The following is a 57,671-nucleotide window of genomic DNA, read 5'->3' on the forward strand; positions in this document are numbered from 1 at the left end:
GCGGCATGACGAAACCGATCGCTCGGCCACCGTCGAAGATCAGGCCGGACGGCCACGTCAGCACCACGAATCCGTTGGGTTGCACGGCCCCCGGCGGAGGCGACGTGATCATCGCCGCGACTTTGTCTAGCTTGGACTGCAGATCCTTGAGGTCTGGATGAAAGACCTTGGCGGCCAGGTCCGGACGCTCCAGCACGCCGTACACCGTGCCCTCACCCGCTTTGGCCAGGACCGGATGCAGCGTGAGCGGCGCACCGGAGGACAGCAGCACACGCCGCGTTCCCACCTCGATTGGCCCTGTCGTCATCGCCGCCACCACCGGCGTCGGCGCCCCGACTGTGACGGCGAATCCGATTGCACCGCAGCCATCGTCAGTTCCCCGTCCTGCGACGGCGGTTCGGACCACTCCACCCGGTACGGACCGATTGAGCCACCGGCCAGGATGGAACTGGGCCCAGTCGCCGCCAACACCAAGGTTTTGTCGTCTCCGGTCTGATCGTCGGCAATGCCGCGCAGCAGCGCCGCAAGCTGATCGGCACCCGTCCCGGCGCGCACGTGCTGCCATGAGCCGCGGAAGAACGGTTCATAGGGCTCCCCCGTCGCGATGTTGGTGATCTTATAGCTCATCCCGTCAGTGCTGAGGGCGAACGCCGTCACGCCTGATCGGACGCTGACTCGGAACGAATCCTCAAAGGCGCGTTCGGACTGCAGGAACGATGTGGTGTTGGCATACTCATCCTTCCGCTCGACGAGCAGCGTCTCGATCCGGCCGTCGACGTCGGCGGCGATCACCCCGTCGCCGATCTGTCCGAAACTGGCCAGTCTGCGATCGACCACGGCCACGCTCAGCGTGGTCGACAGCAGCACGGCGTCCAGGCCGAGGGCCTCGGCCTGCCCCGTCACTCGGTGCAGCGCCTCGTCGAAAAGCCACCGCAGCATCTGCTCCGCCTGCACGGGGGTGGCGGTCCGGTAGTCGTCGACGAAGCCAGACTGCAGAGCATTGTCAAGAACGCTGCGGCAGGCCGCATGCGCACCCCACGCGGAGGTCCCCGTCACCGACCCCGCTCCATCGGCCACCGCCGCCACGATGAAATCGCCTGCGACGCCGTAACTGTAAGCGTCGTCGCACCCCAGGCCACGGCGCTCATGCTCCCTCCCCGTCACCGAGGCCCCGCACACCGCCCACCCGATGCCGTCCTGCCGATCGTCCCGGCAGGCCGTCGTCACGCGCTCGTCCACCCGCTGACCGAAGGCAGGGGGATGCGGTCACTCATGGATCCGAGCGCCTGATCGTCTCGCGCGAACTCCGAGGAGTTCGACACGTTGCTCAGCGACGCCGAAAGCCACTCGAACAGTTCGGCGTACTTCAGGCCCTCCAGCGGCGCGGGACTGCGTTGCACCGACAGTCGGGAGAGCTGCTGATAGTCCACACGCGGGCCGGCACCGACGGCGAAAACCGTGACACCGCGCGCGGCTTCGGCGGCGTTGAGCCGGGCCACGGCCGCGTCGAAACCGTCCAGATTCGGCTTGCCGTCGGTCAGCACCAGAATCCACGGCCGGTAGTACTGCAGGCCAGCGACCTTGTAGGCGTGCTTGCGGTCTTCGATGATGTCGAGGGCCAGGTCGATGCCCGCGGCCATATTCGTGGTGCCCGATGCCGTGAAGGGCACCGGTTGCAGGCTCCTGGCCTCCTGCATGGGAACCAGAACCGTGGCGAGAGTGCCGAAGGTCACGACGGCCACCTCGACGCGCTTGCTGGCGAGGCTCTCGTTGTGGAGATAGCTGGTGAAGGCGGCGAATCCACGCTCGAGCGCGGCGACGGGCTCGCCCTGCATCGACCCCGACACATCGGCCAGGACGACGCAGGCCACCCGGGGATCAGGGTTGGCATCGTTGAGTTCGACCGACCACCCCCAGTCAGACACCACCGCAACCCCTTCCCGACTCCGCCGGTTTCCGAGGAGATCTTCTCACTGGTCGGAGCTGGGGGAGCCGGAAGGGTTGGTGCTGCCGTATGTGGTTCCCGCGGCGAACCGCTGCGTGGACTGGGCCAGGACATCGGCCACCCGGTCGGGTGCGCCCAGCTCTGACTCCTGTTCCGGCCGGAAGATCCGGACGGTCGCGGGGCCCTCCTGAGCGGCGGGCGCCGCGAGCACGGTGGTGGGTGCCGCCCAATCGGCCGCTCGATCTGTCTGTGGCGTCGGCGACGGAGTGGGTCGGTGCCGCACCGGTGTGGCCGCGACGGTGCTACTCGTCACGAGCGCGATCGCCAGGAGCGCGAATCCCAATGCGCACAACGCCACATCGAACGTGCTGGTGATCTGCTGAGCCAGGGTGTTGCCGTAGACATCCGTGATGAGGGCGGGGTTCAGCGGCGGCACCCGCGGCACCAGCGCGACGCCGAGAATGACCCGGCACACCGTGAGCGCGAACAGGATTCCGTACAGGAGGGCCACCAGAAGTCTGGGCACGGCGACTCTGCGGGAGGTGTTGACGTACAGCCACATGGCCAGTAGGGCGGTCGCGAGGTCGAACGCCATCAGGGCGGCACCAATGTAGGGCGGGTCAGGCAGGTCCAACACCGCCGACACCATCAGGTCGGCGATCCGCAGGACCGCTGTGCCGCCGCACCACACGGCGATGAGCACCAAGCACTTTCGAGCGGCTGCCCGCCACAGTGCCGCTCCCCCGGCGGACGTGGCCGCCAACACGACGCCCCCGCCGATGATCGCAGCCGCGGCCGTCCATGCCAGGTATGCCTCGAAGCCGACACCCACGGTCGATGCGCTCTGCGCGATGCCGTGGAACGCGTCCAGGTCCCGTCCGACCGGAAGGACCCAGACGAACACCCCGGCCGCCGCCACCGTCGCTGCCAGCAGCGTGGTCGCCAGGCGGCCCGCGGCATTCGATGAGACGATCCAGCGCGCGGTGACGATCACCGGCAGCAGAGCGACGACGCCGTAGAGCACCGCGGCGACGGCCACCACGAGGTTCTGGACTCCTGTGTCGGCGTCGCCGATGTTCGGCACCACAAAACGGGTGCGCCAGTAGAGATTGGCCAGTACCGCCACCACCGTCAGCGCCAGCGCGGTGAAGCCGATGGTCCGGCACACTCCCGATGCGGACGGCGCAGTGTCCAGCACCGCCCCCTCCGAGAAGACGGGCTGGGCGGCCAGCAGGGCGCCCGCCAGACCGATCCACACCCCGGGGCCGACACCCGGCGGCACGTCTGCGGTGCCGCCGGTGCTGAAGGACTGCACCACGGCCCAGCCCAGGAAACCGACTGCCAGTGCGAGATACGGGACGTTGAGGACCAGCCGCAGCCGATTGACCCGGTCCGAGTCCGCGTGCGTCGCACGTCCGCCTCCCGCGTGGCTCAGCACCAGCGCGACCAGCGACACCAGAGTCACCACGACCAGCAGGGCGAACACCCATGCGTTCGACCCGGCGATGCCGACGCCGAAGCGAATGTTCCATGGCAACATCGCCCCCACGAGGAGGAGCCCAGCGGCCACGCCATCCCGAATCTGGTTCGGCCGATGCAGTTCGTTCGTCAACACAGTCCCTCGTGTGTCATCCGTTGCCGAACAGGCTGCCACCGAATGGCAGCTTCAGATCAGGCAGTGTCGGAATGGGAATCGACGGAATCGCCGGGGCGGGCGGCAGCACGGGCGCCGACGGCACCTCCACTGGCGCAGGCGCGGCGGGCGCCGGGATCGGCAGCTTCGGGAGCGACGGCAGCTCGAACTTCGGCGCCGGAGCCGGGACTGGAACTTCGACGGGCGCCGGCGCCTCGATCACCGGCTTGGGCAGATCGAGCACCGGCTTGGGCAGGTCGATGATCGGCCTCGACGGTGCCTCGATAACCGGCTTGGGCAGATCGATCGCCGGCTTGGGCAGATCGATCGCCGGCTTGGGCAGATCGACGACCGGCTTGGGTGCCTCGAACACGGGCTTCGACGGCGAATCGATGATCGGCAACTCGACCTTCGAGGGTGCCTCCGGCTGTGTGCCGCCAGGCTTCAGGCCGGGGATGTCGAGGGGCAGTGACTTGTCACCCACATCGATGCCGGGCAGCGTGCCCTCCGGGACATCGATCGTCAGGTCGGTGCCCGGACTCGTCTCCGGCAGCGGCACCTCAGGCTTGAAGATGGGTGCCGAGCCCTCCGTCCCGGGCAGCGACTGCACGACGTCGGGCGTCAGCGCCTCGGTGAGAATCGTCACCGGCGTGGTCTTCTCAGTTCCGCCGGTGGTCGGCAGGGATTCGAGCACCTTGGTGTCGACGATCTTGGAGTCGACGGGAAGCACGTCGGCCACCTTCGTGGAGGCCAACTCCGTGGTGCCAGATTCGAAGATCTGCATCGGGATCGCATCTGTGTCCGGGACCCCGTCGGCGACCTTCTTGGTGGTGCTGAAGAGCGGCCCCTTGTCCTGCGGGACCAACGCGATCTCACCCACGTCCGACAGATCGGAGATTCCGCCGAACGTGGTCTCCGCGGCGCCGCTGAGGGTTTCGGCCGCCGCATTGCTGAACGGTGTGACGGTTCCGGCCGCGGCCTGCCCCATCAACCGCATGTTGCTGACGAAGGCGAGGACCTGGCAGGGGCTCCAACGTGAGAAGTCCGGGATCAGCCGGGTGAGGTATTCCGGCGCCTGCGCCACTGCACCGGGACCGGGGACACCCCCGCCGGCCAACCGCTCCACGGTGTTCTGCACGCCGATCGTTCCGTCGCTGTAGTACTTGATGGTCTGTGCGCCAGCGTCGCCGATGCTGCGGGTCGAGCTCATCAGCTTCGGCCGCAGGGTGCGGGCGTCGGGAACCTCGCCTGGGGCGGGGAGCTCCTCGATCGCGGTCCAGGCTGGCGGGTCAGGCGTCGTGCCCTGCCCGGGTGCCACCGGAAAGTACTTGCCCGCCAGCGATTCGTCGGTCAAGCGGACGGCCTGCGAGCTCACGGCGGGCCGAATGCCGATCGCGACGCTCACGGCGAGCGCTGCGAAGCCCACCACCACGAGCGCGGCAACGGCGCTGCCCAGCAGCAGCACCCGCGGGCGGCCCGCTGGGGCGTCGCCCTCCTCGAACTCGACCTCGTCGGGGTCCACGGCACTCAACGGCTGCATCGGCGTCTGCATCGGCACGACCGCCGAGTCCACGGCGCAGTCCTCCGCCTCGTCGACCTCCGAATATGCCAACTGCTGCGCCTGCGGGCTCATCACGGTTTCGGCCGCGTTCAAAGAATCGCCTTGGGCGACTGGACCGCCCGCCGGCGACGCATGGAGCCCCGCCAGCGCCGCGCCGCGTGCCACTGCGTACTCGTGCCCCTCGGGCAGATGCAGTGGCACCGGTGACACCTGACGCAGGGCATCGGTCTCGGCACCGTCGCCGGACGCACCCAGGAGAACCACGCTCGTCGCGCCGCCGGGTTCCTCGCTGAACCGCTCCAACAACGCCCGGAAGGCTGCGTTGCGGTCGCCGTCGACGACCTGTTCCACCGCGATCAGCGCTGTGGCGTCGGCCTCGACGTCGACGATCGACAGCGCCGCGGTCTCACCGTCGCTGACCAGTGCGGCCGTCGTCGCTTCACCGACAAGAGCTTTGGTCGCCGCAGTCACCGCGCCCGAGTTCGACACCGCCGAGACATCGGCCAAGCCCGCACCCGCCAATGCCTCCACGACTGCCGTGACCCGATCCGGATCCGGACTGCAGACGGTGGTGCGCACCAGTCGATGCCCGGATTCGGTGAGCATGCGGTCGGTCGACACCAGCGTCGACACCAGCGTGTCGGCGCCCTGGTCGGCCAGGTCGATCTGTGACTGGTCGATCACGGCGTGTGGCGGCGCGGCGTCGAGCAGTGCGATCCGCGCCGTCGCTTTGTCGACCGCCACCCCGAGCGTGACATTCATTCGAACCCCCACCTCTCCAATTACGCCGCCGAATTGCATAGCGATCGTCGCCGCGACGAGCTCACAGTGTGAACACCTGTCCGTGCAGAATCAGCAAACGTCAATCAGCATCTTGGGCCAATCCTGACATTCGCACCACCCGTAGGGGTATCGGCCGTTCGGCGGACGCCGGTCCGCAGACGGTGTCATCCGACTATTCGGTCACTGCAGGTGGACGTACAACCCGACCACGACGAGCCCAACCACCAGGTAAACGGCGCTGATGACGGTCGCGGCCCTGGCCAGGCTGGCGCCGCTCTCACCGGAGACCCGGATCTGGCGTTGCGCTACGTAAGACAGGGGCAGCGTCAGCGGAGCGATCACCAGACCGAGGAACAGGGCAGCCGCGAAGGACGCCGCGGCCAGTCGGTTCACCCGGGTGACCAGGAGCGTCACCGGCGCGGACGTCGCATCCGCCACGGGTGCGCCTGCGGCCACGTAGCCCGCGGCGTACCTGCTGGGCGGCAGCGCCGAATCTCCCAACGCTTCCCCTCCTCTGGGCACAGAACCGGTCAGGCGCGTTCCACTCTGACGCTGCTCGCGAGCGCGGACAATCGTACGATCGGGCGACACAGTTACGCGCGCGTTCGATGTGGCAAAGAATTAATCTCTTCTCCAATTGATCCCTGACGCGCCGGGCGGGCAATGCGTGCAGGTATCGCACATCACGGTCGTATCCCGGCCGTATAACGCTGCACGCGATGCGGCCCGGATGGAGACGGTCGATGCCAGGACAGCCAGACGCCGTGGGGATCGCTTGTCCCCAGTGCGGTTCCGGCCTGCCCTCGACCAGTCGATTCTGCGCCGTGTGTGGACACACCATGAGCATCCGTACCGCTGCCCCGGCGCGCACCGGCGACCACAGGCCCGCAGTGCCTTCACGTCCCGTCGTCGCAACGACGATCCCCACCGAATTCCAGTCCGCCAGCCCAGGGGTCCGATGTGCGTCGTTCCTGTTGGATCTGGCGGCCATGATGAGCCCAGCACTTCCGTTGTCGGTCGCCGGCGCCGTCCTCGGCGTCGCCGAGGTCGTCTACCTGGTCGTCCCGGTGGCCTTCGTCGCGGTCTGGTTGTGGATGCAGATCTGGCAGGGCCTCAGCGGCAACACCTTCGGCAAGGCCATGCTGGGCCTGCGCCTCGTGCGCGCGGACAACCCTGCTCCCCCGGGCGTGCCGGCCACCCTGCTGCGCAGCATGATTCTGATCGGCACACTCGGGTTGGCGGCAGTCCCTATGGTTCTCAGGCCCGACGACCCGACCGGACTGCATGACCGCGTCTCCGGCCTGATCGTGCTCGACGTGACGGTGGGTGCCAATCCACTGGGCGCCCAACAGCAGACCACACTTCGCCGGTCACCCGAACGCGGCCTCAATCGCGTCCAGTCACCGATTCCCGTCGCTGCGCCGAGGCAGGGGTAGATGCAGGCCAAGATCATTCTCTGCCGCGCCGACGGCAGTAGGGCTCAGGTGGCGATCACCGCGGACGCCACCGCCTCGGTCGGGGATGTGGCGGTCGCACTGGCCGCCAGCGACCCTGTCCCGTCCCCCCGGTCCGGCGGCGCCGGTCTGACACTTAAGGTCGAGCACACGGCATTCGACAAAGCGGGGGCTGCAAGGGTTCTCGACCCGGCGCGCAGCCTCATCGACTCAGGCCTGCGTTCGGGTTCGTCGGTCAGTCTCGCGCCCACACCGGCGACCGCACCTCGCCGCCGCCGAGGCCGCGCGGTTGCGGTCCTGCGGGTACTCGAGGGGCCCGACGCCGGGTTGGAGTTCCCCCTCCCCTCCGGCAACTCGTCGATAGGCAGCGGCGCCACCAATGATGTGTCGCTGACCGACCGCGGAATCGCCGACATCCACGCGGCCGTCGCGGTCGGCGACAGCATCGAGATCGTCAACCTGGCGGGACCGAACGGCGTCCGCGTCGGCGGCCAACCGGTGCAGCGCGCACTGGTGGGCGCCACGGACGTGGTGCAGTTGGCCGACACGGCGGTGGCTGTTCTGCTCACTGTGCGACCGGGCACCACCCAGAACGACAGCGTGGCCATCGAATTCAACCGCTCACCGCGTGTGATCGCCCGGTTCGACGAGCAGGAACTCGCCGCGCCCAAACCGCCGCAGATTCCCGATCCCACCCATTTTCCGATCGTCTCGATGCTCGCCCCATTAGCGATGGGCCTCGTTCTCTTCGCGGCGACCCGCAGCATGCTGTCGGTGGTGTTCATCTGCCTGAGCCCGCTGCTCATGATCGGCATGTACTTCGACACCAAGCTTCAAGAGCGCAAGAAGTACCGGCACGAGGTCCAGCGCTTCTCCGACTCGTTGCGGGCCCTGGCACAGAACCTGACCGACACTCAGCGCGTCGAACGCGCGGTGCGGTTGACCGAGGCGCCGGCATTGGGCCAGGTCGTAGAGGCCATTCACCGCCTCGGGCCGCTGCTGTGGACTCACCGACCCGAGCACGCGGGTTTCCTCACCGTGCGATTGGGCCTCGGCGACGCTCCGTCTCGGTGCCGGATCCTGGTGTCGGACACCGAGAGCGCGGAAGTGAAGTACGTACAGCAGCTTCACGATCTGCAGCAGGAGTTCGCCGAGGTCACCGACGTGCCGATCATCGCGGATCTGCGCGAGTGCGGGGCGCTCGGAATCTGCGGCCCGCGCAGCGTGATCGACGGTGTCGCCCGGGGCGTGGTCATGCAACTGCTCGGGCTGCACTCACCTGCTGACCTGACGATCACCGCGTTCAGTTCCGCGCAGTCTCGGACGTCCTGGGAGTGGCTGGAGTGGATGCCGCACACCGGGTCCGCGCACAGCCCGCTGTCAGGCAACCATCTGACCGACAGCGTGGGCGGCGGTCAGGCACTGATGGCCAGGCTTGAGGACCTGCTCAAGCAGCGCAGGTCGCAGGTCGAGGCCAACGCGGCCTTCACTTTCGGCCCCATCCGCCCGGATGCGGCCGACGACCGGCGCGCCGAGGCCTACGCGCCCGCCGTGGTGGTGTTGGTGGAGGACACGGCACCGATCGACAGGTCTCGACTCACTCGGCTCGCCGAGCAGGGCGGTGCCGTGGGAATCCACGTCATCTGGGTGGCGACCGAGGTCGCCAACCTTCCCGCCGCCTGCCGCACGTTTCTCTTGGTGGAGTCGGAGACTGACGGCGCTTCGGTGGGCCAGGTTCGACACGGCCAACACAGCTTCCCCGTCTCGTGTGACAGCATCGACGTCGCCGACGTCCGCCAGATCGCGCTCCTATTGGCGCCCGTCATCGATGCGGGCGCAGCCGTCGAGGACGACACCGATCTGCCCCGGTCGGTGTCGTACCTGACGCTCGCGGGGCACCGCATCTCCACAGATCCGACAGCGATTGCCCAGCAGTGGATCTCGAACGCGTCGGTGCTGGACCGCAATGGTCCGCCCCGCCCCCTTGCCGAACCCGCGGGCCTGCGTGCCCTGGTGGGCTCGTCGGGCGCGCGGGAAGTCCATCTGGATCTTCGAGCGCACGGCCCACACGCCCTCGTCGGCGGCACCACGGGTTCGGGCAAGAGCGAGTTCCTACAGACCTGGATCATGGGGATGGCCGCCGCTCACAGTCCGGACAGGATCAATTTCCTGCTCGTGGACTACAAGGGTGGCACCGCATTCGCCGACTGCGTCCGACTGCCCCACACCGTCGGCCTGGTCACCGATCTGTCCCCGCATCTCGTGCGACGGGCGCTGACCTCGCTGGGTGCTGAGATCCGGCGACGGGAGACCCTGCTCAACGAGAAGCAGGCCAAGGACCTGATCACCCTGGAACAGCGCGGCGACCTCGACACTCCACCGAGCCTGGTCATCATCGTCGACGAGTTCGCCGCGCTGGCATCCGAAGTGCCCGAGTTCGTGGACGGCGTCATCGACGTCGCCCAGCGCGGCCGCTCCCTCGGACTGCACCTGGTGCTGGCGACCCAGCGGCCCGCGGGCGTCATCAAGGACAACCTCAGAGCCAATACAAACCTTCGAATCGCGTTGCGCCTCAATGATGTCGATGATTCCGTTGATGTCATCGAAGACCCGCTGGCCGCGCACTTCCCACCGGAGATCGCCGGCCGTGCGGTGGCGAAGACCGGGCCGGGGCGGCTGACGACATTCCAGACCGCGTATGTCGGTGGGCGCACCAGTGAGCAGCCTGAGAAGGCACCCATCGACATCTGGGAGTTCGTGTTCGGCCGTCGCCGGCCCTGGCACGATCCCACGGTCGCCAAATCGGTGGCTCCGCCGTCGGGACCCACCGATATCGGTCGGATGGTGTCGACGATTCGATCCGCGGCGGGCCAGCTGCGGATCCCGGCACCCCGGCGACCGTGGCTGCCCTCCCTCGACGGTGTGTACGCGTTGGAACAGCTTGTCGAGCAGTCGAACACCGACGCGCTGGTGATCGGCCGGTGTGACGTCCCCACCGAACAGACTCAACCCATCGGCACCTTCTCCCCCGACGGCCAGGGGAACATGGCCATCATCGGCACAGGCGGTTCGGGCAAGTCGACCGCGCTGCGAACCCTGGCGATCGCGGCGGCCCTCGATGCCGAGGGCGGCCCGGTCCATGTGTACGCCCTCGACTTCGCCTCGGGCAGCTTGAAGATGCTGGAGGCTCTGCCGCATGTGGCCGCGGTGATCGGGGCCGACGACGAGGAACGCATCGGCAGGGTGCTGCGCAGGCTGACGTCACTGCTGGAGGATCGGGTCCGCAGGTTCGCCCGCGTGAACGCTTCCACCATCGGTGAGTACCGTCGCCTCGCCGACCCGAATGAGCCTCGGGTGCTGCTGCTGCTCGATGCCATCGGTCCGTTCCGAGAGCAGTACGAGCATGTTTCCCACACTCCGTTCTTCGCGATGCTCAGCCAACTCGCCTCCGACGGACGGATGCTGGGCATCCACGTCATCATCACCGCCGATCGACCCGCCGCGATCCCGTCCTCGCTGGCGTCCACGATCCAGCAGCGTCTGGTGATGCGCCTGGCCTCTGACGACGACTACCTGTTGGCCGGTGTGCCCGGCGACATCCTGTCGTCCGCGTCGCCGCAGGGTCGGGCCATCATGGACGGACTTGAGATCCAGGTCGCGGTGCTGGGCGGCGATCCCAACGTCGCCGTGCAGGCCCGCGCGATCGACGAGTTGGCCGCGCGAATGCGCGCGCAGGGATTCACCCCGCCAGCACCGGTCGAACGGCTTTCCGAGCACATCCAACTCACGTCTCTTCCAGTCACTGCCGCCGCGGGCGCGGCCGTGATCGGTGTTGCCGACGAATCACTTTCGCCCATCGGAATCGATCCGTCCGGTGTCTTCATGGTGACCGGACCACCGGGCAGCGGACGTTCGACGGCGTTGGTCACGCTGGCGCAGGCTGTGCGACGGCAGCGCCCGGACACCAGGATCGTGCATCTGGCGCCGTCGGGTTCCAACATCGCGGCCCTGAAGGTGTGGGACGACACCGCCGTCGGCCAGGAGTCGGTGATGCACCGCGTCGAGGAACTCGCGACGATCGACAGCACGCGGTCAACGAATCTGATGGTCGTCATCGAACGGGTGGCGGACTTCGGCGGGGCGGATGTGGAGAACGATCTTGCCCAACTGGTCAAGTCGCTCATCGACACTGCGTTCATCGTCGGCGAGTCCGAGGTGTCGGGGTGGGGTCAGGCGTGGCTGCTGGCGCAGCCGTTCAAGTCATCGCGTCGTGGGCTTCTGTTGTGGCCCAACGGCATGGACGCGGACGGTCTGCTGAGCACATCCATCGGTGCTGTGCGCCGCAGTGAATTCCCGCCTGGCCGAGGAGTTCTCGTCGAAAGGGGTAAGGGGGTGTGGTTGCAGGTGGCGCAACCGGATGTCTAGAACAACACGATCACGACTGAAACCACAACGATCACAGAGGGAGCAGATATGGCATTCATCGGGCAGGACGTCGAACAGGTACAGCGGCTCGCGACTCAGCTCAATTCGAAGGCGGGCGACATCGAGAACGTGATCTCGCAGCTGACCTCGGCGGTGAACTCCGTCGAATGGAAGGGTCAGGACGCCGAGCGCTTCAAGTCCGACTGGCAGAGCCAGCACCTGCCGCAGCTCAAGAAGGTCGTCGAGGCGCTGAAGAACGCGTCGCAGACCGCCAAGCGCAACGCCGCCGAGCAGCAGCAGACCAGCAGCAAGTACTGATCACCGCATCAGGTGCACGCGCCTCTCACACTGCGGGGCGCGTGCACCCTGTGCTCATTCCACTGGAGGGGTCATGAGTGCTGTCGGCGCGGACGTCGAACAACTTCGCGCGACGTCGAAGCATTTCACGCAGGCCGTCGAGAAACTGCAGAGTGCCGTCAAGGGACTCAACACCATCGCGTCGAATCAGTCGATCTGGCGCGGCAGGGACGCAGATCAGTTCCGAGCTGAGTGGAAGGCCCAGTCGCTCACATCGTTGAACGCCGCGATCAATGCTCTGAAGGAGGGCGCGGATGCCCTGCGCCGCAATGCGGATCAGCAGGAGGCCGCCAGCCAGGCCGATGGGGGTGCGATGACGGCTTCCAATGGAGGTGCTGCGTCGGAGTGTTATGAGCAGTCCGCAGACGGTCTGACGGACCTGTGGAAGGAGATCCAGGAGACACCGAACGGTTGGGATCCCTCCGGACCCGATATGTCGGGGTACCGAGTCCAGCGGGTCATGGTCGATGGCGTGGAGAAGTACATCGTCTACATCGGCGGCACTGTGCTGGCCGGGAACCAGAACTGGGGGGCCAATGTCTCGGCGATCAGTGGCCGTCTGGACCAAGCTCAGGTCGAGGCGCTGGAACGGCTGATCCCCCCGGGCGCCGAAGTCATGCTGGTGGGCTACAGCCAGGGGGGCATCGATGCTCAGAACATCGCCGGATCCGGGCGGCTGAATGTCAAGCAGATCGTCACCTTCGGTTCGCCAATCCGCAATGACATCAATATCCCCGCCATCCACCTCCAGGATTCCGCGGACGTGGTGACCTCCTCGAGCGCTGTCAACCCGACTCTGTACAGCTCTGGATCCCAGAGCCGCAATGACAACGTCGAGGTCTTCCGATCCAAACCCCACCTTTGGACCGTCTTCGGTATCGGCGAGCACATTGGCGGCTACGGCGGCATGGCCGAGGACTGGGATTCAGCGGCCAACACCAAGGGTGACACGCGCGCCTCCAGTTCTGCTGAAGGCCTCAAGGCATTCCAAGGCGACATCGTCGGTGAGGTCGACATTGACGCCAACGGCCAAGGCAGCTGGTGACCGACCCCCACCCGCGGTGGGTGGACCCCAACCCACCGACCGAGAACAACGCGCGGACGACGACAATCCTGGCCGCCTCCGGTGTGCTGCTGACTGTGGTGGTCGTCGCGGCCCTCATCGCCGTCGTGTTATCGGCGACTTCGCGCGAAGCCCGGACCGGCGACGTGTTCCTCGTCGCGGCCAACGCACCGTCAGACCAGGCGTTCACTCGGTCGGTGCTGGTCATGCCCGTGGCAATCTCGGATCTGGCACGACAGCGGACCGCCGCACTGCTGCAGCAGATTCCGGTGCGGTCCGACCGGGGCGTGCGTCCGGTCTCCGGGCATCAGTCGGAGCTTTATGGGGCCACCGGAGACATCGCCCCGTGCGACGTGGTCACGCTCGCCAACCAACTCGACGCAGACCCCGCGACCGCCGAGGCCTGGGGTCTGACGCTCGGCTTGTCCCCGGGTCAGATTCCCTACTATCTCAACACTTTGACGCCAGTGGTCCTGACTCTCGACACGTGGGTCACCACTCACGCGTGGTCAGAAGACGGACCACTCTCGAATCAGACGGTGCTTCAGGCGGGTAACGCCGTGCTGATCGACCAGGTGGGGGTGCCGCGGGTGCACTGCGCGACGGGCAACCCGCTCACCCCACCCGCGAACGCCAATCTGAACGATTACCGAGTCGAGGGGGACGAGTGGCCCGGCTTCGCGCCGCAGAACGTGATCGCGGTGACCTATGCGACGCCAGAGAACAACAGCAGGGCAGCAGAATTCACGCTGCTCGACGTCGTGACCGGCGAGCCGGTGGTCCGCGCCGTCACGGCGTCGATCGAGCTGGGCGGCACGTCGGTGCCACTGCCCGATCCGGCGGTGATGAACGTGCCGCCGAACCGCTCGTCCGGCACAGGCACCTCACCCGTCGCCGGTGGTTCATCCAACACTGGCCATGCCTCGCTTGTCCCGGAGACATCGGTTATGCCAACGAGATTGGGAGATCCTCCACCCAAGCCGCCACCGCCCTTGGCGCTTCCACCGCCGCCCGCGCCTGCACCGTATGAACCCATCCGAAACTGCGGGACCATACCGGTAATGCCGAACCTGGTGCTGATCAACTACAACGTGGACGCGATCAGCTGCCCGGACGCCCTGGATGTGATCGCACGGTTCCATCAGGCCCAGCAGAAGTACGCCACAGTCGACGACTGGGACTGCGGAATCCTCGGTGCCGCCGAGGCCGAGCGGATGGCGCACGTCGTGAACTGCCGTGGGCCGCGCGGTGAACTGCGGGCAGAGGAGCCCTGATGCACCAACAATCATCCACAGAAGGGGAATTCAATGAACACTGATCCACGCGTCGGCTATTCCAGGGCGAGGGAACACGAGAACATCCAACTGCTGCCAGGGGAGACCCGACTGATGGGCGCGGACTTCACCCCGTCGCCACTGCTGCGGCATATCAAGACCGGCCTGGTCATCACCCGCGATCGCGTGATCGCCCGCTACCCCCAGTACATGTTCTTCATCATCAAAGTCGGGTACGCCGAATCCAGCATCCCGATCCAGCAGGTCTGCGAGGTGACCACCGGCAGACTGCTGTCGCAGCGCCGGGTCCGCGCGGCGCTCTTCTCGGCCATCGGTGCGCTGTTCGTTCTGATGTCGACGGCATCGCTGGGCGGGCCATTCGCGATCATCGGATTCCTCGTCGCGCTCGCATTCCTGGCGTTCGCCGGGCTTCTGGCGTGGTTGGCCCGCGGTTTGGCGCTCACGGTGGGGCATTCCGGCAGCGGCGAGATCCGAGTCGATGTCGACGGCCTGGAGTTCGACGCCATGCTCCAGGCCGGCAGGTTGATTCAGCAGCTTGTGCTGGATCGGGACACCGCGATGCCCGTCCCCCAAACACCCTCACCCTCGCCCTTTGTCAGCCAAACACCGTCACCGGCGCCCTTTGTCAGCCAGCCATCCTCACCGGCGCCCTACGTCGGCGAAGCACCATCAGCCTGGAGGCCTACGGCTCCCGCTCCAGCACCGGCACCGGCACCCGCGCCTCCTCAGCCTCAGGCGCCCCAGTCGTCGCCGCCTCCACCCTCCATCTGGCGCAGCTAGCGTTCACCTCCGCCCAGAGTTGAGTTATCGCACGGCATTCATCGATGTCGGCGAAACACGTCATCGCTCGGCGCGGACGCAGACGCTACTTCACCACGGCCAACGCGAAGCCGTCCCAACCTTTTCCGCCCACGGTCTGGATCGCCGCGGTGTCCAGGTTCGGGTGCCGGCCCATCATCTCGAGCATCTGCCGCACCGCACTGGCCTGCGTGTCGTCAGCCGCGGGGTTCAGAATGCGCCCGTTGCGGACGATGTTGTCGACGACGATCACCGTGCCCGGCCGGCCCAGGTCGACGGCCCACTGCACGTAGGCCGAGTTGTTCTCCTTGTCGGCGTCGATGAACACGAAGTCGAACGCCCCGCTCAGCGTGGGCAGCGTGTCCAGGGCCGCGCCGACGACGATCTCCACGCGATCGGCGACCCGCGCCCTGGCCAGGTTGGCGGCCGCCACTTCGGCATGGCGCGGTTCGTATTCCAACGTGACGACGCTGCCCTCGGGACCGACGGCACGAGCCAGGCTGATCGTGCTGTACCCACCAAGCGTGCCGATCTCCAACACCCGCTGCGCCCCGGCGATCTGCACCAGCAGGCCCAGCAGATGGGCGGACTGCGGTGTGACCTCGATGGGCGGCAGCGACGCTGCGGTGCTCGCGGCCAGTGCGGCCTCGAGCGCGGGGTCCTCCCCCAGCACGATGCGGTTCAGCAGGTCATCGACGTCTTGTGGTGTGGGTTCGCTCACCCGACCCACGGTAGCGGCCGACGCTCAGCGCACGCCCTCCTTGGCGTAGACAACGCGCAGCACGTGGCCGACCTCGGGGCCCATCACCACCTCGACGAGTTCGCACAGCGTCGCGCAGAATTCCGGGCCGTGTGCCGGTTCCACCGGGCACAGGTGGTGCGCGACCTCGTGCAGCAGCACAAGCTCGCGCAGCGCCCACCGGGTGGACTGCTCGGGCACCGCGATCACGGCCGCGCCGTCCTGGACCTCATAGTGCGCCGCACCCGCCCCACGCCGCGCCCGCACCGCCAGCGCACTAACCTGCCAACGCTGCGTCACCGCGGGCATCGCCAGCACCTGGTCGACGTAACGCTGTACGGCATCGATCGAGGCGAAACGTGCCTCCGGCGGCAGCGTCAGCGACGCGCCGAAGAAGTCGATGGCCCGCGAATGATGTTGTGCGGCACGGTCGAACATGGTGCGGACGAACGCCTCGGCGGCATAGACCTTGGAGCGTTGACTGTCGCGAGGGGTCACCGCTTCAGCGGGGTCCGTGCACCGGGCAGTTCTTGGCTGGCGCCGAGCCTGGCGTGCTTGCCGGCCCGATCCCCGGCCCGCCGCGCCGCCGACGAGTACCCCGCACTGGCCCGCGAGGCATACCATGTGCCACGGGCCTTGGACGTCTGTCGATAGTGGTCGACGAGTTCGAGTTCCTTGTTGCGCAACGCAATCGCAGTGCCGGCCGACGGGCTCTCGGTGGCCTGTGCCTCCTTCTGCGCCTCCTCCCTCGCGGCCGCCAGGCGTTGACCGATGCGCGCGCCGAAGGCCAGTTGGAAGTTGAGCCGCGCCGTGATGGTCGGGGTGGGCTTGTGCGCGCCGGTGGACAGGTAGGCGTCGCAGGCCCTGACCATCTGCACCACCAGGCTGGCGTACAGCGCGTGCGTGGTGTCGAGGTCCTCGGCGAACCCGTAGGCGTACACGAACGCCGAGTTCGACGCGACATCGCAGCGCACGTCGTTGGCCGCGGCGATCACCGCGAACAATTGAACGTAGGTCCGCAGACCCTTGCTGCCCGCCTCTCCGATGGTGATGGTGCGCTGAGTTGGCGCCTGGGAGGCCTCCCGCTTGGCGGTGTGCGAGCGGGCCACGGCCAAGTCGATGGACGTCGCGGTCGCCAGGCGCTGCGCGGCCGCCATGAACGCCTCAGCCTCGTGCGCATTGTCGGTTCCCTCGGCCTGCCTCAGCAGCGCGGCGATGCGCGCGAGCATCTTGTCGTCGCTCACGGGACAAGCACAACCTTCCCGCGCGCGTGACCGGTCTGCAGGTAGCGGTGGGCGTCGGCGGCCTCGGCAAGGCCGAACACCTTGTCGACGATCACCCGCACCTGCCCCGCCGCGGCCAGCTTGATCAGCTCCGGGCGCGATGAGTCCCTGATCTCCTGCCCGCCGTCGGCCCCGCTGAGCGCCGCGATGCCGAGCTCGGGAGCCCGCCCGAAGCCGGCGATGGTGGCGATGCGGTCCCGATCGGCGACCAGCTCCACCGAGGAGTCCAGCGCCTCGTCGGTGCCCACAAGGTCCAGCGCGACGGTCACCTGCTCGCCGGGGGCCAACAGCGCGCGCACGCGATCGGCCAAGCCGGGGCCGTATTCGACGGGTTCGGCGCCATAGTGCCGAAGCTGGTCGTGGCGCGCGGCGCTGGCCGTCCCGATCACGCGGGCGCCCCGCGCGGTGGCCAACTGCACGGCCATCTGCCCGACGCCGCCGCTGGCGCCGTGCACCAGCACGATGTCACCGGCCTTGACGTCGGTCCTGGTCAACAGATGCCAGGCGGTGCCGCCGGCGAGCAGCAGACCCGATGCCTCCTCGGCCGTCAGCGTCGCGGGTTTGTGCCCGATCTGCTCGGCGTCGGCGACCACACGCTCGGCGTACGCGCCGCGGATGCCGGTGACGATCACCTCGTCACCCACCTTCAGCGGCCCGGTGTATCCCTCGGCGTACGGCGGCGCCTCGGCGATGACTCCCGCGGCCTCCATCCCCACCGGCATCGGCAGCGCGGCGGGGTCATTTCCCATCTGTCCGCTGTAGAGCTTGTAGTCAATCGGGTTGGTCCCGGCGGCGTGCACATCGACGACAACCTGGCCGTTGGCGACCTTGGGCAGCGGGACATCATGGAGGGCAAGCACTTCCGGACCGCCGTAGCGTTCGGCGACAACGACTTTGGGCATGACCCCGAGCTTAGCGGCGTGGTCCGACATTCGGGGCAGCCGCAGCGGGCCCGCTCATTCGCGGACGAACGCGTCCAGAGCGGTCGTCAGCTGCCCCGACAGCGGCGCCGGTTTGGCGTAATCGGCCAGGTTGTCGGTGGGGTCGTCGCGCAGCACATGGTTGACGCCCTTGAGTTCCACGAGCGTCAGTTCGGTGTGCGCGAGTGCCGCCGTCAGAGGTTTGAGTCCCTCGCAGCGGGCCTGCGCATCGGAGTCCGAACACGTCAGCAGCACCGGGGTACCGGCGGGGATCTTGGCGGCCTCACCCAGCGGGTCGACGGCGTCGGTCTCGCGGACGATCTTGACGTTGCCCGGGTTGAGGATCGCGCCGAGTCCGTCGGGCAGTTGGCCCGGCGGCAGCGTGCCGTCGGCGCGGACCTGTGCGACGGCCGCGGTCCAGGCCGCCACCACCTCGTCGGCCTGCTGCGCTGTCTTCGACCCCTGTTTCACGGCCGCCGCGACGTCGGCCTTCACCCGCCCCGTGATGAGGTCGAGGTAGCGACCGGGCAGTGGCTGCAGCAGGCCCAAGGAATGCAGCTTCGGCGCGTCCGAGGCGGTGTCGACGGCCAGGGCCATGGCGTGCGTCGCGCCCTCCCCCAGTCCGTACGCCGACATGTGCGCCTTGTCGGTTGCGGGCTGGTCGGCCAGGAAGCGCAGCGCGGCCCTGGCACCGGCCGTGTACACGGCACTGCCGACCTCGGCGGGTTTCTGCGCGTACGGTCCGAGGCCCGTGCGCCCGGTGCCGATCTTGTCGTAGCGCAGCGTCGCGACGCCGAGCCCGGACAGGTGCTCGGCGAGTTGGCGCATGTTGCCGACGGGGCCGACGACGGCGTTATCGCCGTTGCGGTCGGTCTGGCCGCTCTCTGAAATCAGCAGCGCGGCGGGTCCGGGCGTGGCGTCGCGCTGGTGCCGGTAGGTGCCGTGGATCGTCAGTCCGTCAGCCTCGAACGTGATCTCGTCCTCGACCCAGGACTCATCGGTCTTCGACGACGAGCAGCCCACCAGTAGGGCCAGCGAAAGAAGCAGGGCCGCAATCGCTCTCACAGGCGAGCCTCGATCCAGGACACCACGTCGTCGAGCACCAGGTCCTGCTCCGGTTCGTTGAACACCTCGTGGAACAGTCCGGGATAGATCTTGAGGTGGACGTCCTCGGAGGCCACGCATTCGACCAGGCGCTCGCTGCCCCTTGCGCGAATCAACCGGTCGTCGGCGCCGTGCACCACCAGCAGCGGCTTGGTGATCGCCTGGGCGCGCTGAGGCATGGACTGCCCGACCGACAGCAGCGCGCGGGCGACGCCGGCAGGAACCTTGCCGTGCCACACCAGCGGGTCGGCGTTGTAGGCCGCCACCACCTCGCGGTCGCGCGAGACGGCGTTGGAATCCAACTGTTGAACCGGGACGCCGGGCAGCACCGCGCCGACGGCCTTGCCGACCACCGCGAGCGAGGGTTTGACGTCCTCGTGGGCGGCGATGGCCGGCCCGGACAACACGACCAGGTCGTAGTCGCCGCCGCGCTCGGAGGCGTAGGCCAACACGATCGCGCCGCCCATGCTGTGCCCCAGCACGGTCTTGGCCAGACCTGGATGTTCGCGGTCTGCGATGCCCACCAGCGTCGTGAAGTCGTCGGTGTACTCCGAGACGTTCCTGACGTGAACGCGTTTACCGCCCGATCGGCCGTGACCGCGGTGGTCCAGCGCGTAGGTCACCAGGCCGGCCTGGCCGAACCGCCTGGCCACGTGGTCGTAGCGCCGGGCGTGCTCGCCGAAACCGTGGGACAGCACGACGACGCCCGTGGGTTCGACGTTCGGAGTCCAGGTGTCGTAGATGATTCGGACGCCGCCGACTCCGTCGAACGTGCGCTCGTCGCGCGTCGTCTCTGTCTCAGCCACCCGGCCAGCGTAGCGACCGTTTGTCGGCGGGTCTGCGTAAGCTCGGCACCGTGAGCGTGCTCGCAGAAGACCCCGACACATTCCTCACGGATGCGCAGCAGTACCACAGGGAACTGCTGGCGCACTGCTACCGCATGACCGGCTCGCTGCACGACGCCGAGGACCTGGTCCAGGAGACGTATCTGCGCGCCTGGAAGGCCTACGACCGGTTCGAGGGCAAGTCCTCGGTGCGCACCTGGCTGCACCGGATCGCGACCAACACGTGCTTGACCGCGCTGGAGGGACGGCAGCGCCGTCCGCTGCCGACGGGACTGGGCGCGCCGAGTTCGGACCCGGTCGGTGAACTCGTGCAGAACACCGAGATAACGTGGCTCGAACCGCTGCCGGACGGCGGCGCCAGCCCGGCCGATCCGTCGGTCATCGTCGGGTCTCGCGAGTCGGTGCGCCTGGCATTCATCGCGGCCCTGCAACATCTCTCACCGCGGCAGCGGGCGGTCCTCGTGCTGCGCGACGTGCTGCAGTGGAAGGCCGCGGAGGTGGCCGAGGCCGTGGGCACGTCCACGGCGGCCGTCAACAGCCTGCTTCAGCGAGCCCGCGCACAGCTGGAGTCCGTCGGCCCCAGCGAGGAGAACACGCTGGCCGATCCGGGGTCGCCCGAGACCCAGGAACTGCTGACCCGCTACATCGCGGCCTTCGAGCAGTACGACATCGAGGCGCTGGAGGCGATGTTCACCGAGGAGGCGATCTGGGAGATGCCCCCTTTTGTCGGCTGGTACCAGGGCGGTGCGGCCATCGGCGCGCTGATCCACCAGAACTGCCCGGCCGAGAGACCCGGGGACATGCGGCTGCTGCCCTTGACCGCCAATGGGCAGCCCGCGGCGGCGATGTACATGCTGGACCCGCAGACCGGACGGCACCTGCCCTTCCAACTGCACGTCCTCGATGTCACCGACGGTGCGGTCGCGCACGTGGTGGCGTTTCTCGACACGTCGATGTTCCCGAAGTTTGGTCTGCCGGACGCGTTGTGAGCGCGCAGGCTCAGCCCTTCTGAACGGACTCCCACGCGGCGTGCAGTGCCTGCGCGCTGGCGTGCAGACCCTCGTGCTCGGGCTCCGACAGCGGGATCTCGAGGACCTCGCCCGCGCCGTCGGCGGACACCACCGTCGGCAGCGATAGGCACACGTCGTCGATGCCGTAGATCCCGGTCTGCAGGCTCGAGACTGGAAGTACGCGGTGTTGATGTCCGCGGATGGCTTCGATGATGCGCGCCGTGGACAGGCCGATCGCGAGGTTGGTCGCACCCTTACCTTCGATCACCTCATAGGCGGCGTTGACCACATCTGACGAGATCGCGATCTGGGTGGCCTCGTCGAAGATGGGCACGCCGTCCTTGCGGAAGTGTGCGGCCGGCACGCCGCCGATCGACACCGACGACCACAGCGAGATCTCGGAGTCGCCGTGCTCACCGACGATGAACCCGTGCACATTGGCGACGGCCAGGTCGGCAAGTTCGGCGATCAGGTATCGAAAACGGCTGGAGTCCAACACAGTTCCAGATCCGAAGATGCGACCGCGAGGCACGTCGACCGACTGCGCCGCGGCGTAGGTGATCACGTCGACGGGATTCGTCACGAACACGATCACCGCGTGCGGCGACAATTCCAGCAGTCTGGGCGTCAGGTCCTGTGCCATCGCGACGTTGGTCGCCGCGAGGTCGAGTCGGGTCTGGCCGGGTTTCTGCTTGGCGCCCGCGGTGACGATCACGATCTGCGAGTCGGCGGTGACCGCCAGATCGTCGCCGCCGGAGATCCGGCAGTGCGGGACGAACTGACTGCCGTGTTTGAGGTCGAGAACCTCGGCACGGACCTTCTTGGCGAAGATGTCGTACAGAGCCAACGAGGCCGCGGACCCCCGGATCAGGCACGCATAAGCGATGGCCGTCCCGACGCTGCCCATGCCGACGATCGACACCTTGCCGTTGCGGTGTGCAGTCATCGCTCAATCATCGACCCTGACGGGCCAGCGCGTCGCACTTCGGCGACCCCGGGCCCAAAAAACTGTAGCGCCCGCCGCCCCAGTTGACCTGCAAACGTTGCGCCTCTACCGCAGCAACGCTACGGTTATTATCGAGTTGCTTCGTAACTGAGTTATAAACCCGTAGCGTCTGAGGATGGTGCTGAGTGGCGATCGACGAACTTTCGGCAACTGCGCGGGGCCGCAGTTGGGTGCGGGCCGCATTGGTGGCCGCCGTGACGGTCAGTCTGACGCTGCACAGCGCGGGCCTGAGCCATGCCGACACAGACGCACCCGGGTCGAGCTCGTATGGGGAGTGCACCCCGGGCTTCACGCTGCCGTCCTACGACATCGGCGAGATCGCCCCGGCAGATCAGCTGCAGACATATCCGCTCAAACCGCTCAATGACGGCCTGGTGCAGGCCGTCGAACCCAGCGCCGACGAACTCAACCGCCTGCCCAACAGCAACGATGACGTTGTGCGCACCGATCCCGGCAGCGCGGAGGGCATGAAGGCTCGGTGGAAGCGCTACCTCCAGAAGCAGCAGCAGTCCGGCGGCACGCCGATGACGTGGGCGGACTGGCAGAAGGCCTACATCAAGGCGATCACGAACAAGGACACCGCCGACGCCTTCGCCGAATTCCTGGGCAAGTACTGGGATCTGCCCGCCGACGCGGGCTGGACCCGCGGACCGCAGTTCCCCCTGTCGAACATCGACCCCGGCGTCCCGCGCGGCAGGCAGGTGGGCATCGGCGTCAACCCGGGCCCGACGATGTCGCTGGGCCAGCAGCAGGAGTTCCTGAAGCAGTTCACCGCGGCGGGCAAGTTCGGCGTGAAGTACATCATGACGTTCGGCGCCAAGCCGACGGACGAAACCCGGCAGTGGATCGACCAGCAGGTTGAGGGCCTGCGGTCCTCCGGCGCCACGGTGCCTGACGGGTTCTGCACCCGTTACGTACCGACCGTCGACGGCAATCCGTTCGACGACTTCCCGGACTCCGCGGCCGACGCCCGAAATCAGGCGACCGTCGAGGACGAACTCGCAGGCGATTCAGTGGACTTCCCCGATCCGCCGGAACCGCCGGAGGAGACGACGACCCCACCGCGACCGCCGTCACCACCCCCGCCGCCTCCGCCACCGCCCCCAGCGCCGCCGATGCTGCCTCCTCCGCCACCGGGGCCCGCGGTGCCGATTCCACCGCCACCGCCGTCGACGCCGCCGCAGATCCCGTTACCGCTTCCGCTGCCCGGGCCGGCCCCTGCGCCGCCGCCGATCGTGGTGTCGCCCGCGCCGCCGCCCATCGTCGTCGGACCCGCGCCCGCACCGGCACCGTACGTCCCGCAGGCCCCCGCGCCGCAGTACGTGCCGCAGGCACCGGCACCGGCCCCCGCGCCTGCTCCCGCCCCCGCGCCCGTTCCTGCCCCGCAGTACGTGCCGCAGGCCCCAGCTCCCCAATCCGCACCTCTGGGCCCCCCGGCGCCGGGTTATTCACCTCCGAACCCGAACCTGGGCGGCATCGACTTCACGACCATGGAAATCCGCTATGCGTCCGACAATGTCGGCGGCAAGCCCGCAATGCAGATCGGTTACCGCGCGAACGGCCACCCCGGTGGCGGCACGCCGGTCGGCGGAGGCCGCAGCGCCAAGATGTCCCGGGATGCGCTGTACGTCTGGCTTGCGTTGTCACCGGAGAAGTTCTGGGTCAACCTCAACCCGACAGAGCCGGACCGGATCATCGATTCGGGATTCGGCCGCACCGAGGCCGGCAGAATCCTGCTCGAGGCCGACCTGGAGATGAAGCGCGACTCCGCGAGGCTGCAGAGCACCGACACCGACCTTGGCCGACGTTATGTTGCTGCGCTACAGGGCGAGTCCAAGTGCGCCGACGGCCGACGGCACTGGATCGAGCCGCTTCCTGCGACGGTCCGTGAGGACGGTGACCAGCTGTACATCATCGACGCTCCCCTGGTGGCCAAGCTGGGCATGGAGGACAGCGACGTCTCTCCCGGCGAGACCTGCGCCGACCGCGGCCAGAGTCCCGAGATCACGAAAGCCAATCTCGAGACGTACCAGAGGATGATCATGCCGGCGCTCAACGAGCTGATCGCGCACTCGCCGACGTACGCCGACCTGCGCCGCGTGTACACCAGTCGCGTTGTCGCCGAATGGCTTCGGAAGCGCAACGCCACCAACCCCGGTGGGCAGTTCGCCTCGGTGATCAACTCGGACAACATCGACAAATGGGCGCAGCGATGGAGCCCGCGCGGGGTGTTCGACGACTATGTGCGCAGCTTCAACCAGAATCCGCCGGAGGCGACGCTGAAGTGGACGTCACCCAACGGCACCATGTGGACCTCGACGGTCGGCGGCGTCGACTTCAGCAAGGTCGAGATCACCGAGGTCGGCGCCGAGGTGTTCGAGGAGAAGTATGCGCCGGCGATGAGGACTGCAGCGCCGTCGATCGTCGGCCCTATCACGTCGGAGTCGGGCACCGAGGTCTGGATGGGCGACGTCATCAGTTCTGTTCCGCTGGAACAGATCTGGCCGGTGCAGACGCGGCCGTGGACCCCGTACGTGCTGGCGGCGCCGGCCACCTCGAACCCGCTGTTCTACGTGGCGGTGGCACTGCCGGTCGCGGCGTGGATCGGTTTCGGCGGCATGCTGCTGTGGCGCCGTCGACGGGCAGTCTGACTCCGAATACGCAGTCGCCCCGGTTCCGTTGGGAACCGGGGCGACTCGTCGGTCTTGTGCGAACTACTTCGGTGGCATCCGGATGCCGCCGTCGACGCGCACGACTTCAGCGTTCATGTAGGAGTTGGTGATCAACTCGAGGACCATCGACGCCAGTTCTTCGGGCTTGCCGAGGCGATGCGGGAACAGCACCGACTCGCCGAGCTTGGCCTTGAACGCCTCGGAGGCCTCGCCCTCGCCGTAGATCGGGGTGTCGATCAGGCCGGGGGCCACGGTGTTGACCCGAATCCCGACGGCAGACAGGTCGCGAGCGACGGGCAGGGTCAGGCCGACGACACCGCCCTTGGAGGACGAGTAGGCCGCCTGGCCGATCTGGCCGTCGAAGGCTGCGACGCTGGTGAGGTTGACGATCGCGCCTCGCTCGCCGGTGTCGGTCGGGTCGAGGCGGCTCATGGCCGTCGCCGCGAGTCGGATGCAGTCGAACGTGCCGACCAGGTTGATCGCAAGCACCTTCTTGTAGGCGTCGAGGCTGTGCGCCGACGCGAACTCGCCGTCCTTGCCGATCGTGCGCTGGGCCCAACCGATGCCGGCCGAGTTCACCAGGGCGCGCAGCGGGCCGAGGTCGGCAGCGGTGTTGACCGCGTCCTCGATCTGCTCGGTGTTGGTGACGTCGACGGTGACGAAGACGCCGCCGATCTCCTCCGCGAGCGCCTGCCCGCGGTCAGCCTGCAGGTCGGCAACGACGACCCTGGCTCCCTTGTCGGCCAGCTGACGAGCGGCGGCCGCACCGATTCCGGACGCGCCACCTGTGACGATGGCGCTAGCTCCATTGATATCCACGGGTATGAGCCTACGAGTCAGCCCCCGAGTCGATGCAACACCCTCGACGTCCAGGCGGTCAGCGCCCGCTCCTCGTCGGCCGTCATCCCGTCGAACACCACCGAACGCACCAGATCGGCGTGGCCTGGGGCGGCGACGCGCAGGTGCCGCTGCCCGGCTTCGGTCAGGGCGATGACGGCGCCGCGACGGTCGTCGGGACTGTCGCGGCGCTCGACCAGATCCCGGTCCCGCATCCGACGCAGTTGATGCGAGAGCCTGCTCTGCTCCCAGGCCAGCGCTTCACCGAGTTCGTTGATGCGCATCGGCCCGCCCTCGGACAACGCGACCAGCACGTCGTAGTCGGCCAACGTCAGGCCGCACGCCTCCTGGAGTTGGCGGTGCATCGCGGTCTGCAGGCGGCCGACCATGGCCAGGTGGGTGCGCCACAACCGCTGATGCTCGGCGTCCAGCCACATGGAATACATGATACGTCATGCATGTTCTGGAGACGGTAGGCTCACGCACGAAGCCCAAGGAGTGATGGCAGTGACTTCCCCGACTCAACCCGTGATCGATATCCGACGGGCAGACGACCGCGCCAGGACCGAGATCGAGTGGCTGGACTCGAAGCATTCGTTCTCGTTCGGCCACCATTACGACCCCTCGAACACCCACCACGGCCTGCTGCTGGTCAACAACGACGATCGGGTCGCGCCCGGCCTGGGCTTCGACACCCATCCGCACCGCGACATGGAGATCGTGACCTGGGTGATGCGCGGTTCGCTCGTGCACCAGGATTCGACCGGCAACTCCGGCGTCATCTATCCGGGCCTGGCCCAGCGCATGTCCGCGGGCACCGGCATCATGCACTCCGAGAAGAACGACTCCTGGCGACTCACCGGCGGTGAAAGCCATGGGGAGCCCGTGCATTTCGTGCAGATGTGGGTGGTCCCCGATGAATCCGGCATCGCGCCGGGGTATCAGCAGCTCGAGATCGACGACGAACTGCTCAAGGGCGGCCTGGTGACCATCGCCTCGGGCATGGACGCCCACCGGAATGAGACCGCGATCGGCATCGCCAACCGTTATGCGGCGCTGCACGGGGCGCGCCTGCAGCCCGGCCAGTCGGTGCAGTTGCCCGAGGCGCCCTATCTGCATCTGTTCGTGCCGCGCGGTGAGGTCACCCTGGAGGGCGCCGGGACACTTCATGAGGGAGACGCCGTGCGGTTCACCGCCACCGGCGGCCAGCGGGTCACCGCGGTCGAGCCGGCCGAGATCCTGGTGTGGGAGATGCATGCGGGTCTTGCGGCGTAGCGCGGCGGTCCTGGCCGCCGTCCTGGTCACCGCCTGTGGCACTGCGTCCCCGCCGGCCTCCCAACCCGAGGACAACCCACCCGCATCGGCCGAACCGGCCCCGGACAACCTCGTGCCCGTGACGGTTGAGGTGCCCGAGGGCATGGCTCAGCCCCCGTTCAACGAGCCACGCCAGGCCCTGGTGCCTCCGGGGTGGACGATGTCCGTGTACGCGAGGGTGCCGCGCGTGCGGCTGGCCGCCTGGGCACCCGACGGCACCCTGATCGTGTCGGTGCCGTTCACCGGGGAAGTGTTGCGGCTCAATGCTTCCGGCGAGAGGTCCCTGCTGCTGCGGGAATTGACGCAGCCTCACGGACTCGCATTCGACGGCGACAGTCTCTACGTGGCCGAGAGCAACCGGGTGTCGGTGTACCGATACGCCGACGGGCAGGCGACCGACCCGCAGGTGATCGTCGACGACCTGCCCAATGCCAGCAGTCAGGAATTGCGCGCCGCGTACTCGCACGTCCTCAAGAGCGTGGCGTTGGGCCAGGACGGTGCGGTCTACTTCTCGATCGGGTCCACCGGCAACATCTCCGCCGAGGACCGTGACGCCACTCCCCAGCGCGCGACGATCATGCGCGTGCCTCCCGGTGGTGGGCCCGCCGAACCCTTCGCCACAGGGGTGCGCAATGGCACCGGGCTTGCCGTCGCACCCGATGGGGCGGTGTGGACCGCGGTGAACAACCGCGACAACATCGCTCGCCCCCAGGACGGTCAGATCCGGACCGGGTACGTCAACGACCATCCACCCGAGTCGGTGGCCCGGTTGTTCGACGGCCGCGAATTGGGTTGGCCCTTCTGTAATCCCGACGGCGGTCCCGCCGATCTGCCTCTGATCCGCGACGTCGAGACCAATGCCGATGGCTCTCGAATGGACTGCGCTGCACTGCCTCCCATCGAGCAGAGCCTGGGCGCGCACTCTGCGCCGCTGGGCATGAGCTTCGCCGACCTGCCGGAGCCATATGGCACCGGCGCCCTGGTCGGCGTGCACGGGTCATGGAACCGCACCCCACCGCGGGCGCCCGAGGTGTCGTTCTTCAGTTGGCGCGACGGACTTCTAGGTAACCAGCAGACGCTCGTCGGCGGTTTTCAGAGCCCCGGCGACTTCCGCTGGGGCCGCCCGGTCGCGGCCGTGCAGGGCCCCGACGGCGCGGTCTACGTCACCGACGATCTCGCCGACGCGGTGTATCGCGTGGCTCCCCCGATCTAGTTCTTTCCAGCCCCGCCTGGGCTGCGCCTCCTCCTGCGCAGCCCCGTGCCCACCTGGCCAGTCCTGCGTCTCCTCCTGCGTAGCCCCGTGGCTCCCCTGCCTAGCCCTGCAGCTTGGCGGCCGGCGCGGTGTCGGCATGCATTTCGGATTCGACACACTTGCCGTTGCCGTCGAACTTCAGGACATGTGCGAACCGGGCGTCGGCCGAACCCTTGTCGTTGGTGAAATGTTCCGTTCCGAGCACCACGACGTAGTCGCCAGCGTCGATGAACTCTGTAGGTTCAACGTTCAGAGTGCTCCAATGGTCGGGCACCTCCATCATCATCTGCATCACAGCATCGATGCCGGTTCTCTCACCGCCCGGTTTCACTGCGTCCGAGTTCCACCAGTGAATGTCGTCCGCCCACATGTCTTTCAATGTGGCCAGATCACCCGTGTTGAAGGCGTTGTACGCCGCACGCGCGGTATCGACGTTGGACATGTTGAGACCCCCTTGTTCACCCCCGCCACCGACCTCTGGTGACTCATGCAGTGTGCGCCTGCACGCGGCAACCGCGGAAGCCTGTCGGCTACTCGATTTAGCGCGGCGTTCTAACTGCTGTGCGTTTCCTGGCAAACCTCAGTTGACGCAATGTAATTCGGTCGGATCCGAACCGTTGTGAGCTTGTTACCAAAGTTGACAGTGTGGCTGGTGAGGATATTGTTTTCGTCTGTCGTATTGCGTTCGATCTGCCGAAAGGGGCCGCCGTGAAGTCCCCTGCTGCGGCCCTTCGTCGCCTCATCGCCTCGTGTGCAGCGACCGGAGTGTGCGCGTCCTCGGCGTTGCTGGCGGGGCCGGTCGCCTCTGCCGCTGATGGCCGCGAACTGCTGGCGAGTGCGATCGCCAATACGCGCGGGTCGTATCTCGTCTACAACTTCGGTGCCGGTGCTCCCGCCCCGATGCTCAACGCCGGCGGTGGTTGGTACGAGATGAGCAACGGCGGCCACCTGATGATCATCAAGGCCGCGTCGCAGCGCCTGACGCCACGCCTCCTGGTCGATTCACACCAGAGTTACCAGGCGCGTTGCGAACGCACGCCGGGTGCTCGGACCCGCGATGGCCTGTGGCAGGCGTCCGAGATCTACACCCCGATCGCGGCTTGGCAGGCGCTGGGCCAGCCCACCATTGCGATCAATGCCAACTTCTTCGACGTCCGCGGCCAGACCGGAGGGTCCTGGAAGCAGACCGGATGCAGTTCCCCGCTTGGTGCCTATGTCGACAACACCCGCGGGCAGGGCCGCGCCAACGCCGCGGTGACGGGGACCATCGCCTACGCCGGTAAGCAGGGCCTGTCCGGCGGCAATGAGCATTGGACTGCGTTGACGACCATGATCCTGCCGGTGTCGGGCGCACCGTTTGTGGTCACGCCGAAGAACACCGAGGACTACGACGCCGCGACGCCAGTGATCCAGGGCCTGATGGACAAGGGTGTTCGATTCGTCGCAGTCAGTGGGATCGGACTGCTCGCGCCTGGGGACACGGGCCAGTTGAACGACGGCGGCCCGTCCGCCGCGCGCACGGCGATCGCCTATGCCCGCGAGAAGGACGAGTTGTACGTCTTCCAGGGTGGCAGTTACACGCCCGACCAGATTCAAGATCTGTTCCGCGCGTTGGGAAGTGACACCGCGATCCTCCTCGACGGAGGCGGATCCTCGTCGATCGTGCTGCGCCGCGACACCGGCGGCATGTGGGCGGGCGCAGGTGTGCCCAAGGGATCGTGTGACACCTTCCAGGTGTTGTGCGACTCCCGCGAGCGTGCACTTCCGAGTTGGTTGGCGTTCAACTGATGTTGGCGCACTGAACTCATTCGGTTGACGGGACGGCCGAGCCGCCCGCCGGATCCCTTCGCACTCCCCTCCGGTTCGCCTGCTGCACCGTCGCGGTGAACGCCCCCGTTCCCAGTTGCACCGTCGCGGCGGACGCCCCCGTTCCCAGTTGCACCGCCCCGGTGAACGCCTTGAAACTGGTTCTCCCGCCGCCCTTCCCCGGTCTGAAGCCGCGGCCGACTGACGCTTTGGTCGTCCGCATCGACGATTCGATGGGCGGTGTCTTCCCGTCGGTCGGGGTCGGGGCCGCCTGGATTGTCCTCGCGCCAGTCGGGGTCGGGGCCGCCTGCACTGTCTTGCCGCTAGTCGAGGTCGGGACCGCCTCCACTGCCCTCGCGCCAGTCGGGGTCGGGGGACGCGTGCGCTGGCCACCTGTCAGCCGGGGTCGGGGCCGCCGGCATCGCCCTCCGGGTCGCGGGTTGCGAGGAGGTTTTCGGGGTGGTGGTGGTCGTTGACGCGGGGACCACCGTTGTCCAAGTGCGGCGGTGGGATCCATTCACACCGCCCATTGCGCATGCGGGTTTTCCATTTGTTGGGGCCGACTTTGCGGTTGTCGGGCCCGCACGCCAGAGCCAACTCATCGATGTTGGTCTCTCCGCCATCGCCCCAATCCTGGGTGGCGTGGTGGACCTGGGATTGATAGGCCGAGGCGGTGCATCCGGGCGCGGTGCACCCCCGGTCGCGGGCGTGCAGCACGATCCGCTGGGCGGGGGTGGCGATCCGCTTGGCCCGCCCCAAATAGAGGGCTTGGCCGTCGTCGTCGAAGACCGACAGGTAATGGAAGGCGTGGGAGGCCATCCGGATCAGATCCCGCATCGGCAACAGCGACCCGCCGCCGGTGATCCCAAACCCCGCCCCGGTGGACAGTTCCTTCAACGTGGTGGAGACGATCACAGTGACGGGCAGGCCGTTGAGTTTCCCGAGTTTCTTCGACGCCAGTAGCATCCGTCCGGCGGCGACCAGCGCGTCGTGCTGCCGTTGAGCTTTGGTGCGGCGATCGGCCTGGATCTGCTCCTCCGACGGCCGCTCCGACACGCACGGATTCTCGTCGTCGGGGTTGCACATCCCTGGGGCGCCCAGTTTGGCCACCATCGGTTCAAGCACCGCCCAGGCTTCGGGGGTGAGGAGTCCCCGGACCTCGGTCAATCCGTCGGGGCCCTGCTTGCCGAAGGTGAGGCCGCGGCGGCGTTGGATGTCGGCGTCGTTGAACGACCCGTCGGGATCGAGCCACAGCAGCATCCGGCTCAACGCGGCCCGCAGGTCGGGCACACCCAGCGTGCAGGCATGCCCGGCGGCCAGGGATTCGGCCGCCACCCGGGCGCTGAGGTCCACATGGTCGGGAAGGGCTGTGAAGAACTCCCGGATGTTCTTCACGTGCGCGGGTCCGGCCTGACCATCGGCGACGGCGGCGGCCAGGTTGGGCATGACCGGTTCCAACACCTCACCGGTCAGAGTCCGGCGCGGTCCCAGCACCTCGGCGTCGGCGACGCGCTGGCGGGCCTCCTCGGCGGTGATCCGCAGTCGGTGGGTCAGGACCTTGGTGACCTTGTCCCCGCCCAGTTCGTCCGGACTGCACTCCTGCAGCCGGGCCACCAGTTTGTGGTCGACGGCGGCATCAGCCCAGGTGATCTTCTGCAGGCGTTCCATCACCGTCAGCACCTGCAGTGCGGAGAGGTCATCGACGGACGCAGCGGCGAGGCGGGCGTGGACGCCCTCCAGCTCTGAGAGCAGGTCGGCCACCGAAGTCATAATCGAACACTAGTTCGAACCACCGACAAAAACGCAGATGTGACACGAGAAACCAAAGAGACAGAAGGGATTCAGGCCCACGGCGTTGGAGCCGGTGTCGCGACCGCCTCCTGTGGCGAAATCGAAGTTCGGTCCGGACCGGCGGCCCGACGCTCGCGAGCAAGCACCATCGACCGCAGCAACATCATCGGGACGAGCCCCAATACCAACGTCATGGCCCCAACCCCGATCACGACTCCGACACCACCGTCGGCGTCATTGATCGCGGTGAATGACCCAAAGAAGGTGAAAACGCAGAGACAGGCCCACGCGAACACCACGTAGTAGAGGACTCGGAGCACTCTGGCGGCACGGGACCGCAGATGCCTCCTCAACAGCACCTCATCCAACACGCTCCGCCGAGCATGATCGATCGCTTTCAGTGCGCTCTTTTCAAGCTGCTCCTCCGGTTGCTGGCTGAGGGCTTGCGCACGCGCAATTGAATCGAGCGCCGCCGTGATGATCGCATAAGCCCGCTCGCGCGCCGGGTCCCCACTCAGATTCTCCAAAAGCGGTTGCACGGCGGCGATCTGGTTGTGTGCCATTTCGACGATCCTTCCGCGGCGAACCTCCAGATCCCGCTCGCTTCGGATTCTTTCCAGAGCAATCCCGCCCGCCGTGACCAAGCCAGTGACGATCGGGACTGAAAGCGCCTTCACCACCTCAAGGGATTCGGTGTTCACGCTGCACCTCCGCTACTGCTGGCGTACAGAACCAGTGTCGCCAGCCCCGTGCCTGATCACCCGCGTAGTCGGCTACCCCAGATCCGCGCTGCCGAGTGCCCGCCTCGCCGCAGCGTGCGTCTGCTGCGCATACCCGACACCGAACAACACCACGTGAGCGAGCAACGGATACAGCTGATGAAGTGCGATTCGATCGCGCCAGCCCGGTCGCAGCGGGTGCGCGCTTTGATACCCGTCGACAATCTCGCTCAGATAGGGGCATCCGAACAGGTGAAGCATCGCCAGATCGGTCTCGCGGTGGCCGCCGCAGGCTGCCGGGTCGATCAGCACCACCCCGTCACCCGTCCACATCAGGTTGCCGCTCCACAGGTCCCCATGCAGCCGGGAGGGTGTGTCCTCATCATCGAACTCACCTGCACGACAGCGCGTTATGACGTCGCTGATGTCCCGCGCCGCGCTGTCCGTGAGTACAGGGTGCGCGCGCTCGAGAATCGGAGCCAGACGCTCGTCGGCGTAGAACCGACCCCACGTGTCATGTACCGCGAAGGTGATGGGCAGCGGATGACTCAACGGTCCGAAGTAACCCGGGCCGGACCAACCCTCGGGCGGCGAGCCCCAGCCGTCGGCGCCGGCGTCGTGTGTCCTCGCCAATGCCCCGCCGAACTCGGAAGCGGCTTCGCGGGTCGGAGACACGGACTCCAGACGACGAAGCGTGAGGCTGATGTCGTCGTGTCCCAGCACCTCGACACACAACGCCCCTCCTGACACCGAAAGCCATTGCAGACCAGCGGCTTCGCAGGCGAAGAACCCCGGCGGTGCAGTGAGGCTGCGCTTGACGAATGTCTCCATGATCCAAGTATGAAACGCGAGAGCCCCTGCGGTGTGCACCGCAGGGGATCTCGTGCTGGCTGATCACTCAGCGGTTTCGGACTTCTGCTTCTTCTTCGGCGTGACGGCCTTCTTCACCTTGTCGACGGCTTTGTCCACGGCCTTCTTCACGTCGGCTCCGGCCTTCTTGATACCGGCCTCGGCCTTCTTCACCGCGTCCTTGACCGGCGTCTTGCGGGCGGAGTCGGAACCGTCCGACAACGCGAGTTTGTCCTTGCCGCCAGCCTTCTCGAGACGATCCCGCAGGTCGTTGGCAAAGGCCGTCGCCCGCGCTGAAAGCTCATCGGCGCGGTCCTTGACCGCCTTGGCCGCCTTACCGACCTCACGCTGACCCGCTGCGAGCTGCGTCTGCTGTTCACCGAAGGAAGGCTGCCGAAGTTCCTTCGGCAGCTTCGGTTCCACGGCCCCCACCACGCCGGTGAGGAACTTGCTGACACCCTTGCCGACTTCGGAGCTGACCTTGGTGATTGCGTTACCGACCACAGGCACGGACTTCTCCCACGCCTCCTTCAGTTCGGCCGGCAGCGTCACGTTGAGCGCACCGAGAAGCTTCTCCACCTGCCCCAGGAAGCGACCGTTTATGTCGGTGATCTCGGCGCCGATGCCAGCCCCCAGGATGCTGATGACGTCACCGGCCAGCTGAGCCTTCTGGGCGCGGGTCATCGTCTGGGTGCCGAACAGGGTCGGGACGTGCATCTGATCCAGCGTTCGGTCGTAGGTGATGGTGCCGTCGGCCTCCACCACACGCTCCCAGTCCGTGTACGAGACGTTGGTCAACGTCTTCAACAGCGGCTCAAGCGCGTCGGCCAGCGGGGTGTTGATGTCTGTCCCGGTTGCGGTGCCGAGCGCGCCGGCCACGAGTCGGATCGGTGAGAGCAGCGGCAACTCGTCGAGGGTGACGGTGCCGTAGATGGTGCCGTCGGGACCCGTGTAGCTGTTGAAGTCCAGTCCGCTGTCCTCGTAGTTGACCAGCGCCGACGCCAAGTTCACCGCCAGCAGCGCCGCAACCGCCGAGTTCGCCCACGCCACCGGGCTTGCCGTCACCGGAGCATCGGAGAGCAGGTCGTACTCCCAGGTCAGATCGGTCTTGATGGTAATCACCATGGGCTTGCCGTCGGCACTCTCCATGACCGCCACCAGATTGCCGAGGTCATCGAGTTGGATGTTCGGCGCCCCACCCTCACCGAGCAGCAGCTTGGCGATGTCCAGGCCCTCCAGCCCCTCCGGCAGCACATTCTGGCTGTCCGGAGACACCGGATTGACGCCGGTGAGCTCCTGATAGATCGGCGCGAAGCGGGCGTACAGACCGCCGTTGGCGCGCCCCGGATTACGCAGCAGCGTCAGCGTGAACAGATGAAGGTCGATCACCCCACCCGGAATCTCGGTGTACGCCGGGTAGCGCGGACTGCCGTCCGGATTGGTCGGCACGCCCGGGAAGTTCAGGTCGCCGGGCAGCGGGTAGGACGTGATGATCTCGTCGATACCCCCGTCGCCGACGGTGTGGTTCACCTCCTGCACCACGGGATTGCCGTTCGCGTCGGTGGTGATCTTGATGTAACGGCCGTCGGTCTGCGGTTCGCCGGCCTTGATCTCGCCGGAGGTCACCGCGTCGATGAACTTCTGGTAGGCCAGGCCGGCAGTGATGGCCCCGTCGCCGTAGCCGATCAGATTGGTGTTGTAGATGTAGGTGGTCCAATTGAGCAGGGGCGCAAGGAATCCCAGGTCACCGGACAGGTAGTACGCCAGATCACGCGTGGACAGTCCAGTCAGCGCGCTCAAATTCTCCAGATCGAGGTCCCCGCTGAGCAGCGCGGAGAGGTCCAGGTCCTGCAATCCGGTGATGTCATTGGTCGGTGACACCCACTGGCCGAAGGTGTTGGTGGTCCAACCGCCGGGGATCCAGCCCTCAACGGGTTGCGTCTCGTAGATCTGCTTCGGGATGCTCGGGTCGACGGCGTCTTCGGCGCGCTGTTCCCAGCTCTCGCCGGGCAGGCTGAACTTAGTGCGGTCGAACGAATACTCGTAGGTGCCAGCGTTGATTGGCTTGACAACGTTACTCTTCAGCCAGTCATAGGCGAGTCCCGCGGTACCAGAAGGCCTCGTAACGCCAAGCGCCGCAAGAGGGTCGTTAATGACCACAGGGTATGTGCCCGTGTACTCACCGGTTTCGAGAAATGCGTCGAGTTTGGCTGGGTCGTTCTTAAACGGGTTGTCGATGGTGACCGTCGTCTCGATGGGGCTGGTCACCGGCTTGCCGAAGATCTTCTGATTCGACCAACTGCCGAAGATGCTCGCCAGGCTGAATTTGGTGATGACGATCGAATACTCCTTCTTCCACCAATCCGGCTCTGTCACCGTGTAGGAGAACGTGACGTTGATCGTGTCCGCCGCGAGGACCTTGTCCTTGTCCGCCTTGATGACCTCTGCGAGCGCCGCCTCGTACGCCTCTTGATACTCCGGGTTGTCGACCAGCACCTGCTGAGTGCCGGTCTGCCCCCACGTCCGCGGCGTGTAGTACTGATCGTTGCCTGGATTCTGCAGTTCACCGAGATCCATCTGGCCCAGCAGAGCGGCGAAGTCGCCGGCGGTCAGATCCTCAAGATCGATGTCGCTCAGGTCCAGGCCACCCAGATTCGGGTTGTACCACTGCACCCAGGTCGGGTTGAGATCAACGCCGCCGGTGCCCCAGCCGACCAGGGTGAAATCCGGGTTTTCCCGATCTTTGACGATGTTGTTGTAGATCGTCTCGGCGTCATTCTCGACGTTGTTGACACCCAGCCAGTCCGGCGCCCCGACGATGTAGGTCGCGGCGTCCGCTGTGAACGGTGCGACGCTGACAGCCATCGCGCTGGCCAAGGCCACACCACTCAGTGCGACCTTCGTGGCATTCCCCTTCAGCACGGTTGCTGTGGCCGCCGCACTCCCTGCGTCCTTCTTCGCCCGCGCCCGACGCTGCCTACGATTTCCCAGATCTCCGTTGACCACAGCCCCCCCGCCTTTCTCAGTTAGTTCTCAGCTTGTGCCAGGGACGCTAACACTCGATTGACGCGTGTGCATATTTTCCAACCTTCAGCGTTAAGGGATGTTTGAGTTTTCAAGCTAATCGTCATGGCAAACGCCACCCGCTACAAACCAGGTCTTTGAGAACCCGCAATAACTTCACGGGCTCCCACAGTTCGCCGAAGTGGAACAGGACGGCGGAATTGCCACAACAACCGCGCTTTCCCCCGCTGGCTATCTATTCGCTCAGATAACCGCAGACTGTTGAAAACGCAACATTCAGCAGCCATAACGGCGCGACGGCACTCGATCACAGATTGATCAGCTAATGCACGTAGCGAGCGTTTGTAGCAACATTCGTCTCAGATCGCGCCATCCAGATGTTTGCGAATGCACGACGCCCCAGGGCAGCAGTTGGAACGAAATGGCACCATCAGTGACCGCAGATGAGAAAATCACAGAATCCCGACACCCACCGCCGGGATCGTCGCCGAGCGTCGCTGAGGACCGCTCAAATTTAAACTGGCAAGATTGCTAGCTCAGCCACTCCACGAACTGAGCAGAACTGATCACCGGGGCGAAGAAGTTGTTGATCCGCTCAAATGCGGCGGGCTCCTGATCGGGCCGGACGGCGCCCGTCGCGTCACCGATGACAATCGGCAGCAGGCCATGGTCGCGCGCCGCACGGGCGTTGCCCTCCACGCACCAATCCAGGTGGATGCCCGTGATCACGACCACCTCGACTTTCTGCCTGGCCAACGCCCCGGGAAGGTCGGTGCCGACAAAGGCTGTCTGCAGTGCCTTCTCATAGAACTCGTTGTCTCCGGGCTCTACCAATTCACGAAGCTCACCGACAAGCTCGTTGTCCCAGGCGATCTGCTCCGGCGTGGCGTCCAGATGACCGGTCCACCCGGCATACTGCACGCGATCGAAGTCCGTCTGCGGGTACTCGTCGCGGAACACGGTGTAGCCAATCCAGTTGAAGGATCGGAAGTTCGGTGCCTTCCGTGCGGCTTGGACGGACTTCACTGTCGCCTCAAGGCTTCCGCGCAGTGCGTGCCCTTCCGCGTACTGCACGCCGCCGGGCTTGTACAGCGAGTTCGACTGGCTGATCGACAGAAACGCTGCCGGGCGCGAGAGGATCTCGCGGAAGTCCAACTGCTGCCACTGCGGAGCCAGCGGCGGAATGGACGCGACGTTCGAGGCGGGAAGGTCCGCATCGAGGACGACCGGTTCCAGCGGGGTGGTGCGAGCGGCGGTGTCAGAGACGGCGGTCATGCCGCGATCATTCCTGACCGGCAACGACGTGCCGAGTCTTGTATTCGTGCAGATTCGAAAGAGGGCCCCGCCGCAACGGCGGGGCCCTCTTTCGTCAACCTGTTATTCAGTGTCGTTCTGCGGCGCCTTCTTCGGCGGGGTCAGGGCCTTGCGCACCTTCTCACCGGCCTTGTCGACGGCCGCCTTGACCTTGGCGCCCGCCTTCTCGACGCGCTTCTTGGCGTCATCACCGGCCTGCTCCGCACGCTTCTTGGCCTCGTCGCCGGCCTTCTTGAGCTCAGCCCGCACCTTCTGCAGGGAATCTTTGAGCTTGGCCTTCTCGGCCGCTCCCGGCTTCACCCCTGAATCGTCGAACGACGGCAACAGCGCGCGGGGATCCTCGAAGCGGTCACGCAGTTCATGGGCGGCGTCCCGCGCCTCGACCAGGGCCTTGCCGACCTGCTTCTGCACATCGGCGATCTGTGCCTGGGTGGGAGGAGGCGGCAGGGCAGGCAACTGGGCATCGATTTCACGGACATACTTCGTCACGCCGTCGCCAATCTCCTTGGCCCGCTCCGTGATCGAGGTACCCACCGCAGCGAGGGACTGGTTCAGCTCCTCCTTCTGCGCAGCAGTCAGTTCGATGTTGAGCGCCTTGGCGAGTTCGGCTGCCGCCACCGGAAGCACCTCGTTCAATTCGGTGCCCACGCCGCGACCCAGCGCGGTGATCAGGTCACCGGCCAGGTAGGCCGCCTGCTCGCGGGTGAGCGTCGGCGTGCCGAACAGCGTTGGGACCCCCGCCTGGTCGAGCGTTCTGGTCCAGGTGCCGTCCTCATTGCGAACCACGTCGGTGTAGGCGCTGTTGACCAGGATCTTCAGCATCGGCTCAAGCGCATCCGCAATCGGAGTATTGATCGAGTTCGGGTTCTGGTTCTGCAACGTGCCCAACAACTGTGCGGGAAGCCGCAGCGGAGCCAGCAGCGGCAGTTGGTTGACCGGGATGGTGTAGTAGATCGTCCCGTCGGGTCCAACGTGGCCGCCGTCACCGAGGTCGTCGAGGTCGACACCGGTGAGCAGATTGGTCAGCATCAGCGCCGAGGCCACCGAGTTGGCCCACGCGATCGGGTTGGCGGTCGCCGGTGCGTCGGAGAGCAGGTCGTACTGCCATCCGACATCCGCCTTGAGGGTGACGACAATCGGCTTGCCATCGGCGTTTTCGAGAACCGCCTGCAGATTGCCGAGTTCGTCGAGGCTGAGGTTACTGGTGTCGCCCTTCAGCAGGTTCGTCAGCAGCGCCGGATCGACACCCTCGGGCAGCACGTCTTGGCGGTCCGGGCTGACCGGGTTGACTCCAGTGAGCTCTTGGTAGATCGGCGCGAAGCGCGCATACAGTCCGCCGTTCGCCCGCCCCGGGTTGCGCAGCAGCACCAGGGACAACACCGTCATGTCGAGAACACCTCCGCCCTGGGCGGATTCGTAGGCCGGCGGCTGGCCCGAGCCTGGGTACACGATGTCGGGCAGATCGGTCGGATCGTTGGTCTCTTGGACGGTGATCAGGGTGACCTGGCCCTGCGCGTCGACGAACACGATCTTGCGGGGTCCGGTCAGCGCCCCACCAACGGTGTACGGGTCGTAGCCCTCATGGGTCTCACCGTTGACGCTGTCGATGAACGCCTGGTACGCCTGCCCCGCGGCGATGGCACCGTCGCCGTACGCGATGAGGTTCACATTGCTCAGGTACGCCGTCCAGTTCAGAAGCGGTGCGAGCGCACTCAGGTCACTGTTCTGCAGAACGTAGGCGGCATAGGCCAATTGCCCGGCGGTCGGAAGATCATCGATGTCGGTGCCCGTGACCCACTGCCCCGCGGTGACCGTGGTCCAGTAGCCGTCCTCGATGACGCCGAAGTCCGGCACCGTGATGCTGATGTTGATCATCTTGGGGATGTCTTTGACAGCGTTCGACGCATCCTGTGCCGCCTTCTGCTGAGCGATCGGACGAGCCTTGTTCTCTGCGCAGCTCCGTCCGCAGTTCCAACTCAGCGCCTTCACCGTCTCCGCGGCAAAGTGCGCCGCGTAGGCCGCGTTGTAAGCCACGTCATAGGCAGGCTGGTAGGCCGGGTTCACACCCTGGTAGGTCTCGACGTGCGAACCGGTCTGCCCGACCTCGGGCAGCGTGTACTCCGGCACTCCGTCGACCCAACGCACCCAGACCGGGCGCAGGTCGACCCCACCGGTCCCCCACCCGATCAGCGGGTTCTTGTCCTTCGCCGCGACGATCGCGTCGTTGATCGCGACCGCGTCAGACGGCAGAACCGATCCGTCGCCGATGGGCAGCCAGTCGGGGAAGCCCACGAAATAGGTCTCTGTCGACGCCGCGTTCGCCGCGATCGGCGTCAGGCCGACAGCGACGGCCGACATCGACGCCGCACCCGCGAGTGCCAGCCTTTTCATGCGCGATCTCCGGTGTGACATGCCGCCCTTTCAGGTTTTTCTCAGGTTTTTCCTAAGGAATTCTGAGGCAGATCTACGACACGGGTCGAGCCCACGAGGGCATCCGCAGTGCTGGTCATTGCATTTTCAACTACTTTGCGGACGGAGGTGTCGCGGCGACGTAAGTTCAGTTACGTCGCATTCACGGCGCGGCCGACGGGTTGGCGAACCCATCGAGTATTGCCGTGACACCAGGTCACGGTCGCGACTGCTCGACCACCCCCTAGCACGTGCAGGTTTCCCGACAATGACTTGGCCGGCCATCGATTTGCCGCAAACGTGAGCGGGGAAGATGCAGGAACCTAACGGCTGGGTCCGCCGCACACAATCGACCTGGCTCGGTGCAACTTAGGCGGGCTCAAAAGTTGTTGCCGAGAAGTCGCAGCCCGGCACGCGTGAGTGGTGGGGCCACAGCAGCGGAAGGGGTGCCAGATTATCTGTCCACCTGTTCAGATGTTCATGGTAAGTTGGTGCCCACGGGCCGGCCGCGGCACAGACGTCGATGCAGCACATCAGGGGTCACGCCATCACACGGGTGGCGCCGCGGCCGGCGCACACACACACTTCACCCTCGCAGGGTTCGCGGACCCAGTTGTCCGTCAAGGCCTGCGGCTCCCGCACGATTGCCAGCCACATTCACTGCGTCGCTGAGACCACAGCCCCGTGGGCGATTTCGGGAGCCCGAAACGAGACCCGGCTAGTCGGTGTCATTCGCAGGCGCCTTGTTCGGCTCGCTGTCATTACCCGTGCCACCATCGTTCGGCTGGTCGCGATCCTCACGCGTGAGGGTTGTTCCCCCAGAGGGAGTTTCGTTGTCTGCATTGTCGCGGTTCACTTCCACGCCGCCTCCTCGATGAGCACCGATGCGCACCGAAGCCGACAATTCACCGGCAGCGCTCACTCTTTCGCGCTCCAGCTTCCGCTTCAGCTCCCATACCGTTGGCCGCTTACTCGCGCCCTGGCCAGTCTCCGGGCCGCCTGCAGGCAGACTGCCGGCTGTGACGGCTGAGTCCGGCTCGGCGGGATCTGAGCCAAAGGCTTTCTGCTCGATCGCAGCAGCCCGGAAGCCCGATGACTCCTCAGACTCCTCCTCAGACTGCTCGTCGAACGACTCGGTGGTTCCGGCGGCATTCAACGCCTGCGAGCCCGAACCCGCACTCGTCGTTCCGAGCAGGCTTCCGATCAGCTCCCCCACGGCCCCCTCAGCCGCATCGACGATCGGGGAGACGACCTTGTCGGCAGCCTGAATGATTGGAGCGACGACGGGAGCGACCACCTCCTGGCGCTTGCGGAGCTCAGACTGGCTGGGGTCAGGCAATTCTGGCAGCACCGGGCCGATGGCGTGCAGGAAGTCCGACACACCGTTGCCGACACCTCGGCTGACGGTCTTGATGGCTTCGCCTGGCAATCCCAGCAGTTGACCCAGCTGTTGCACCTGTTGCTGCGGTACCTGGATTCCCACCGCGCCGAGGAGTTGGACGACACCGCCGAGCACACGTGTCAGCACATCGGTGAGCTCGTCTCCTACCCCTCGTCCCAACGCGGCGATCAGATCGCCGGGCAGGTACAGCGCCTGATCCTTTGTCAGAGTGCGGGTTCCGAACAGAGTGGGGTCCCCGAACTTGTCCAACGTCCGGTCCCAGGTCCCGTCCGGGTTGCGGACGACGTCTGCGTAGGCGATGTCGGTCAGGATTCGCAGGAACGGTTCGATCGCATCCGAGAACGGGGTGTTGATGTTCTGGCCGGTGATCAAGCTCAGCAGTTGGGCTGGCAGGCGGAGTGGGGCCAGCAGCGGCAGTTGACCGGCCGGAAGTGTGTAGTAGATGGTGCCGTCGCGAGGGTCGATGAACCCTCCCCCGCCCAGGTCATTGAGATCGAGCCCCAAAAGGTTCGTGATCAGGAACGACGAGGCGATCGCATTGGCCCACGCGATGGGATTGGCAGTGGCCGGGGCGTCCGACAGGAGGTCGTACTCCCAGGTGACGTCCGCCTTGATGGTGATGATCGTCTTCTTGCCATCACCGTCATTCGTGAGTGCGTTGAGCAGATCCAGAAGGTCCTGGACATCGACGTCGCTGACGTCACCGGTGAGGATCTTGGTGATCAGGTCCGGGTCGACGCCAATCGGCAGCACGTCCTGGCGGTCCGGCGTGACCGGGTTGACCCCTGTGACCGCCTCGTAGATAGGCGCGAACCGGGCGAACAGGCCGCCGTTGGCCCGGCCCGGATTTCGCAGCAGGATGAGCGACAGCAGCGTGATATCAACGACGCCACCGGGTTTGACGATGTCATAGACCGGAGACCCCTCGGGCGGAAAGTACCAGAACGGGAGGCCGAGACCGCCGGGATAGATGCCCTCGACCACTGTGTGGTGCACCGGATTCCCCGGTGCACCGGGGACGCTGATCTCCCGGGGCCCGGTCTGGGGCGCCCCCGCTTCGATCTCATCGGCGCGCACCGCGTCGATGAAGGCCTGATACGCCGTTCCGGCCGCGATCGCCCCCTCTCCGAGGCCGACGAGGTTGACGTTCTGCAGGTACCAGGTCCAGTTGGTCAGCGGGGCGACCGTGGCAGCGGCCGCGGCGTCGAGGAACTCCACCGGGTAGGACCGCGGGTCAACCCATTGCCCGGCGAGTCTCGTCCACGTGCGTAGGTTGCCGCTTAATATGTTGCCGGTCGTGAAGATCTCCCCGGCGGTCCGGCGCCACACCGGCGCGACCGTGACCGGTGGCGTGTGCTCGCCACCGAGAAGCTCGGTCGGCAGGCCCGTGTAGAACAGATCGTCCTGCGCACCCGCGAGTGCGTCGGAGATCGCGCCGGGGTTCGACGGAAGCGTTTGGATCGGCCCGAGCAGACCCTGGATCGGTAACCACCCAGGGATGCCCACCAAGTAGGTCTCACTGATCGCAGCATTGGCCATCGCTGGCGTCAGGCCAACAGCCACCGCAGTTGCTGCGGATACGCCGACGAGAGTTAGTTTCTTTGCCTGAATCTCACGTCGACGTCGTCTATGCGACTGAGCAGATGCAGAATGCTTGCCAGACATATTCCCCCCAATGCGCCTTCAGCGAATTCCCAGGAACCTAACATCGGAATTGACGTGTGGGCAACAATTCCGTAGCTTGCCTTCCCATTTGCTTGCTTGCGCAATGACCGGAGAATCGCGCTTCTAGCCACCCTGCCGACGAAGAACCCATATTCACTGCAGGTGACAGGCGTTATTACGCCCGATGGCCCCATGCAGAATCAAGGACAGCGGTGTTGATTTTCCATCCCGATAAACATCGACCGAAAATCGCCGCGATTCCCGATTTCACCGATTCCGCGGCCTGGATGACCCGCATGAGAAAATGATCTTGAAAATCCACTCCAGTTCGCCAAGCGATCAGACGCGATCCGCAGACGGCACCCGCCAGAATTTACGAGAACCACCTCACCCGTGTTACATGGCTTTGCTGTATGCCCACCAACGGGCGCCCGCCACCACCCCACTCGCCGCGCCCGCGGTCAGCGGGGAGCGCCCTAGTTCGAACAGCCCGCCTCCCAGCGACCTCACTGCAGTCGCCACCGCGCGACGCCGGCTCATGGTCACTGTCAGCGTGAGTGGCCGCGAAAAGGAGAACCGCCCCCGGCGATGCCGAAGGCGGTCCCTCCCCCAACTTTGTAGGGTTAAGCGGCGGGCGCGCGATGTCAGCTGGCTTCTGCGAGCGCTTTCTTGGCCGGCTTCGGCTTGGCGTTGTCGACCGCTTGCTTCACCGAGTCACCCGCCTTGTCGACGTTCTTCTTGACGTTGTTGACGGCCTTCTCCACCGCATCGCCGGTCTTCTTGAGCTCCTTCTGAATCTTGTCGCCTGCCTCCTTGAGGTCCGCGCGAACCTGCGCACGCTGCTTCTTCAAGGCAGCGGCCGTGGCTTTCGCGCTCTTGGCGAGGTCCGAGTCCTCCAGCAGGTCGACCGAATTCAGTTCGGCCAGTGCGCTCTTGAGCGACGTGGGCTTCTTGGGCTCGGGAGCGCCCTGATCGCCTTCTGGCGCGAGTTTGCCGTCGGCCTCGAGGGCACGAGCGTTGGTGGTGTCCAGGGCCTGAATCTTGGCGAACGAACTTGAACCGCCCACGCCCAGTGCGTCGTCGACCGCGCCTTCGGTCTGTGCGTTGAACCCGTCGGCAGCCTGAAGCAGTGGCTTCAACGCTGTCTGGAGTCCGTCGAACGCACCATTCGCCAGCCCCTGCGCGCCGTCGATGCCTTGGTTGACGAGCGCCGACACCGCCAGCGCGATCTGGTTCTGGATCAGCGCTTTCATCATGTCGTTGAACGCGGCCTGCCCGAACACGCTCGGGGTCCAGGCGACGGGGTTGAGCAGGTTGGCCTGGATGTCATCGAGCAGTCGGTTGGCGATGATCTGTCCGCCCTCGACCTGTTGGCTCGGCGTCAGCGGTGAGTGCCACAGCAGAGCCTGCTCGCCGCCCATATCGAATCCGCGCAGCAGCGTGGCCGGATCGACATCCTGGTAGCCCGTGTTGACCGCCAGACGCAGCGCCCCCTCGATCGAATTCAGCAACGGCTGCGGGACATTCACACCGAGAATTCCAAGCAGGCGTGGTCCGAGGTCGAACGGTTCGAGCAGCGGGAGGTTGCCCGAGTCGTAGGTGATGAAGGTGTCCTTGCCGACGATGCCGGGGAGCGGCTTGAGTTGCAGGAGGTCGAAGATCTTGTTGATCAGCGGGATCACCGCGGACCCCTGGCCGCCGGTGATGTCCACCATCACGCCCGCGCCGTTGAGGAGGCCTAGTGCCAACGGCCCAACCTGGCTGCCGAGGTTGGTATTGCCGAAGTTCAGATCATCGGGAATGAGATAGGTCAGCAGGATCGACCCGGCGATGGCGTTGGCCCAGGCCAATGGGTTGAGGGTGCTGGGTGCGTCCGAGGTTGCGTTGTAGGCCCAACTGATGTCGAGGACCGACGTGTTGAGGATCTTGGTGATCTTGCCGTTGCTGTCCTTGTTGGTGTAGCTGCCGGCCGCCGGAGTGGTGAGGTCGACGCCGAAGAGATTGGTGAACGGGGTTGCCAGAGATAACAATCCGCCGCCGGGTCGGCTGACGTTGTTGAGGAAGATCAGCCACTGCGCCGTGACGCCCTCGCCCCAGTCGGGATCGTTCGACGTGACGGCCTCGATCATGTCGCGATAGGCCAGCGACGTCGACAGCGCGCCGAGACCCTCGGAGAAGATGATGGCGCGGCGCTGATTGAGAATCGGGGTGGCCTTCACGATGGCCTTCGCGGCATCTTCGACTGTAAATCCCGAGTTCGGAATGTTGGTGCCGAACAAGTCGTTCAGAGCCTCCGCGACCGGCCCCACAATTGGCAGGTTCTTCACGAGCGGTGGCACCGCGCCGAGGATTGGACCCAACACCAGATCGCCGGTGTAGCTCAACCCGTTCACTGAGTCGTAGATGTCGCCGGGCAGCGGCCCAGGCGCACCCGTCTCCACCACCAGGCCGACCACAGTGAGGATCTGTTGGACGGCAGCTGTGATGGTCGGGTTGTCGAGCAGTCCGACGGCGCCGAGGATGACGTTCTCCGGAGTGATGCCCAGCGCGTCAGCGATCCAGAAGACGGGCCCCACACCGTAGAGGCCGACGATCGCCGCCAGTTCCACCTCGGCGGTGATGGCTCGCTGCTCCACACCGACGCTCACCCGCTCCACCTGCGCCTGGAAGGCAGGCGAGGTGACCCCAAGGGTCAATGCCGCGGTCGTGGCCATCGCCGCGGCGGTGACCGCCGCGGTCTTAGCCATGGCCAGCTTGGGCGGTGTGGGGGCTGAAGTCATCGTCGACTCTCCCGTCAGTTTGTGATCTGGCTTACATGGTTGCCGAACTGTAGCAAACCCCCTCAGGTTTTTCTAAGTAACTTTGCCAGCACGCTGATTTTCGGCGAACGATGCAGCCTATACAGGGTAGTTACCTACAGGCACGAAGCATCTTGAGGGCTCTAGCCGATACAGATCAACACCTTGCGACAACAACAGCAACAACCGGTCACCTTATGCCATTCGTTCCTGTGTGACAGTAGCCGTGGCGCAGACGACGATGGGCCCCCGCCTCTGGCGGGGGGCCCATCGTCGGGGAAGGGGTCAGCTGGCTTCGGCCAAGTCCCCTCTTCGGAATGCGCCTCTCGGCCTTCTCGGCCCGTTTCTCCCTCGCCTTCTCTGCCGACTGCTTCACGGAATCGCCGGCTCGCTCGACGCTGGACTTCCGCGCGCGCCGAGGACGCGCCGGCCGACCGTGCCGAATCGAGGTTCTGCACCCCGAGGGCGTTGTCGATCGTCCCCTCGACAGTCGCATTGAGCCCGTCTGCCGCATCGAGGACAGACTTGAAGGCGATCTTCAGGCGGTCGTAGATGTCAGGGTACAAAGAGTCTCAGGCAGCTCCCAGCATTCGCCCCGCCAGAGTCCTGAGATCGCAAATTTGCAGCGCGACAATGTCGTTGCCAAACCTAATGAGTTCAGAGCAACTGGTCGGCGCCCTCAGAATTTCGGTCTGAACGGCGCTACCGCAACGCAGACACCTACGAAATCCGCAGCAGCACTCAGGGCTGGCCCAGCACCTTGCGGACCAGCACGTCAGACACCGACGACGGCAGTCGGTTGAGCACAGCCATCTGCACCGCCGGGCTCAGTCCCACCGGATAGCGCGCATGCGGGCGCTTGGCGGTCAGCGCTTCTTCGACGACCTTGGCGACGTTGTCGACGGGCACCGCGATGCGCCGCGACAATGGGATCATCTTTCGAAATCCGGCGACGTGCTTCGCATACAGCACGCGTTGTTCGGCACTCATGGCCGCCTCCAGATCGTCGGCGGTCTGCTCCGCGTTCTCCCAGAGATCGGTGTCGGTCTGCGCGGGTTCGACCACGTGGACGCCGATATGCCAGGGGCGCAACTCCATTCGAAGCGCATCCGCAGCCGCCTCCAGCGCGAACTTGGAGGCACAATAGGCACCCAGCAGCGGAGTGGAGATCCGGCCATTCACGCTGGAGATGAACACAATCCGGCCCCGCGAGGCGCGCAGTCGCGGCAGCACCGCCTGGGTGACAGCCATCTGCCCGACGACGTTGACCTCAAGTTGCCGCCGCAGCTCGTCGACCCCGATGGTCTCCATGGGGCCACCCACCACGATGCCGGCATTGTTGACCACCGCATCCAAACGTGCCGGCAGGGCCGCGTCGAGTGCCTCGAGGTCGTCGGAGTTCGTGACGTCCAACCGCACCGCCGACACCCGGGGCAGCGATCCCAGCACCGCCGCATCCTCGGAACGACGCACACCGGCGATGACATCCCAGCCCAACGTCGACAGATGCGACACGATGGCCCGACCGATTCCTCGGGAGGCGCCGGTCACCAGGACAGCAGGCATGACCTGACCCTAGTCCGTGCCGACTTCCGCCGAAGCCGGTTCAGGTCCATACCGGAAGACCAGCATCGCCGCCAGCACCACACATGCCGCGAGCGCAATCACCGGCGCGACCGTGAACCTCGTCAGCGTGGCGCCCACTACGGCACCCCCGAGCATCGTCAAAACCACTGTGTAGCGGAGCTTCTCACGCGCTCCGGAGCCACCGGCCAGGCGGGAGTCGACGCCGATTCCGACGATCGTCGACGTCAGCACCGTGGTGCTGAGTTCCTGAACACCGAATTGGCGCGCGGCCGCGTTCTGCGATCCGAACGCGACGGCCAATCCGGCGATCAGGATCAGCTTCGAGTCATCGCGGTAGTCGAGGACACCCGTGCCGCCCAGCACCGCCAGGATCACCAGAAGTAAGGCCTCAGCGCCCAGGGACACCGTGATCCATTGCCGAGTATGGCGATCCAGGTGCCGGGCGAACCGGCCGCCGGCCACCGTCCCCACCAGGAAGCCGGCGAACGCGATGATCGCGGCAGTCAGGTCCACACCGGAATGCGGTACGAACCAGAACCCGAGAAAGATCACATTGCCGGTCATATTCGCAACGAAGACATGACCGAGAACGAGGACGCTGACCGCGTCGATGAGTCCGGTGGCGAAGGTCAGCAGCAGAAGCGCGACGGTGGTGAGTTTCTCGGACACCGGAGAGGCGATGGCCATACGTCTCAGTATCGCCTGCCCGGTGTCCGCCCCCGACCTGGTACGGATCGGCGTGGCCGACTCGCGTCGGCTTCTCCGGTCCTCTCAGCTCGCAGCGGCAAATTTACACCACCGAAGACGACTTATTGACGTAAACGTTACGAATCATGACTCGTTCAAATCTGGGGCGTGAGGTCCAAGCTGGTGACCGGAGCCATGCCCGTGACGAGCCATCGGGTCCCGTCGCGATGCAGTGTCAGTCGCCACGACAGATACCGCAGCGACGGGATGTTCTTGCTCAACGGACTGGTCGAGGTGGAATTCGTGTAGACGATGGCCGTGGCTTCCGTGGCGGACAACGACTCCACGGCCGCCCCCACCACCTCGGTACTGTTGCTGACCTGAGCCTGTTTGTTCGTCGGCACGATCGCGTCGATGTACTTGCGGTACTCGGTCGCGAAGTCCCCACCGAGATAACCCGCCGCCCGGTCGCCCAACTGGTCCATGTTCTCGGGGGTGTACGTCCACAGCGTGGTGATCGCACCGGAGGCCGTGCGCGCGATCTCGAGCTTGGTTGCCGTCGCGGCACGGTCGGCCAGCACGGGTTGCAGTGCGGCCCCGGCGAACGCCGCGAACCCGACGAACAGCACGGCGGCGGCGACCAGAGCCACCACCGCGACGCGTCCGGGCCTGCGGACCGCGGTCGGCGCCAGGTCGGGACTCTCGGTGTCGGAATCGACCGTGGGTGCGGCCTCCTCCAGGTCGCTCGAGGCTCCCGGGTCGGCCGGGCGGCCCGCGTCGCCCCGCTCGCCCGAGGCTTCCGGGTCGGCCGGGCCGCCCGCGTCGCCCTGCTCGCCCGAGGCTTCCGGCTCGGCCGCGACCGTGCCCGAATCGGTTGAGGCCACCGATCTCCGCGCGGCTTTACCGCGCGGCGTCCGCTGCGCAGCGTCGGTCACCTCAGGGGCGTCAGCCACGCCGGCGTCGTCGCTCAGATCACCGGTTTCAGGTCGCTGATTCTCCACTGCCCTCCCTCCTCGATCGCCATCGCCAACCAGCGACCTCCGCTCTCGATCACGGCGCCGTCGGGCATCGTCGTCACGGTCTTGGTGACCGCGACGACGCTCGCGCTGCCGTCGTCGTTCCAGCGCTCCACCCCCGCGTCGACCACCTCACCCTTGGTCGGTTCGGAGCGCGCCACCGCGATGACGACCTCGTTGAGCCGGGACTTGAACTCCTGCTCCAGCTTTCCCGTCGCCTGCCCCAGGACGCCCTCGGCATAGGCGTTCGCGTTGAACGGATCGGTCGTGGTGAACTGCGTCAGAAAAGACCGTACGTATTGGATGGCCTGCACGTCCTTGACCGCTGCCCGGCGGTGCTGCTCGTGCGTGATCAACACCGTGGCACTGACGGCGACGGCGGCGATCAGGACGACCACCGCCGCGGCCACTCCCGCCACGGCCATCAGGGATCGAGGCCGGCGGGTCGGCAGGTCGACGAACTCCGGGGCATCGGCCCTGCGCCGCGGGCTCATCCGCCACCTCCGGCCGGTTTCGGTGTGGCCAGCGGAGTCAGTCCGTCGACCTTCCACTGGCCGTCCCCACCACGGACGAACTGCACCTTCACCGTCGCGGAGATCATCCGGTGATTCGGCGGAACACCGCGCTGCCCCTGCAGCAGAACGAGCATCAACCCGCGGTCCTCCTCGGCTTCCAGCACCGCGGAATTCGGGGACCAGTAGTCGTTGTCGACGGCACCAGCCTGCTGGATCGCCTTCTGCTGTTCCTCCAGCTGAGGCCAATAGGAGTCCGTGACCACGGATCTGGCCCGGTCGAAGTCGGCCTGCAGGGACGCGGCCTGATAACTGAGCATGTCGCTGACAAGTTTGGGTCCCTGCACCGCGAGTTGTTCGCGGGCCTCGGCGGCGCGCAGATCCGGTCGCTGGACCGTCAGGACACCCAGCGCCGCCACCACCGCCGCCACCAGGGAAGCCGTCGAGATCGCCACGACGGCACTGCGTTTCACACCAGCAGGTTTCGCAGATGCGGTGTGCACCTCGGTGCGGGCCACGATGTCGGCGAACGTCCGGCGCCGACCGTCCCACCACGGCCACAGCCAGCCGAGCAGCAGTGGCGCCGTGTCTGCGAGGTGGACCAGATCCCTGACCAGCAGCCGCCACGGTCCGATGGGCACGCCGTCGCTGCGCACCACCGTGATTCCAAGCAGTCCCCTGCCCAGGCTCCACCCCCACAACACGGGAGCCAACAGACGATTGAGCGCCACCGCCAGCACCGCGACACCCGCGGTCACCACGCACAGCCACCACAACCAACTGCGCTGCGGCGCGGACCAGGCGACAAGAACCGCTGTCACGACGACAGCCAGGCCGACTCCCACATCGATCAGCAGGGCCGCAGCACGAAAGGTCCACGGCGCCAACGGCTCCCCCGCTGAAGCCACGGGGTCCACCACGTCCTCGTCGTGAGTGATCACGTCGGTCACTTGGTCACCTGGTCGAGCCTGGCGATCTTGTAGGTGCCGCCGTCAGGAGCCATCTGCACCCGGAGGCGGTACCCGCTCTCCTGGTCCGAGATGTTGGCGTTGCTCATCTTCACGCGCAGAGCCACCAGCACATCCATCGACCCGTCATCGTTGTGACGTTCGACCGCAGCCCGAATGTTGGACACCTGCACCTGCGCCTTGGCGGCCGCATAGGCGTCGACGAGGACACCGCTGTACAGCGCGGCCTGCGCCGCGAAATCGCCTGTGGAGCACTCGATGATCTTGCGTTGGCTCGCTGCCATGGCCGCGGCGTCGGGAGCCTGCGTGGCGATCACGCAGTCCTTGGCCGCCTGCACCGCCGCGGCCTCGTTCCCGCGACTGTCGCCCGCGCGGTTGCCCGCGATCGTCGCGAGGAGACCGCCACCGGCGATCAGAGCGCTGAGCAGGAGCAGCACGACACATCCCGCGACCACCCAGCCGCGGGTTGCCAGTCGGGAGTCAGGTCCGGGGTCCTCGACGACACCTGGTGCGAATTCGTCGTTTGACGCCGCAGAATCGAGAGTCGTCTCCCCGGAATCCAATTCGTCGTCCTCGGGAGCCAAGGTCGGGTTCAGCCGGCTGGCGCCAGCATCTCCTTCCATCCATCGTCTCCTGTGCTGGTGGAACTGTCGACGGTGTACTTGACCCCGTCGGGTCCGACGACTTCGCCGCTCTGCGGGTTGTACACCGCTGCGGCGCTTGATGTCGGAGTGTAGATGCACGGGTTGGGCTGCTGGCCGCTGCACTGCACCGTGCCACTGCCCGGCGGCGACAGCGGGTCGCTGACGATCGGCGGGGCGGGCGGCAGCATCTCGGCGGGCAGGGGGTTCATGCCGTTGTTGATCGACGGGGCCGGAATCACCCGCCCCGGATCGACCGGTTGATCGCAGCGCGCACCCGGCGCCGGGCAGTTCAGCACCTGGTTGGGATCGCCGTACCAGGGGTTGGTTCCCAACGGCACATATGGCTCGTCGCTGCGACATTCGCGCGGTGTCGCGGCACGCTTGCCCGGCACGTCGACGCACGGGTAGTTGCGGGCACCGCGCACCACGTTCGGGGCGTCCTTGGGGATCTTGCAGTAGGTGCCAGTGGGCAGCGGCTCGGTCCTGGTGTCCGCGGGCGACCGCCATTCGGTGGCCGGCAGGAACCCGGTGAGGCAGGGCGGTGGTTGGTTGATGGTCAGGCTGAAGTTCAGCGCGGCGGCGTTCTTGAAGGGGGCGGCGACGGCCTGCGCCACCGAAGCGCCCTGCGGCAGAATCACCAGCGTCTGCTCGAGGCCCTTGTGGTAGCGCTTGAGCATGTCGATGACGATCGCGAGATTGGCGAGCGTCTGCGGCAACGCCTCCCGCACATCGCTGAAGACCGCGTTCACCGCGTCGGCCGTCGGGGCCGCATTGGTCAACGTGTTGCGCAGCACCTGATCCTGCGCCGCGGTCTGTGACGTGATGCTGTTGAGGTTGGCCGCCCAACGGGCAATGGCGTCACCGGAATTCACCTGGCTGTCCAGGATGGGTGCCGAGTTGTCGATGATGTCGTTGACGTCACCGATGTTGGTCTCGAAGTCGCCGACGATGGCCTGAGTGCCGTCCACCAGGCGTTGCAGGGCCGGCCCGAGGCCGCCGACCGCCAGTGCGGTCTCGTCGAGCAGCGAGCCGATCTTCTCCTTCGGCAGCACCGCCAGACCACGGTTGGCGGTGTCGAGGGCGGGACCGATCTCGCGCGGCACCGTGCCCTCGGTGATGGTCTGTCCGGGCTCGAAGTACTTGCCGCCCCCACCGTCGGACACCAGATCCAGGTACTGCTCGCCGATCGCCGACACCGAATGCACGTTCGCCGTCGTGTTCAGGGGAATCCGGTAGTTGTCTGCGATGCTCAACGTGGCCAGCGCACCACGTTCGGTGGGCTGGATGTCGGTGACCTTTCCGATCGTGATGCCGCGGTAGGTCACGTTCGCGGTCCGGTACAGACCGCCGGAGGCCGGCAGGTCCGCCTTGAGCGTGTACTGCCCGATCCCGGCCACGGACGGCAGTTTCAGGTAGTACCAGCCCAACGTCAGGAGTGCGACCACCGTGAGAACGGTGAACAGCACCAACTGGATTCGAATGAGACGGGTCAGCATCATTCGCCTCGTTCCACGAGCGGGCCACCCTCGACGGAGTTCGGGTTGGGGGTGTACCGGACGTCGGGGATCATCGTCTCCGGATCGCGGCCCCAGGACTGCTCGAGCGCCCGCAGCATCCCGGAAACACCGGTGCCGGTGAGGAACGCGTTATCCAACGTGCTCAACGTCAGGTCGAATGTCGCGGACGTGTTGATGTAGTCGCCGCGCACCACTTTCGGCACATTGTCGATGTTGAAGGGCGCCGTCAGCAGCAGCTTGAGGGCCCCGACGACGTAGGGCGACGCCTTCTCCAGCTGCTTGAGCGGACGCTGCAGCAGCCGCAGGTTGGTCTCCACATCACCCCGGGCCGCCGCCAAGGTCTCATGGGTGACCTCGGAGAACCGGCCCAACGAGATGACCGCATCGGCGAACACGTCGCGCTGGTTGGCGAAATACTCGATCAGCGGCGGGATCTCGGTGAGCACCCGGTCCAACGTCTCGTTGCGGTCGGCCACGATGGTCAGCAGTTCATTCGTGGAGTCGATCGCACGGGTCAGGTCCTCGCGCTGCTCGTTGAGCCTTCGCGTGAACGTCTGCAGCTTGCCGAGGAAGGCCCGGATCTGCTCGGCGTTGCCGTCGAGGATGTTGTAGACCTCGGTCTGGACCACCTCGAGGTTCGGGATACCGCCACCGTGCAGCACCGACGCGATGCTCGCCAGTGTCCGTTCGGTGGTGGGGAACGCCGAGGAGTTCTTCAACTCGATGGTGTCACCGTCGCTCAACCGCCCCGACGACGGTTTCTCGGGCGCGGCCAACTCGATGTGCTGGCTGCCCAACAGACTGGTCTGGCCGATCCGCGCCGTCGCATTCCTCGGCAGCTGCACGTCGGACTGCATGTCCAAGGTCAGGGTGGCAATCCAGTTCTTCAACTCGATCTTGCGCACCGAGCCGACGTTGACGTCGGCCACGCGCACCTTGCTGTTGACGTTGAGCGCCAGGGTGTCCGGCATCTGCACGTAGACCGTCATCTTCTCCGCACCCGTGCCGGGTCCACCCGGCAGAGGCACGTTGGCGATACCGCGCCACCCACACGACGCGAGCGTCAGCACCGCGACGACCAGCGCCGAGATGCGCCACACCAAGCGGCCGAAAGCCCTGCGCCTGTTCATCATTGACCACCCACTTCAGCCGGGAGCGCAGGACCGGCGGGTGCTGGCGCCGGTGCGGGACCCGCGCCCGGGCCCGGATTCTGCTGCGCGGGGTTGGTGCCCGGCAACTGCTGTGACACCGGCAGCGGTCCCGGGACCACCTCGGGCGCGGGGCCCGGCTGCGGGCCCGGCTGCGGATACCACGGCGGCGGCAGCGGGTTGTTCTGGTCGTAGGCGTTGGGCGGCGCGCCACCGCGCGGTCCTGCGGGCGGAATCGACGACGGGTCCGGTCCACCCATCAAGGCCGCCAACGAATCCGGGGTGAGCATGTTCTTGGTGAACTGCTGCACCTGCACGCCCTGCATGCCGGGCGCCACGATCCAGCCCGGTTCGTGGTTGCCATGGGAGAACAGCGTGTCCCGCGAGAAGATGCCGGGCACGGTGGTGTCCTTGTAGCCCGGCGGCGGACGCAGGCGCTCCTCGGAGTACGCGACCGACTTGGGCAGTGTGACGGCCGTGGACACCTGGTTCACGCCGAACGGCGGGAAGTTGAACTTGATCGCGTCGAGGATCGGGGCCAGGTACTGCGCGCACAGTTCGGCGGACTCCTGGTACCCCAGTCGGCTGCCGGCCTGGATCGAACTGCAGATGAACTGCATGGGGTTGGCGAAGCTGGCGACCACCGGAACGGCCGACAGCGAGCCACTGTTCGGTTCGTAGATGGAGACGAGATTGGCCGCGAGGTTGGGGAACACATGCAGCGCGGTCTCGAGGCCGTCTCGGGGTTCCGGCTGCAGCAGCGCCGTGGTGGCCTCGGCGAGGTTGTTGACGTCGTGCGCCAGCACCTCGCCGTTCTCGTCGATGAACGACCTGGCCGTCGTCAGCAGGCTGTCGATCTGTTTGAGGGTGTCGGCCAACTGCTGATCGGACTGGTTAAACTTGCCGGTGAACTCGGCCAGGTTGTCGTTGAGCGCGACGAACTGCTGATCGCTGCGGTGCAGTGCGTTGACGAACAGCGCCAGACTCTTGGTCACCGCGAAGAAGTCACCGCGTCCCTCATTGAGGGCCGTGATGGCGTCCGACAGCGCCGTCAGGGTGGTGTTGAGCTGCTTGCCCTTTCCGTCGAGGCCGTCGGCGAAGGACTCGATGACGTCGCCGAACGGACCCTTGGGCTGTTCCGGTGTGGGGCCGAGTTGCCCGACGATGTCGGTGATCTGGTTGCGCAGGTCGTCCCACTCGACCGGAACCTGGGTCTTCTCGAACGGGATGACCGCGTTGTTCTGCAGCACGTCGCCGCCGGTGTAGGCGGGCGACAGCTGGATGGTGCGGGACGCGACGAGGCTGGGGTTCAGAATCGAGGCGGTGACGTCGGCCGGCACCTTGTACTTGTTGTTGTAGTGGAACGTGACCCGCATCTTGTCGCCCGCGGGCTCGATCTTGTCGATCGCCCCGACCCGCACGCCCATGATCTGGACCTTGTCTCCGGGGTACAGCGCCAGGGCCTGCTCGAAGTACGCCACGGCCGTGTTGTTCGTCAGGCGCTTGTACAGCTGCCAACCGGCAACGCCGGCCACCAGACCGAGCACGATCAGCAGCGATCCGATCACGACCGCCATCTTCGACACATGCGGCAGCTTGAGGTTGCGGATGTTGAATGCAGTGGACACCGGTTATGCACCTCCCGTGTCCGGGATCAGGAACGGCGGATTGCCGGGCAGCGGCGCCACGGTGTTGGGCGAGAGCTGCTGGCCGGGCCCTGCGGGCGGCACCCCCTGCTCGGGCGGCACGGGCGGCACGGCGACCGGAGCGGGTCCCGGACCCGGCGCAGGGCCCAACGGCACCGTCCGCGAATTGATCGGGCCCTCCTGCATCGGGACGGGGGTGCCCGGCAGGGCGGGCGCGGGCTGTCCCGGTTCGGCGGCGATCGGCAGACCCGGCGCCGGGGGCGGTGCGTTCGGGTTCGGCGGTGACGTGAGGACGCCGTCGGGCCCCGTGTAGTTGGGTCCGTACGGATTGTCGCCATACGGCCCGACCGTCAGGCCCGCGCAGGGCAGCGGGTTCGCCGGTGACGGAATGCCGTCTGCGGGAGGTGTGTACGAGCACGGGGAGCCCGGTGGGACGGCAGGGCCCGGATGGTCCGGGGTGCCCTCCAGCACCCGGGGCGCCGGCGGCGGTGCTCCGTTGGCCTGCCGCTGCCCGTTCGGGTCGGGGAACTGGAACGCCGGCAGTCCCGCGTTGCGCCAGAACTGCTCCGGGTCGATTCCACGCTTCTTGAACGCCGCGTCGATGAAGGGCTGAAGCACCTGGCCGGCGAGCAGGTTGACCACCAACACCTTGAAGTAGGGACCCGAACCCAGCGCCTCGGCCAGTGAGGCCGTGAACTTGCTGAGCGTGATCAGCACTTCCTGCAGGTCGTACTTGTGCTTGACGAGCAGGTCGGTGACGACGCGCAACTGCTCGAGGACGTGGTTCAGATTCGGGTTGTCGTTGATCAGGCCCTGGAACTGCGCGGACACGAGTTGAACGTTAGACAGCAGGTTTGTGATGGCCTGCCCGCGCGCGTTGACCGCGGCGAGCAGCGTCTTGCTGTTGACCAGGAGGTCGTTGACCTGTCCGCTGCGATCGCCGAGGACCTCGGCCACCTTGTTGGCGTTCGCCAGCAGCTTCTTGAACTGTTCGTCGCGCTTGCCGATGGTGTCGGAGAACCGGGCCACCCCGTCCAGTGCCGCGCTCAGGTTCGGGTAGGTCGCATCGATGGTCTCCGACAACACATTCAGTGACCGCTTGACGGTCTGGATGTCCCAGCCGCCCGCGGCCTTGGTGACGTCGAAGAAGGCGTCGTAGATCTGGTACGGCGTCGTGCTCTGCCCGACTGGGAGTTCACCGCTGGCCCGCAGGATCTCGCTGCCGCGCGGTTCGACCTCGAGCACCTTCTTGCCGAGGATCGTGTCGGTGCGGATGGCCAGGCGGCTGTCGGTGCCGATCTGGTTGGTGCCCAGCGTGAATCCCATGACGACGTGGTCACCGTCGATAGCCACCGACTGAACGGTGCCGACGTCGAGGCCCGCGATGCGCACCTTGTCGCCCGTGAGCAGCCCACCCGAATCGGTGAACGCGCCGTAATAGACCGGCTGCGCGAACAGCATCGGCACACTCGAAAAGCTCTGGCCCACACCGATCACGAGGATCACGATCATGATTCCGACCAGGCCGTTGCGGATCCGGTTGGACCCTTCCAATGTCCTCATTGCGGCGTGCACCTGCCCGTCGGCTGGGTGAACACCTTCACGGTGCGGACCGGGCCTCCCGGCTGGGCGCCGTTGAGTTTGAGGTTCAGGTCGCAGAGGTAAAAGTTGAAGAAGTCACCGTAGACGCCGCCCGCTCGGCCGATGATCTTCAGGGATGTCGGCAGTTTCGTTAAGACGTCATCGACCTGCGCCTGCTGGTCGACCAGTGGCTGCGCGATGCCCTCCAGGCGGGCGATGGTGTCCTTGAGGATCGGGCGGTTGTCGGCCAACAGGTCGCCCAGCGTGCCCGCGGCGTTGCTGATGCTCGCGG

General features: G+C 66.3%; 46 protein-coding genes (2 of these 46 running past the window's edge). 11 read left to right on the top strand and 35 right to left on the bottom strand.

Going from position 1 to position 57,671, the window contains the following annotated elements; genetic code table 11:
• From G6N34_RS22430 to G6N34_RS22455, 6 genes are all read right to left on the bottom strand, one after another.
• Positions 1 to 307: the 5' portion of a hypothetical protein gene (locus G6N34_RS22430; protein ID WP_085157316.1), read on the bottom strand. 1,001 nt of this gene lie to the left of the window's left edge; only the first 307 of its 1,308 coding nucleotides appear in the window; its start codon is at positions 305 to 307; its stop codon lies beyond the left edge, outside the window.
• Complete coding sequence (locus G6N34_RS22435) at positions 304 to 1,239, bottom strand: PP2C family serine/threonine-protein phosphatase (RefSeq protein WP_234813112.1); 936 nt, start codon at positions 1,237 to 1,239, stop codon at positions 304 to 306. The genes G6N34_RS22430 and G6N34_RS22435 overlap by 4 nt, the downstream gene beginning before the upstream one ends.
• Entirely contained in the window at positions 1,224 to 1,928 is a 705-nt protein-coding gene (locus G6N34_RS22440; RefSeq protein WP_234813113.1) for a vWA domain-containing protein, read from the bottom strand. The genes G6N34_RS22435 and G6N34_RS22440 overlap by 16 nt, the downstream gene beginning before the upstream one ends.
• A 42-nt stretch (positions 1,929 to 1,970) precedes the next feature.
• Complete coding sequence (locus G6N34_RS22445) at positions 1,971 to 3,557, bottom strand: DUF7937 domain-containing protein (RefSeq protein WP_234813114.1); 1,587 nt, start codon at positions 3,555 to 3,557, stop codon at positions 1,971 to 1,973.
• Between the two features lie 16 nt (positions 3,558 to 3,573).
• A complete protein-coding gene (locus tag G6N34_RS22450) occupies positions 3,574 to 5,901 on the bottom strand; it encodes a DUF7159 family protein (protein ID WP_085157129.1) in 2,328 nt (775 codons plus the stop codon).
• A gap of 201 nt (positions 5,902 to 6,102) precedes the next feature.
• Positions 6,103 to 6,423, bottom strand: coding sequence for a hypothetical protein (locus tag G6N34_RS22455; RefSeq protein ID WP_085157131.1), 321 nt, complete (start codon positions 6,421 to 6,423; stop codon positions 6,103 to 6,105).
• 338 nt (positions 6,424 to 6,761) lie between these two features.
• Between G6N34_RS22455 and G6N34_RS22460 the strand changes: the two genes are divergently transcribed.
• The 6 genes from G6N34_RS22460 to G6N34_RS22485 all read left to right on the top strand — a co-directional run bounded on the left by G6N34_RS22460 (position 6,762) and on the right by G6N34_RS22485 (position 15,296).
• Complete coding sequence (locus G6N34_RS22460) at positions 6,762 to 7,358, top strand: RDD family protein (RefSeq protein ID WP_234813115.1); 597 nt, start codon at positions 6,762 to 6,764, stop codon at positions 7,356 to 7,358.
• Positions 7,359 to 11,801, top strand: coding sequence for an FtsK/SpoIIIE domain-containing protein (locus G6N34_RS22465; RefSeq protein ID WP_085157137.1), 4,443 nt, complete (start codon positions 7,359 to 7,361; stop codon positions 11,799 to 11,801). It begins immediately after the preceding gene.
• Positions 11,802 to 11,849: 48 nt separating this feature from the next.
• Positions 11,850 to 12,119 (top strand): WXG100 family type VII secretion target, encoded by a 270-nt coding sequence (locus G6N34_RS22470; protein WP_085157140.1) that lies wholly within the window; start codon positions 11,850 to 11,852, stop codon positions 12,117 to 12,119.
• A gap of 73 nt (positions 12,120 to 12,192) precedes the next feature.
• Complete coding sequence (locus G6N34_RS22475) at positions 12,193 to 13,203, top strand: WXG100 family type VII secretion target (RefSeq protein ID WP_085157143.1); 1,011 nt, start codon at positions 12,193 to 12,195, stop codon at positions 13,201 to 13,203.
• Complete coding sequence (locus G6N34_RS22480; protein WP_085157146.1) at positions 13,200 to 14,495, top strand: DUF6777 domain-containing protein; 1,296 nt, start codon at positions 13,200 to 13,202, stop codon at positions 14,493 to 14,495. Before G6N34_RS22475 ends, G6N34_RS22480 begins: the two co-directional genes overlap by 4 nt.
• Positions 14,496 to 14,528: 33 nt before the next feature.
• A complete protein-coding gene (locus G6N34_RS22485) occupies positions 14,529 to 15,296 on the top strand; it encodes a hypothetical protein (protein WP_085157149.1) in 768 nt (255 codons plus the stop codon).
• Between the two features lie 85 nt (positions 15,297 to 15,381).
• Here G6N34_RS22485 and G6N34_RS22490 read toward each other — a convergent pair whose 3' ends face one another.
• The 6 genes from G6N34_RS22490 to G6N34_RS22515 are packed head-to-tail and all read right to left on the bottom strand — an operon-like array spanning position 15,382 to position 20,166.
• Positions 15,382 to 16,035: an O-methyltransferase gene (locus G6N34_RS22490; RefSeq protein ID WP_085157152.1), complete on the bottom strand. Its 654-nt coding sequence runs from the start codon at positions 16,033 to 16,035 to the stop codon at positions 15,382 to 15,384.
• A 24-nt stretch (positions 16,036 to 16,059) separates the two neighbouring features.
• Positions 16,060 to 16,551, bottom strand: coding sequence for a TIGR04338 family metallohydrolase (locus G6N34_RS22495; protein WP_085157155.1), 492 nt, complete (start codon positions 16,549 to 16,551; stop codon positions 16,060 to 16,062).
• Positions 16,548 to 17,297, bottom strand: coding sequence for a DUF2786 domain-containing protein (locus tag G6N34_RS22500; protein ID WP_085157158.1), 750 nt, complete (start codon positions 17,295 to 17,297; stop codon positions 16,548 to 16,550). The genes G6N34_RS22495 and G6N34_RS22500 overlap by 4 nt, the downstream gene beginning before the upstream one ends.
• On the bottom strand, positions 17,294 to 18,238 hold the full coding sequence (locus tag G6N34_RS22505) for a quinone oxidoreductase family protein (protein ID WP_085157321.1): 945 nt from the start codon (positions 18,236 to 18,238) through the stop codon (positions 17,294 to 17,296). Before G6N34_RS22505 ends, G6N34_RS22500 begins: the two co-directional genes overlap by 4 nt.
• A gap of 54 nt (positions 18,239 to 18,292) precedes the next feature.
• Positions 18,293 to 19,321 (bottom strand): alpha/beta hydrolase family protein, encoded by a 1,029-nt coding sequence (locus tag G6N34_RS22510; RefSeq protein ID WP_085157161.1) that lies wholly within the window; start codon positions 19,319 to 19,321, stop codon positions 18,293 to 18,295.
• On the bottom strand, positions 19,318 to 20,166 hold the full coding sequence (locus tag G6N34_RS22515) for an alpha/beta hydrolase (RefSeq protein ID WP_234813116.1): 849 nt from the start codon (positions 20,164 to 20,166) through the stop codon (positions 19,318 to 19,320). The genes G6N34_RS22510 and G6N34_RS22515 overlap by 4 nt, the downstream gene beginning before the upstream one ends.
• A gap of 50 nt (positions 20,167 to 20,216) precedes the next feature.
• Here G6N34_RS22515 and G6N34_RS22520 point away from each other — a divergent pair, with 50 nt between their 5' ends.
• Positions 20,217 to 21,194, top strand: coding sequence for a sigma-70 family RNA polymerase sigma factor (locus G6N34_RS22520; protein ID WP_234813117.1), 978 nt, complete (start codon positions 20,217 to 20,219; stop codon positions 21,192 to 21,194).
• Positions 21,195 to 21,204: 10 nt separating this feature from the next.
• Here G6N34_RS22520 and G6N34_RS22525 read toward each other — a convergent pair whose 3' ends face one another.
• On the bottom strand, positions 21,205 to 22,161 hold the full coding sequence (locus tag G6N34_RS22525; RefSeq protein WP_085157167.1) for an L-lactate dehydrogenase: 957 nt from the start codon (positions 22,159 to 22,161) through the stop codon (positions 21,205 to 21,207).
• Between the two features lie 185 nt (positions 22,162 to 22,346).
• On the opposite strand from G6N34_RS22525, the gene G6N34_RS27765 reads away from it, so the two are divergent.
• Positions 22,347 to 24,872, top strand: a complete 2,526-nt coding sequence (locus G6N34_RS27765; RefSeq protein ID WP_133057827.1) for a hypothetical protein — start codon at positions 22,347 to 22,349, stop codon at positions 24,870 to 24,872.
• Between the two features lie 63 nt (positions 24,873 to 24,935).
• Here G6N34_RS27765 and G6N34_RS22535 read toward each other — a convergent pair whose 3' ends face one another.
• Both G6N34_RS22535 and G6N34_RS22540 read right to left on the bottom strand, forming a co-directional pair.
• Positions 24,936 to 25,712 (bottom strand): SDR family NAD(P)-dependent oxidoreductase, encoded by a 777-nt coding sequence (locus G6N34_RS22535; protein WP_085157173.1) that lies wholly within the window; start codon positions 25,710 to 25,712, stop codon positions 24,936 to 24,938.
• 17 nt (positions 25,713 to 25,729) lie between these two features.
• Entirely contained in the window at positions 25,730 to 26,176 is a 447-nt protein-coding gene (locus G6N34_RS22540; RefSeq protein WP_085157176.1) for a MarR family winged helix-turn-helix transcriptional regulator, read from the bottom strand.
• 55 nt (positions 26,177 to 26,231) lie between these two features.
• Here G6N34_RS22540 and G6N34_RS22545 point away from each other — a divergent pair, with 55 nt between their 5' ends.
• Together G6N34_RS22545 and G6N34_RS22550 are read left to right on the top strand one after the other, a co-directional pair.
• Complete coding sequence (locus tag G6N34_RS22545) at positions 26,232 to 27,005, top strand: pirin family protein (protein WP_085157179.1); 774 nt, start codon at positions 26,232 to 26,234, stop codon at positions 27,003 to 27,005.
• Complete coding sequence (locus tag G6N34_RS22550; RefSeq protein ID WP_085157182.1) at positions 26,986 to 28,257, top strand: PQQ-dependent sugar dehydrogenase; 1,272 nt, start codon at positions 26,986 to 26,988, stop codon at positions 28,255 to 28,257. The genes G6N34_RS22545 and G6N34_RS22550 overlap by 20 nt, the downstream gene beginning before the upstream one ends.
• A 100-nt stretch (positions 28,258 to 28,357) precedes the next feature.
• Here G6N34_RS22550 and G6N34_RS22555 read toward each other — a convergent pair whose 3' ends face one another.
• Positions 28,358 to 28,738 (bottom strand): nuclear transport factor 2 family protein, encoded by a 381-nt coding sequence (locus G6N34_RS22555; RefSeq protein WP_085157185.1) that lies wholly within the window; start codon positions 28,736 to 28,738, stop codon positions 28,358 to 28,360.
• 248 nt (positions 28,739 to 28,986) lie between these two features.
• Between G6N34_RS22555 and G6N34_RS22560 the strand changes: the two genes are divergently transcribed.
• A complete protein-coding gene (locus G6N34_RS22560) occupies positions 28,987 to 30,084 on the top strand; it encodes a phosphodiester glycosidase family protein (RefSeq protein ID WP_109788698.1) in 1,098 nt (365 codons plus the stop codon).
• A gap of 414 nt (positions 30,085 to 30,498) precedes the next feature.
• Here the strand turns inward: G6N34_RS22560 and G6N34_RS22565 are convergent, their stop codons facing one another.
• The 19 genes from G6N34_RS22565 to G6N34_RS22655 all read right to left on the bottom strand — a co-directional run.
• Entirely contained in the window at positions 30,499 to 31,872 is a 1,374-nt protein-coding gene (locus tag G6N34_RS22565) for an HNH endonuclease signature motif containing protein (protein ID WP_085157188.1), read from the bottom strand.
• A 71-nt stretch (positions 31,873 to 31,943) separates the two neighbouring features.
• Positions 31,944 to 32,594 (bottom strand): hypothetical protein, encoded by a 651-nt coding sequence (locus tag G6N34_RS22570; protein ID WP_085157191.1) that lies wholly within the window; start codon positions 32,592 to 32,594, stop codon positions 31,944 to 31,946.
• 72 nt (positions 32,595 to 32,666) lie between these two features.
• A complete protein-coding gene (locus G6N34_RS22575) occupies positions 32,667 to 33,443 on the bottom strand; it encodes a fructosamine kinase family protein (protein WP_085157194.1) in 777 nt (258 codons plus the stop codon).
• A 63-nt stretch (positions 33,444 to 33,506) separates the two neighbouring features.
• A complete protein-coding gene (locus tag G6N34_RS22580) occupies positions 33,507 to 36,344 on the bottom strand; it encodes a PE-PPE domain-containing protein (protein ID WP_234813119.1) in 2,838 nt (945 codons plus the stop codon).
• 672 nt (positions 36,345 to 37,016) lie between these two features.
• Entirely contained in the window at positions 37,017 to 37,760 is a 744-nt protein-coding gene (locus tag G6N34_RS22585; RefSeq protein WP_085157197.1) for a cysteine hydrolase family protein, read from the bottom strand.
• A 102-nt stretch (positions 37,761 to 37,862) separates the two neighbouring features.
• Entirely contained in the window at positions 37,863 to 40,190 is a 2,328-nt protein-coding gene (locus G6N34_RS22590; protein WP_163645472.1) for a PE-PPE domain-containing protein, read from the bottom strand.
• Positions 40,191 to 40,926: 736 nt separating this feature from the next.
• Positions 40,927 to 43,149 carry a PE-PPE domain-containing protein gene (locus tag G6N34_RS22595; protein ID WP_163645473.1) on the bottom strand — a complete coding sequence of 741 codons (2,223 nt, stop codon included), beginning with the start codon at positions 43,147 to 43,149 and terminating at the stop codon, positions 40,927 to 40,929.
• 770 nt (positions 43,150 to 43,919) lie between these two features.
• Positions 43,920 to 46,055, bottom strand: coding sequence for a hypothetical protein (locus tag G6N34_RS22600; RefSeq protein ID WP_085157206.1), 2,136 nt, complete (start codon positions 46,053 to 46,055; stop codon positions 43,920 to 43,922).
• Between the two features lie 759 nt (positions 46,056 to 46,814).
• Entirely contained in the window at positions 46,815 to 47,639 is an 825-nt protein-coding gene (locus G6N34_RS22605) for an SDR family NAD(P)-dependent oxidoreductase (RefSeq protein WP_085157209.1), read from the bottom strand.
• 9 nt (positions 47,640 to 47,648) lie between these two features.
• A complete protein-coding gene (locus G6N34_RS22610) occupies positions 47,649 to 48,347 on the bottom strand; it encodes a YoaK family protein (protein ID WP_085157213.1) in 699 nt (232 codons plus the stop codon).
• A gap of 155 nt (positions 48,348 to 48,502) precedes the next feature.
• Complete coding sequence (locus tag G6N34_RS22615; RefSeq protein WP_085157216.1) at positions 48,503 to 49,348, bottom strand: hypothetical protein; 846 nt, start codon at positions 49,346 to 49,348, stop codon at positions 48,503 to 48,505.
• Complete coding sequence (locus G6N34_RS22620) at positions 49,315 to 49,857, bottom strand: Rv1363c family protein (RefSeq protein WP_085157219.1); 543 nt, start codon at positions 49,855 to 49,857, stop codon at positions 49,315 to 49,317. Before G6N34_RS22620 ends, G6N34_RS22615 begins: the two co-directional genes overlap by 34 nt.
• Complete coding sequence (locus G6N34_RS22625) at positions 49,854 to 50,825, bottom strand: RDD family protein (protein ID WP_234813120.1); 972 nt, start codon at positions 50,823 to 50,825, stop codon at positions 49,854 to 49,856. The genes G6N34_RS22620 and G6N34_RS22625 overlap by 4 nt, the downstream gene beginning before the upstream one ends.
• On the bottom strand, positions 50,822 to 51,466 hold the full coding sequence (locus G6N34_RS22630; RefSeq protein ID WP_085157222.1) for an Rv1363c family protein: 645 nt from the start codon (positions 51,464 to 51,466) through the stop codon (positions 50,822 to 50,824). Before G6N34_RS22630 ends, G6N34_RS22625 begins: the two co-directional genes overlap by 4 nt.
• Entirely contained in the window at positions 51,436 to 52,983 is a 1,548-nt protein-coding gene (locus G6N34_RS22635) for an MCE family protein (protein ID WP_085157225.1), read from the bottom strand. Before G6N34_RS22635 ends, G6N34_RS22630 begins: the two co-directional genes overlap by 31 nt.
• Positions 52,983 to 54,137: a virulence factor Mce family protein gene (locus G6N34_RS22640; RefSeq protein WP_085157228.1), complete on the bottom strand. Its 1,155-nt coding sequence runs from the start codon at positions 54,135 to 54,137 to the stop codon at positions 52,983 to 52,985. The genes G6N34_RS22635 and G6N34_RS22640 overlap by 1 nt, the downstream gene beginning before the upstream one ends.
• A complete protein-coding gene (locus tag G6N34_RS22645) occupies positions 54,134 to 55,780 on the bottom strand; it encodes a virulence factor Mce family protein (protein ID WP_085157230.1) in 1,647 nt (548 codons plus the stop codon). The genes G6N34_RS22640 and G6N34_RS22645 overlap by 4 nt, the downstream gene beginning before the upstream one ends.
• Positions 55,781 to 55,783: 3 nt before the next feature.
• The gene (locus tag G6N34_RS22650) at positions 55,784 to 57,361 is read right to left on the bottom strand and encodes an MCE family protein (RefSeq protein ID WP_085157233.1); all 1,578 of its coding nucleotides are present in this window, start codon (positions 57,359 to 57,361) and stop codon (positions 55,784 to 55,786) included.
• A protein-coding gene (locus G6N34_RS22655) for a virulence factor Mce family protein (protein WP_085157236.1) crosses the window boundary here: on the bottom strand, positions 57,358 to 57,671 show its 3' portion. The gene runs 727 nt beyond the window's last position; the window shows 314 of its 1,041 coding nt (coding positions 728-1,041); its start codon lies beyond the right edge, outside the window — the gene reads right to left on this strand; it ends in the stop codon at positions 57,358 to 57,360. The genes G6N34_RS22650 and G6N34_RS22655 overlap by 4 nt, the downstream gene beginning before the upstream one ends.

Source organism: Mycolicibacterium confluentis (genome assembly GCF_010729895.1).
Taxonomy (GTDB): domain Bacteria; phylum Actinomycetota; class Actinomycetes; order Mycobacteriales; family Mycobacteriaceae; genus Mycobacterium; species Mycobacterium confluentis.

Coding starts and splice junctions, on each gene's coding strand:
- G6N34_RS22450 (WP_085157129.1), bottom strand. CDS start 5,901: ATGAATGTCACGCTCGGGGTGGCGGTCGACAAAGCGACGGCGCGGATC.
- G6N34_RS22460 (WP_234813115.1), top strand. CDS start 6,762: ATGAGCATCCGTACCGCTGCCCCGGCGCGCACCGGCGACCACAGGCCC.
- G6N34_RS22465 (WP_085157137.1), top strand. CDS start 7,359: ATGCAGGCCAAGATCATTCTCTGCCGCGCCGACGGCAGTAGGGCTCAG.
- G6N34_RS22470 (WP_085157140.1), top strand. CDS start 11,850: ATGGCATTCATCGGGCAGGACGTCGAACAGGTACAGCGGCTCGCGACT.
- G6N34_RS22475 (WP_085157143.1), top strand. CDS start 12,193: ATGAGTGCTGTCGGCGCGGACGTCGAACAACTTCGCGCGACGTCGAAG.
- G6N34_RS22485 (WP_085157149.1), top strand. CDS start 14,529: ATGAACACTGATCCACGCGTCGGCTATTCCAGGGCGAGGGAACACGAG.
- G6N34_RS22505 (WP_085157321.1), bottom strand. CDS start 18,238: ATGCCCAAAGTCGTTGTCGCCGAACGCTACGGCGGTCCGGAAGTGCTT.
- G6N34_RS22525 (WP_085157167.1), bottom strand. CDS start 22,161: ATGACTGCACACCGCAACGGCAAGGTGTCGATCGTCGGCATGGGCAGC.
- G6N34_RS22540 (WP_085157176.1), bottom strand. CDS start 26,176: ATGTATTCCATGTGGCTGGACGCCGAGCATCAGCGGTTGTGGCGCACC.
- G6N34_RS22545 (WP_085157179.1), top strand. CDS start 26,232: ATGGCAGTGACTTCCCCGACTCAACCCGTGATCGATATCCGACGGGCA.
- G6N34_RS22550 (WP_085157182.1), top strand. CDS start 26,986: ATGCGGGTCTTGCGGCGTAGCGCGGCGGTCCTGGCCGCCGTCCTGGTC.
- G6N34_RS22555 (WP_085157185.1), bottom strand. CDS start 28,738: ATGTCCAACGTCGATACCGCGCGTGCGGCGTACAACGCCTTCAACACG.
- G6N34_RS22565 (WP_085157188.1), bottom strand. CDS start 31,872: ATGACTTCGGTGGCCGACCTGCTCTCAGAGCTGGAGGGCGTCCACGCC.
- G6N34_RS22575 (WP_085157194.1), bottom strand. CDS start 33,443: ATGGAGACATTCGTCAAGCGCAGCCTCACTGCACCGCCGGGGTTCTTC.
- G6N34_RS22585 (WP_085157197.1), bottom strand. CDS start 37,760: ATGACCGCCGTCTCTGACACCGCCGCTCGCACCACCCCGCTGGAACCG.
- G6N34_RS22590 (WP_163645472.1), bottom strand. CDS start 40,190: ATGAAAAGGCTGGCACTCGCGGGTGCGGCGTCGATGTCGGCCGTCGCT.
- G6N34_RS22595 (WP_163645473.1), bottom strand. CDS start 43,149: ATGGCCAATGCTGCGATCAGTGAGACCTACTTGGTGGGCATCCCTGGG.
- G6N34_RS22600 (WP_085157206.1), bottom strand. CDS start 46,055: ATGACTTCAGCCCCCACACCGCCCAAGCTGGCCATGGCTAAGACCGCG.
- G6N34_RS22605 (WP_085157209.1), bottom strand. CDS start 47,639: ATGCCTGCTGTCCTGGTGACCGGCGCCTCCCGAGGAATCGGTCGGGCC.
- G6N34_RS22610 (WP_085157213.1), bottom strand. CDS start 48,347: ATGGCCATCGCCTCTCCGGTGTCCGAGAAACTCACCACCGTCGCGCTT.
- G6N34_RS22620 (WP_085157219.1), bottom strand. CDS start 49,857: ATGAGCCCGCGGCGCAGGGCCGATGCCCCGGAGTTCGTCGACCTGCCG.
- G6N34_RS22630 (WP_085157222.1), bottom strand. CDS start 51,466: ATGGAAGGAGATGCTGGCGCCAGCCGGCTGAACCCGACCTTGGCTCCC.
- G6N34_RS22635 (WP_085157225.1), bottom strand. CDS start 52,983: ATGCTGACCCGTCTCATTCGAATCCAGTTGGTGCTGTTCACCGTTCTC.
- G6N34_RS22640 (WP_085157228.1), bottom strand. CDS start 54,137: ATGATGAACAGGCGCAGGGCTTTCGGCCGCTTGGTGTGGCGCATCTCG.
- G6N34_RS22650 (WP_085157233.1), bottom strand. CDS start 57,361: ATGAGGACATTGGAAGGGTCCAACCGGATCCGCAACGGCCTGGTCGGA.